The following is a 56,064-nucleotide window of genomic DNA, read 5'->3' as shown; positions in this document are numbered from 1 at the left end:
CCCGACCATCGCCGTCGCCATGGCCATCGGCTTCTGCGTGGGCTTCGCGATGATGGGTTCGATGGCGTTCCTGCCGCTGTTCCTCCAGGTCGTCCACGAACTCTCGCCGACGGCCTCGGGCCTGCACCTGCTCCCGATGGTGGCGGGCATGTTCCTCACCTCGATCACCAGCGGCCGCCTGGTCACCCGGACCGGCCGCTACAAGGTCTATCCGATCGCCGGTATGGCGCTCACCTCGGCAGGACTCTTCCTGATGTCGGGGATGGGGCCGGACAGTTCGATGCTGGAGATGAGCGCCTACTTCTTCGTCCTCGGCTCCGGACTGGGGTTGGTGATGCAGGTGGTGGTCGTGGTGGTGCAGAACGCCGCCTCCTACGACGACCTGGGGGTGGCGACCTCCTCGGCGACCTTCTTCCGGTCGATCGGCGGCTCCTTCGGTACGGCGGTCTTCGGTGCGGTGTTCGCCAGCCAGCTCGCCGCGAACCTGGCCGACCGCGTCGGGCGGGTCCAGTTCCCGCCGGGGGTGGACCCGAGCGCCCTGGAGAGCGACCCGAGCGCCGTCGACCGGCTGCCGCCGCAGGTCCAGGCGAGCTTCCTGGGCGCCTACGCCGACGCCATCGACACGGTGTTCCTGTGGGCGGTCCCGGTCGCCCTGGCCGGACTGGTGCTGGCCCTGTTCCTCAGGCAGGTTCCGCTGCGCACCACCATCAGGGCCCCGGACCTGAACGAGGCGGTGTCCCCGGTGGCCTCGCCCGGCCGCAGCGCCATGGAGCAGGTGGAGCGCGAGGTCTACGCGGCCTGTGGTGCCGAGGGGGCGGAGACCATGTACACGCGGCTGCGCGAGGCCGCGGGCCTGGAGGTCTCCATCGAGGCCTGCTGGGCACTCAGCCACCTCGGGGTCAGGGGGTCGCTGACCGTGGCCGAGCTGGTCCGGATGTCCGGGCTGGACGCCTCCCGTTGGCGGGACGTCCACCAGGAGATGCTGGAGGCGGGCTACCTGGTCGAGGAGGGCGAGCCGTGGGAGCTCAACTGGCGGGGCGAGGACGCCGTGCGGAGACTGTACGAGGCCCAGCGGACGGCGTTGCGCTCACTGCTCGCCGACTTCGGCCCCCGGGAGCACCCGGACGTGGTCGAGGTCCTGGAGCGGGTCACCGGCGGGACTCTCGGGGACGAGGACGACGCCCCCCGCTCGGGCCAGCACCGTTTCGACCGCGGTTCGCGCTGAGGCAGCGTCGCCGCGGTGGGCCTTCCGAGCCGGGAACACCGCGCTGAACTGGGCGGGGGCCCGTAAGGCGGGGGGCGGGGTCTTGCCAGGAAGCCAAAACCGAATACAGTTCGGTTCAGCAGGACGTCACATTCCACGCCCCTTGGAGGACCCCGTGGCCGAGGCCTACATCGTCGGAGCAGTACGCACCCCCGTCGGCACGAAGAAGGGTGCGCTGGCCGCCGTGCACCCGGCGGACCTGGGGGCGCACGTCCTCAAGGAGCTCGTCGAGCGCACCGGGGTCGACCCGGCGGCGGTCGAGGACGTCATCATGGGCGTCGTCAGCCAGGCCGGTCCGCAGGCCCTGGACCTGGCCCGCACCGCGTGGCTGTCCGCCGGCCTTCCCGAGACCGTCCCCGGCGTCACCATCGACCGCCAGTGCGGCTCCTCCCAGCAGTCCATCCACTTCGCCGCACAGGGCGTCATGTCCGGCACCCAGGACCTGGTGGTGGCGACCGGTGTGGAGAACATGGGCATGGTCCCCATGGGCGCCAACGTCCAGTTCGCCGTGGACAACGACCTCCCGCTGTACGGCGAGGGCTGGATCGAGCGGTACGGCTTCCAGGAGATCTCCCAGTTCCGCGGCGCCCAGCTCATGTGTGAGAAGTGGGGCTACAAGCGCGAGCAGCTGGAGGAGTTCGCGCTGGAGAGCCACAAGCGCGCCGCCGCCGCGCAGGAGGCCGGTTACTTCGACTCCCAGATCGCCCCGATCGCCGGGGTGGGCGGGGACGAGGGCATCCGCCCCGACACCACCCTGGAGAAGATGGCCGGGCTCAGGCCGCTGCGCGAGGACTGGGAGCTCACCGCCGCGGTCGCCAGCCAGGTCTCCGTGGGCGCCGGCGCGCTGCTCATCGCCTCCGAGCGCGCGGTGGAGCAGCACAACCTGACCCCGCTGGCCCGCGTCGTCCAGCTGTCGCTGGTCGGCGACGACCCGGTCTACATGCTCACCGCCCCGATTCCGGCCACCAGGATCGCCCTGGAGAAGGCGGGCCTGAGCATCGACGACATCGACGTCACCGAGATCAACGAGGCCTTCGCCCCGGTCCCGATGTCCTGGATCGACGAGCTCGGCGCGGACCCGGCCAAGGTCAACCCGAACGGCGGCGCCATCGCCCTGGGCCACCCGCTGGGCGCCACCGGTTCCGTCCTGATGACCAAGCTGGTCAACGAGCTGCACCGCACCGGCGGCCGCTACGGCCTCCAGACCATGTGCGAGGGCGGCGGCCAGGCCAACGTGACCATCATCGAGCGCGTCTGACCCGGACCCCGGGCCCCGAACACCGGGCCGCACCCCGGATCCGGGGTGCGGCCCGGCGCCGTGCCGGTTGCGGGGAAAACTCTTGCCTGCAGGCATGCATGCATCTAGGCTGCGGTCATGAGTCAGATGACGTGGAGAGCCGAAGAAGAGCTGATGCGCAGGGTCAAGTGCTCTGCCGAACGCCGCGGTGTCAGCCTGAACGAGTACGTGACCCGGGTGATGCGGGCGGTGACCGACCCGGACCTGGAGGGCGACGAGGCACGGGCCGTCCGTGCCAAGCTCGCGCAGGCCGGGCTGCTGGACTCCTCGGGTACCCAGCGCTCCCGCCCCAGCCGTGAGGCCGTCGAGAGGGCCCGCCGGGCGGCGGGCGGGGGAACCCAGCTGGAGGACCTCGTGGCGGAAGGGCGCGAATGAGCGTTTTCGCCGACACGTCCGCTGTGGTCAAGCTGTACGCGGACGAGTACGGCAGCCAGGCCGTCCGGGACCTGGCGCAGCCGCTGGTGGTGTCGCAGATGACCAGGGTCGAAGTCCCCGCCGCCCTCTGGCGCAAACACAGGATGGGGGAACTGGGCGCCGAGGACACGCGGGTCCTGGTGGCCGAGTTCGAGGCCGACTACTTCGGCGCCCCCGGTGAGGAGCGGCGCCTCTCAGCGGTCAGGGTCACAGCCGAGATCCTGGAGGAGGCGGTTCGGCTGACGGCGGTGCACGGCCTGAGAGCTTACGACGCCGTGCAGCTCGCCTCCGCCAAGGCCGTTCGGTCGGCCGACCCGGGATGTACCTCATGCGCGGTCTTCGACAAGAACCTGCGTGCCGCCGCGGCGATGGAGGGCTTCTCCCCGCTGCCGGAGGAGACCTCTCCGTACGGCCCCCGCGTCGAGCGCGTCTGACCCCGGGCCCCGAGCACCGGGCCGCACCCCGGACCCGGGGCGCGGCCCAGCGTCACGTTCCGTCTCAGGGGACCGTCACCAACAGATCGTCGAGGAAGGCGTCCACGTGCTCCTGGCCGTCCTCCCAGGCGCCGGCGGGCATACCGCAGGACTGGGCGAAGCGGAGTTCGTCGTCGCCGTGCCAGAGGACTCCGGCCCGGGAACCGGCGTCCGTCTCCTCGTTCACCGTCTCCACGGCGGTGAACTCCACGCTCTCCCCGTCGTCGGTGGGGACCTCGACCGGGTCGAGCGGGGTGATCGGGGTGTCGGTCAGATCGTCGCCGAACACGTCCCCCGGGACCGTGAGCCACAGCAGCGCGCTGTCCTGGGGGCTGCGGTCCAGTTCCTCGGACTGCTTGGCGTGCCCCTCCATGAGGTTGAGGGTGACGCTGCACCCGTCCCGGACGAAGACCGCCAGCCCCTCTTCGCCGCCCCCGCTGTCCGTCCACGCCGGAAGGTCCTCGGGGACGAGCCAGGCGAGCTCGCCGTCGGCCGGGATGGAGGTGTACTCCCGCTGCGGCTCCTCGGTCTTCTCCGTTTCCACCGCGGCCTCCACCTCGGGAGCCGCCTCGTCCGTCTCCTCGCCCTGGGCACAACCAGCGGTCAGGAGCAGGGTCGCGGCTCCGGGCAGGAGGGCCACTCTCTTCGCCGTGTCTGGAATCTCTGGCATGCACCAGATCATGGCAGACCCGGCCCGCGCATCCGGGGCCGTTTTCCGGATCACCTCCGGGGGGAGTCCAGCCCCTCGCCGCCGACGCCGTTCTCCAGGCCCAGCCAGGCGGCCATCTCCTTCAGCTGCTCCACCAGTTCGGGCACGGTCTCGGCGGGGGCGTCCTCCTCCAGGGTGACCCGGCGGGCGAGCAGGGTGCCCGAGGCGCGGTCGGCCTTGAGGTCGACCCGGGCCACCAGCTCCTCGCCCAGCAGGAACGGCAGCACGTAGTAGCCGTGCACCCGCTTGGCGGCGGGCACGTAGATCTCCAGCCGGTACCGGAAACCGAACAGCTCCTCGGCGCGGTCGCGCGTCCACACCAGTGAGTCGAAGGGGCTCAGCAGGGCGCGGGCGTCCACCCGGCGGGGGACGCGGGCGTCCTTGTGCAGGTAGGCGGGTCGGCCCCAGCCGCGCACGGTGGCCGGGACGAGTTCCCCGGAGTCCACGAGGTCGGCGACAGCGGCACGGGACTCGCTCCCCTTGAGCCGGAAGTAGTCGCGCAGGTCGGGCTCGGTGGCGATCCCGTGGGCACGGGCGGCGATCGCCACCAGCTCGCGGTGGGCCTCCTCCGGGGCGGGGTGGGGCAGTGCGTGCACCTCGGCGGGCAGGACGCGTTCGGGCAGGTCGTAGCGGCGCTCGAACTGGCTGTTGCGGCCGTTGGAGGTGAGGTCGCCGATCCAGAACAGGTACTCCAGGCACTTCTTGACCTCGGACCAGTTCCAACCCCAGTGCTCCTTGGCGCGCGGCGCGTCGTGGGCCAGGGCGGCCTCGACCTCGCGGGCGGTGGCCGGACCGATCCGGGCCACCTCCTCGTGCACCGCCTTGACCAGTTCGGGCCTGTCCTCGCGGATGCCGTTCATCCACCCCACCCGCTCCTGGGCGCGGTTGCGTTCCATGCGGTACCGCATGAGGCGGTGGGTCGCGGGCGGGACCAGGCTCGCCTCGTGCGCCCAGCACTCGACCAGCCGCGCCGGGCTGTTGCCCGCCGCGGTGGTGGCGGCCCGGTCCAGCAGCGCGGGATCGTAGCCGCCCAACCGGGCGAACACGGGCAGGTACTGACTGCGGGCCAGCACGTTCACGCTGTCGATCTGGAGCAACCCCACCCGGCGCACGACGCGCGCCAGATGGGTGAGTGTGGGCCCGGAGCCGGGGCGCGGGTCGTGGAAGCCCTGGGCGGCCAGGGCGATCCGACGGGCCTGGGACAGGGAGAACTCCGCGTCGCGGCGGGGGTGCGGTGCAGGCATCTGATCACCGTAGGCCCAGCCGACGACATTCCCTGGAACAGGACCCCCGGGGCGGGAGTCAGCCCATCCGGCGGTGCTGGTCCTCCTTCTCGGAGGGGCCGGGCGCGGCCGGGGCGATCAGCGGTCCGGGGAGCGACGGGTCCAGGACGCCCTCCTCCAGCCAGGTGTAGGAGTCGTCCATCAGGCGGCGGGCGAGCTTGCCGTCCAGCTCGTCGGTGTTGGACCACAGCCCCTCGAAGAGGGTGTCGATCCGGAGCCGGGCCTGGTGGCAGAACACGTCGGCCAGCTCGAACGGGGTGGTGCCGCGCTCGGGGTGCGCGTCCGTGTCGGCGCGGGCGCGCACGACCACGGCGCTCATCGCGAACAGTTCGGCGCCGATGTCCACCACACGCCCGAGGAAGCCCTGTTTGACCTCCATCTTCCCCTGCCAGCGCGACATCGCGTAGAACGTGGACCGGGCCAGCCTGCGCGAGGAGCGCTCGACGAAGCGCAGGTGGGCGGCGAGCGGTCCGAACTCCGCGAAGGCCGAGGGCACCTGGCCCCGGCCGACCACGAGGGTCGGCAGCCACCTGGCATAGAACCCGCTCGCCCGGGCCACGGCGCGTGCCTTGTCGGACCGGCTGGTGTCGGGGTCGATGATGTCCCCGGCCACGGACAGGTGCGCGTCCACCGCCTCGCGGGCGATCAGGAGGTGCATGATCTCCGTGCTTCCCTCGAAGATCCGGTTGATCCGCAGGTCGCGCAGCAGTTGCTCGGCGGGCACCCCGCGCTCGCCGCGCGCGGCCAGGGATCCGGCGGTCTCGAAACCGCGTCCGCCGCGGACCTGGACGAGTTCGTCGGCGATCGTGTACGCCATCTCCGAGGCCCACAGTTTGGCGATGGCGGCCTCGATGCGGATGTCGTGCCGCTTGTCGTCGGCCATCTGGCTGGACAGGTCCAGCATGGCCTCCATGGCGTAGGTGGTGGCGGTGATGAAGGAGAGCTTCTTGGCCACCTCCTCGTGTCGGCCCACCGGTCGCCCCCACTGGACGCGTTCGCGGGCCCACTCGCGGGCGACCTTGGTGGCCCACTTGCCTCCGCCCGCGCACATGGCGGGCAGGGACAGGCGGCCGGTGTTGAGGGTGGACAGGGCGATCCGCAGCCCGTGCCCCTCCTCGCCGATCCGGTTGGCGGCGGGTACCCGCACCCGGTGCAGACGGGTGACGCCGTTCTCCAGTCCCTTGAGCCCCATGAAGCGGTTGCGGTGCTCCACGGTGATCCCGGCCGAGTCGCCCTCGACGACGAAGGCCGTGACGCCGCCGCGGTGGCCGGGGCCCTCGGGCACGCGGGCCATCACCACGAGTAGCTCGGCGACCACGCCGTTGGTGGTCCACAGCTTGACCCCGTCCAGCACGTACTCGGAACCGTCCTGCGCGGGCGTGGCCGTGCAGCGCAGCCGCGCCGGGTCGCTGCCGACGTCCGGTTCGGTGAGCAGGAACGCGCTGATCGCGCCTTCGGCGCAGCGGGGGAGGAAGGTGTTCCTCTGCTCCTCGGTACCGAACATGGCGACCGGTTGGGGGACGCCGATGGACTGGTGCGCGGAGAGCAGGGCGCCGATCGCCGGTGAGACGGAGCCGACCAGCATCAGGGCGCGGTTGTAGTGGACCTGGGTGAGGCCGAGTCCGCCGTACTCGGCGGGGATCTTCATTCCGAACGCGCCGACCTCGCGCAGGGCCGCGATGGTCTCGTCGGGGATGCGCTCCTGGAGTTCGATCCGCTGGGGGTCGATGCCCTCGCACACCCGCCGCAGTTCGGCGAGGAAGGCCTCACCGCGTCGGCGGGAGGGTTCGTCGGGTTCGGTGAGGGGGTGGATCAGGTCCAGCCGCAGGCGGCCCAGGTACAGCTCCTTGGCGAAGCTGGGCTGGCTCCAGCCGCTCTCCCGGGCCTGTTCGGCCACCTGGCGTGCCCTGCGTTCGTCGACCTCGGGTTCGGGGTCCTGGTTGGTGCCGGAAGCGGGTTCGACCGTCGACATGGGCGCGTTCACCTCACTGCGGGAATAGCGGATGTGGTCCGTGTCACAGCCGTACCCGTGGTCGTGGTATCTGACGCCCGCTGCCCTCAACGAGTCGGACCCCCGCCGTCCCGTGCGGTCCGGTTCGACGGAGTCCCTGATCACGGCCCCGCAGGCGATTTTCTCCCCGTCTCCGGGGAAAAACCTTGCGCGCAATGCGAACCGTTTGGGTGGGTCGGCCGTCCAACGGGGCGCGACGGAAACCAACCGTGCATGTGCCGGGAGTCGCCGAACCCCGGTGCGGAGGACGGCCGCACCGGGGTTCCTTCGTGTCCGGCCAGGTCGTCGGCGCGATCCTCTAGCCTTTGGCTGTGCGTATCGCGACATGGAATGTGAACAGTGCCCGCGCCAGGGCCGAACGGATCGGCGACTGGTTGGACCGGAGCGAGGTCGACGTCCTCGCCGTCCAGGAGACCAAGGCCCGTGACCACCAGTTCCCCGAGTCGGTCTTCACCGACCGCGGGTACGAGGTCGCCCACCACGGCCTCTCCCAGTGGAACGGGGTCGCGATCGCCTCGCGCGTGGGGCTGGAGGACGTCCGGATCGGCTTCCCCGGCCAGCCCGGCTACGGGGACCCCGAGGAGCGTGAGGCCCGCGCCATCGCCGCCACCTGCGGCGGCGTCCAGGTGTGGAGCCTGTACGTGCCCAACGGCCGCGAGGTCGACCACCCCCACTACGCCTACAAGCTCCGCTGGCTGGAGGCCCTGCGCCAGGCGGGCGCCGAGAGCCTGGCACGTGACCCCGAGGCGCAGATCGCCTACACCGGCGACTTCAACATCGCCCCGAAGGACGAGGACGTGTGGGACACGGCCGCCTTCGAGGGGCTCACCCACGTCACCGAACCCGAACGGGCCGCCTTCGCCGGGCTGGTCGACGCCGGTTTCGCCGAGGTGGTGCGCGATCACACCCCCGGCCCCGGTGTGTACACCTACTGGGACTACAAGGGGCTGGCCTTCCCCAAACGCAAGGGCATGCGCATCGACTTCGTGCTGGCCTCGCCCGCGCTCCGGTCCAGGGTGACCGGCGCGAGCATCGATCGCGAGGAGCGCAAGGGCAAGGGCGCCTCCGACCACGCCCCGGTCATCGTCGCCCTTGACGGTGCCGACAGCCAGCCGGTCGACCGGCCCAGGAAGTGAGTGGCACAGTGAGCAGCGAAGCGGGTTCCCGGATGAGTACCGAAGCGAGCGCGGCGCCGCGCCTCGCCGTCCTCGGCAGCGTGAACATGGACCTGGTGGCCTACGTGGACGAGGTGCCGGACGGCGGCGAGACCGTCACCGGCACCGGCTTCCGGCAGATCCCCGGCGGCAAGGGCGCCAACCAGGCGGTGGCGGCCGCACGGGCCGGGGCCGATGTGGCCTTCCTCGGCGCTGTCGGCGACGACGCCTTCGGCACCGAACTGCGTGCCAACCTGGCCCGGAGCGGGATCGACGCCACCGGACTGCGCACGGTCCCCGGGGTGTCCGGGATCGCGCACATCGTCGTGGACGGCCGCGGCGGCAACCGCATCATCGTCGTACCCGGCGCCAACGGCGGGGCCGGGGTGGCCGAGGGCGACGAGGCTCTGGTGAGCGGAACGGCGGCCCTGCTGCTCCAGCTGGAGCTGCCGATGGCCGCGGTGGTGGCCGGTGCCCGTCTGGGCCGGAGCCTGGGCGTACCGGTCTATCTGACGCCCGCCCCCGCCCGGGAGCTGCCCGAGGAGCTCCTGGAGAACGTGGACGTCCTGGTCCCGAACCAGCACGAGGCCGCCGCGATCACGGGGCACACCGAACCGCGCGCCGCTCTGGCTGCGCTGCTGGAGAGGGTTCCCGAGGTGCTGCTGACGCTCGGCGAGGACGGGTCGCTGTACGGGCGCCAGGGCGAGGAGCCGGTCCACGTTCCGGCCCGTCGGGTGGAGGCGGTGGACACCACGGCGGCCGGCGACACCTTCTGCGGTTCGTTCGCGGTCGCCAGGGCGGAGGGACGGACTCCGCGTGCGGCGATGGAGTTCGCCGCGGCCGCTGCCGCGATCTCCGTGGGACGGCACGGAGCCAGCTCGTCGATGGCCTCGCGGGACGAGGTCGAGGCCCTGCTCAGGGGCTGAGGCGCGGGACCGCTGTGCGTGGTCGGGCACGTGCTCTGGGCGGTGCGCTCAGGGCGTGTGCCCGATCTGCTCGAGGAACGGCGCGGGATCCTGGTTCTGGAGGCGGACCTCCAGCACGATGTCGACGGTGTCGCCGACGATACGGCCGCCCCAGGGGGTGCCGCCGCCGTCGCCGACCCCGAATTCGGCCAGGCTGATCTGGGTCGTGGCGGAGAAGAAGTGGCCGTGGGTGTCGTCCGGGGAGCCCAGGTCGGGGGCTTCACCGACCCATTCGGAGTTCAGGACGACGGGAACGGTCGTGCCGTGCAGTTCGAGGTCGCCGTGCAGGCGGAAGGAGTTCTGTCTCCTGACCGGTTCCACCCCGGTGGAGGTGAAGCGGATCCGGGGGTGGTGGTCCACGTCCAGGAAGTCGGCGGAGCGCAGGTGCGCGTCGCGGGCGTTGACCCCGGTGTTGAGGCTCGCCGCGTCGATGACGACCTCCACCGAGGACCGCGTGGGGTCCTGGGCCACGCGGACCTGTCCCTCGGCCTGGCCGAAGGCGCCCTGGACCCGGCCGAAGCGCAGGTAGTGGGCGACGAAGATCAGACTGGAGTGCAGCGGGTCGAGGTGCCAGGTACCGGTGTCCGGGCCGAACCTCGTCGGAGCGGATGTCATGGGTGATAACTCCCTTTTGCCCGATATAAGACATTGGTCAGCACACTTTAGGTCTGACCCCTGACCACGACCCCGGATTCCGCTCCGACCTGCGGAGAGACATTCGACTCGCCTTCCCCGGGAAGTTCCCGGAACCGCCTCTGGCGCGGCGGATCACCCCTCGCCGGAGGGCCTCGGACAGCCAGGGGGACTTCGGTCACGGCCGGTTCCGGCCACCCCGTCAGCACGGACGCGCGATCGGCTGCACGGACACACGAAGGGAGGGCCGGGGCGTGACGCCCCGGCCCTCCCTGGTTCGACCGGCCGGCGGGCCCGGACGGCCCGCCCGGCCCGCTACATGTGCTCGGGCGATTCCACGCCGAGCAGGTCCAGCCCCTGGACCAGCACGCGCAGCGCCACGGAGACCAGCGCCAGCCGCGACTCGCGCTCGGCGTCGGTCCCGGCGGTCAGCACCGGGCAGTGCTCGTAGAAGGCCGTGAGGCTCTGCGCCAGCTCGAACAGGTACGTGGACAGGCGGTGCGGCTGGAGGAGGTCGCCGACCTGCGCCACCACGGCACCGAAGCCCAGCAGCTTGAGCGCGAGCTCGCGCTCGGCGCCCTCGGACACGCTGATCCGGCCGTCGATCCGCTGCGGGTCCACCCCGCCCTTGCGGAAGATGGACCGGATCCGGGCCTGCGCGTACTGCAGGTACGGTCCGGTGTTGCCGGTCAGCGCCAGCATGCGGTCGAAGTCGAACACGTACTCGGTGTCGTGCGAGACCGACAGGTCCGCGTACTTCACCGCGCCGATGCCGACCTTGTAGGCGATCTCCGCCTGGCTCTCGGCGTCCAGGTCGGGGCGGTTCTGGGCGACCACGGCCGCGGCCCGCTCGATCGCCTCGCCCAGCAGCGCCATCAGCCGGACCGGCGCGCCGCTGCGGGTACGCAGGATCTTGCCGTCGCTGCCCAGGACGTTGCCGATCTGCACGTGCGTGGTCTCCACGCCCTCCGGCAGCCACCCGGCCTTGCGGGCGGTGGCCCAGACCATCTTGAAGTGCATGGCCTGCGGGGCGCCGACCACGTACAGGATGCGGTCGGCCTTGAGGTCGTCCACCCGGTACCGGACGGTCGCCAGGTCCGTGGTGGCGTAGCCGTAGCCGCCGTCGCTCTTGCGGATGATCAGCGGCACCGGCTTGTCCTCGCGGCCGGTGAAGCCGTCCAGGAACACGCACAGGGCGCCGTCGCTGACCTCGGCGATGCCCTTGGCCTCCAGCTCCTCGCACACGTCGGCGAGCATCGCGTTGTAGCTGCTCTCACCGGCCAGGGCCTCGTCGTCGAGGGTCACACCGAGCTTGGCGTACACCTTGTTGAAGTAGACCCTGGACAGGCCCACCAGCTTGCGCCACAGGCGCAGCGTCTCCTCGTCGCCGCCCTGCAGGGCGACCACCCTGCGGCGCGCACGGGCGGCGAAGTCGCCCGGGTCCTCCCCCGCGGAGTCGAACTTGGTCCGGGCCGCCTGGTAGAAGGCGTTCGGGTCGGTGGTGAGCAGGTCGGCCTCGGCGGACTCCTCACCGACCTCCAGCAGATGCTCGATGAGCATGCCGAAGGGGGTGCCCCAGTCACCGATGTGGTTCTGCCGGATGACGTTGTGGCCCAGGAACTCCAGGGTCCGGGCCAGGGAGTCGCCGACCACCGTGGTGCGCAGGTGTCCGACGTGCATCTCCTTGGCCACGTTGGGCGCGGAGTAGTCGAGCGGGATGTTCAGGCGCTCCTGCACGGGCACGCCCACGCGGGGGTCGTCGAGGAGCTGGCGGGTCTGGTCGGCGATCCAGTCCTCGCGCAGTGTGAGGTTGATGAAACCCGGACCGCTGACCTCGACGTCACGGCAGACGTCGGACACGTCGAGGTGCTCCATGATCGCCGCGGAGACCTCGCGGGGCTTTCGGCCCAGGCGCTTGGCGAGCGCGAGTGCGGCGTTCGCCTGGTAGTCAGCGAACTGGGACGGGCGGATGACGGGGTCGGTGTCGGCGAACTCGGGGCCGAAGGCGGCGCCGAGAGCGGACTGGACCCGTCGCGAGAGTACTTCCTGCGGGTCGGCCATGGTGCCAAGCCTACCGACCGGCCGTGCCCTTCCCGCCAGTCGTTTACCGGGACGCACCGCTCCGGTACGGGGCCGCGGCGGCCGGATATCCTCTTCCGGTGAGCGATCAGAGGAGTGATCCGTGGCAGCCGGGGACCGCCGGGCTGCTGAGGCTGCCCTCGGGCCGAGCCGTCCGCGGCCGGGGGCTGGGGTACCCGCTGCCGGAGGGCCCCCGGCCCGAGTTCGCCCTGTACCTGTTGGACCACGAACCCCCGACGTTCCCCTGGACGCACCGCTGGGTGCGCTGGGAGGACTTCGGGCTGCCCGCCGACCCCGCCGACACCCTGTCCCGGTTCCGCCAGGCCCTCGAACGGGCAGGGCGGGAACGGGTGGAACTGGCCTGCCTGGGCGGTCGCGGTCGCACCGGGACGGCGCTGGCCTGTCTGGCGGTGCTGGACGGGCTCCCCGCAGGGGAGGCCGTGTCCTACGTGCGCGAACACTACTCCCCGCACGCGGTGGAGACCCCGGAACAGGAGGCCTACGTGCGCGCCTTCACGCCCTGAACCGGGCCCCGGTCAGCGGTCCTCGCCGCGGCGGTGGAGCCAGTGCGGGGAACGGGGGTGCACCCTTCGCCGGATCTGGTCGCCGATGCGGCCGCCCGACAGGTCGTGGGCGAGCTGGCAGGCGTGCGCGATGCCCTCGGGGTGGCTGTCGCCGTGCGCGATGACCACCGTGCCGGTCAGGCCGAGCAGGGCGGCGCCGCCGTAGGTCTCGCTGTCGAACCGCTCGCGCAGCCTCCTCAGGGCGCCGCGCTGGAGCATCGCGCCCGCCTTGGCCGCGGTGGACGAGGTGAGCGCCTCCCTGACGGCGTCCATGGTGAAGGCGGCGGTCCCCTCGATGGTCTTGAGCGCCACGTTGCCGCTGTGCCCGTCGGTGACGACCACGTCGACCTTCCCGGAGAGCAGGTCGTGCCCCTCGATGTTGCCGCGGAAGTCCATGGTCTCGGAGCCCTCTGCGGCGCCGGCGAGCAGCTCGCTGGCTCTGCGGATCAGCTTGTTCCCCTTGCCCGGCTCCGAACCGATGTTCAGCATGCCCACCCGGGGCCGCTCCACGCCGAAGGCGGTCTGCGCGTAGGCACAGCCCAGGTGTGCGAACTGGACCAGCATCTCCGGTTTGGCGTCGGCGTTGGCCCCGGCGTCCACCATGATGGTGGGCACCCTTCCGGTGGGAAGGGTCACGGCCAGGGCCGGGCGCAGCACTCCCGGCTGGGTGCGCAGCCGCACCGTGGAGGTGGCCACGATCCCGCCGGTGGATCCGGCGGACACCAGCGCGTGGGCGTCGCCCCGGCGGATCAGCCGGCAGGCCACCGCGGCGCTGGAGCGGGGACGCCGCCAACTGGCCAGGGCCCCTTCGTGCATCGCGATGTCGTCCTCGGCGTGGACCACCGGGATGTCGCGCAACGCGCCCTGCTCGGCGAGCATCGCGGCGATCTCGGTCCGGCGCCCCACGAGCAGGACGCGCAGGCCCAGCTCGCGCACGGCCCGGACGGCACCGTGCACGATCTCCTGGGGAGCGTTGTCGCCGCCCATGGCGTCCACCGCGATGATCGGCGGTGACGTGCGCGGGGCCGGGGCGTCCGCGTCGGGAGTGCCAGTCACTGCTTCCTCACACGGTCGGTCGGTGTTGGTGGGTGGGGTCCGCGGGGCGGGGTAGTGTGTGCCGTTCGCACGCTTTCGGGTGGGTTCGCGGCAGGGGCGAGCGAGCCCCCGCCGGGCCGCGCTGGATGGTGTGGTGACACGCTATCGGGTCGCCCCCGCCCTGCCTGCGGACGGCACGTTCCCGCGCCCACCTGCGCCCATGCGAGGATACTTGCAGTATGTCCAGGTCAGGGCTGGATATTGCGCAAGGTGGGTACAAATCCCCTAGTCGGGGTATATCCGCTCGCTGGCTCGGTCGCCCGAGAAAGCCCCGAGCGCAGACGACAACCAAATTTTCATCCCACGGTGGTCCCCCGGTACCCGTATGCCGGAACCGCCGGATCAGGGCTGCCCTCCTCCCAGGGGAGGCCCCTGGTGAACCAGCAGGAGAGGAGAGGCGTGAGCGTTACGCCTGACGTGGCACAGTCCCCGTCCGCCGGACGTCGGTTTCGTGCCTACACGACGAAACACCTTGACGAGCTCACGGCGCGAGCCGGCCTCGCGGCCGACGAGCAGCTCGCGGTCAAGGCGGTGGCCCATGTGCTTCCGTTCCGGGTCAACAGCTACGTCATCGATGAGCTGATCGACTGGGACGCCGCTCCCGACGATCCGATCTACCGCCTGGTCTTCCCCCAGGCGGACATGCTGCCCCAGCACGACGTCTCCAGGATCGCCGACCTGCTGTCCGCGGGCGCGGGGCGCAAGGAGCTGAACGAGGCCGCCAACCAGGTCCGGGCCAAGCTCAACCCGCACCCCGCGGGCCAGATGGACCTCAACGTGCCCACCTCGGGCAACGAGGAGCCCATCCCGGGGATCCAGCACAAGTACAAGGAGACGGTGCTCTTCTTCCCGAAGCAGGGGCAGACGTGCCACGCGTACTGCACCTACTGCTTCCGCTGGGCGCAGTTCGTCGGCGACGCCGACCTGAAGTTCGCCTCCGGTGAGATCGACCAGATGGTCGACTACGTGCGCTCGCACCCCGAGGTCACCAGCGTCCTGTTCACCGGTGGCGACCCGATGATCATGGGTGAGGGGGTCATCTCCCGCTACATCGAGCCGCTGCTGGAGATCGAGCACCTGGAGGCCATCCGGATCGGGACCAAGGCGCTGGCCTACTGGCCGCAGCGCTTCACCACCGACCCGGACGCGGACGACACGCTCCGTCTGTTCGAGAAGGTCGTGGCCTCGGGCAAGAACCTCGCGTTCATGGCCCACTTCTCGCACCCGAACGAGATGAACTCCGAGCTCGTACAGGACGCCGTGCGCCGGATCCGCGCCACGGGGGCGGTCATCCGCACCCAGGCACCGCTGATCCGCACGATCAACGACGACTCGGCCACCTGGGAGAGCATGTGGCGGACGCACCTGCGCCACGGCATGGTGCCCTACTACATGTTCGTCGAGCGCGACACCGGCCCGCAGGACTACTTCGCGGTGCCGCTGGCCGAGGCCTACGACATCTTCCGCGGTGCCTACCAGCGGGTCTCGGGCCTGGCCCGGACCGTGCGGGGTCCGTCGATGTCGGCGACGCCGGGCAAGGTGTGCGTGGACGGTGTGACGGAGATCTTGGGAGAGAAGGTCTTCGTCCTGCACTTCATCCAGGCGCGTGACCCGGAGCTGGTCGGCAAGCCCTTCTTCGCCAAGTACGACGAGAAGGCCGCCTGGCTGTTCGACCTGAAGCCGGCGCTGGGCGCCACCCACTTCCCGTGGGAGCAGGCCCCGGTCGGCGACAACGGCCTGGTCGACCCCACCCGCCTCTAGGGCGGACCGCCGCCGGGGGAGGAGGAAGCGCGCCTCCGGCGGCGGGAGGGCCGCGTAGCGGTCGGTGGTAGACGGGCGGAGCCCGGCACCTGGTGGGTGCCGGGCTCCGCTCGTGTCCGCTCCGTGGACGGAAACAGGCCGTCGCGGGACGGGAGTGGACCGCGAGGCCCGACGGATCGGACACGTTTCCTGGGCTGGTCTGTCGGTGGGGGGAGGGGCCCAGGGTTCGGGGGGGTGGGTGGGGGCGCGGGGTCAGTCCAGGAGGGCGTCGAAGTCGCCGGTCTTGGCGCCGCGGACGAAGGCCCTGATCTCCGCCGGCGTGTACACGAGCGCGGGCCCCTCGGGGTCACGCGAGTTGCGGACGGCGATGTCTCCTCCGGGCAGCGTGGCGACCTCCACGCAGTTCCCGTCCGGATTGCTCCAACTGCTCTTGGTCCATGCGACCTTCAACCGGTCCGCGGGGACGCCGTTGTAGATCGGGTGCATCTCAACCTCCTGGAACTTCGGGGACGTGTGAGCGGGGTCCACAAGCGGCTCCAGTGCGCCGTGCTCGTCGGGCTGGACCATCCTGACCTTCGCCCGCCGTGTCCCAGGACGGGCAGGGTCGTGCACGATTGGTCCGTTCGTCCCCGTGCAAACCCAAAGCGTAGTGCATGCACGTGCATACGTGCTTGCATCAGTAAGTTCTCGCGGATTGGCCGAGGGTGAACCGATGGTGGAACCGCATGTCACGCCTAACGCTTCGGGGGTCCCGGCGGTTCAGCGTTCCAGGATTGTTTCCCAGTCGTGGCCGAACGTGGACATACCGACGGCCCCCGAGGGCACTCAGGGCGTTCGCGGCCTCGCCCGGGGTGTCGGTGCTGTCGGGGGCGGCACGGGGGCGGCGTAGGACCGGGAGGCGTGGTGGTGGGGCCGGTGGTGGGGGCGCGTCCCCGGCGGGCGGGGCTCGGGAGAGGACCGCCAGGGAGAGGACCGCTCGGGGTCCCCTCGGTCAGGACCCGTAGCGTTCGAGGAAGCCTTCGAGGATCTCCTCGGTGGAGCCCGGCAGGGGTGCCTGGGTGGCGAGGTGGTCCATGGTCTGCGCGTAGCGGCTGGTGTCGTCGAACTTGTCGAAGTAGAGCGCGCTGCTCAGCTGTTCCAGGTAGACCACGTCGGGCAGTTGGGGGGTCGGGAAGCGCAGGATGCTGAACGGGCCGCCGGCGGCGGGGTGGCCGCCCATGGCGAACGTGGCGATCTGGATGGTGATGTTGGGGCGGCGGGACATCTCCAGGAGGTGTTCGATCTGGCCGCGCATCACCTCGGCGTCGCCGTAGGGCCGGTGCAGGACCGCCTCGTCGATGACCGCCCACAGGCGCGGCGGATCGCCCTCGGGCGAGGTGAAGCGCAGCTGCCGGCGCATGCGCATGTTCACGCGGCTGTCCACCTCCTCCTCGGAGTTGGCCGTGCGCGAGAGTTTGATGACCGACCTGGCGTACCCCTCGGTCTGGAGCAGCCCGGGCACGAACTGCACCTCGAAGGTACGGATGACCGACGCGGCCTCCTCCAGGCCCACGTAGACGCCGAACCACTGGGGAAGCACGTCGCCGTACTTGTGCCACCAGCCCTGGGCGTTGGCGCTGGAGATCATTCCGACCAGGGCCTCGCGCTGCCCGGGATCGTCCACTCCGTACAGTTTCAGCAGGTCGTCGACGTCCCGGTGCTTGAAACTGACCTGGCCCAGCTCCATGCGGCTGATCTTGGCGTGGGAGGCGCGGATCGCGTATCCGGCGTCGTGCCGGGAAATGCCCTTCTCCTTGCGCAGGCGGCGCAGCTGGGTGCCGAGCAGAATGCGCAGCACGGTGGGGCCACCGCTGGAATTGGCTAGGAAATCCTGTGTGACCTGGTGGTTCGGCATTGGATCGGCTACCACTTCGCCTCCCTAGGAGTGGTATTGGCGCGAGCGACCGCTCAGTATACCGATGCGGTTCTTCCGCGCCAGGCCCGGATCCGGCTCGGGAAGCGGTGAAGCGGGCCAACCGGAATCGCCGGTGAGCGGAGGGCGAATTCTTCGTGAGGAGGCCTACCGAAAGCAGGACAGAGTCCTATAGTCTTGCCGAACGTTGATCTGCACGTGCATCTGTGGCTTACGTATGTAAGTAACGGGCATAGCGGACAGACAGGCGTGAACTCGAGGGTTTCCACGCGAGGAGAGAGATGAACACAGAGCTGATGCTCTCGGAGCCTGAGGCCGGGGCATCCTGGAACCACCCCCTCCCGGTGCAGGCGTCCGGAGGGGTGTCGGCCGGGCGCTGGGACCCCTCGCTCGGGCGGCTGGGGATCGGGGAGCGCACGCGTACCCGCGCCGTCGCGGCCGCCTCCTACCGCGCGCTGCCGGACTCGGTCCGCTCCGCGCGTGAGTTCGGTGTCGAGAGCCTGTTCGCGTGGCGGATGCCGGAACTGGCGGAGAACCTCCGGCTCATCGTCTCCGAACTGGTCGGGAACGCCTGCAGGCACGCGGTCGCGGCCGACGGCCCCGAGCACACCCGCATCACCCTTCAGCTGAGACCCCTGCCCGAACAGGGCACCGTGGTGTGCATGGTCGCCGACCCCAGCCCCAAGGGCCCGGTCCGGATCGACGCGCACCATTTCGCGGAATCCGGCCGCGGGCTCAGCCTGATCGCCGCTTTCAGCCGGGAATGGGGCTGGGGCCCCGCCCTCGGACACGGAAAGGTCGTGTGGGCGGTCTGCGCTTCTGATCCGCTCTGACGGATCCCCTGATCCCCGGAGGAGGGGTTGTTCCCGTGACTCGGACCGGTGGTGGAGTCCGCCGGGCCGAGTAGGCTGTCAAGGCATGTCGGCATTTGGCCGACGGCGGCAGAGAAACCCCCCGACCCCGAGCCCGGGAGTAAGGCGTGGCCGTACTGGATCCGGACCAGGAACGCTTCCGGTGCGACGGTATGACCGTCGTGCACCTGAAGGGCGAAATCGATATCGCCACGGCCGAGGGCGTGTTCACCCGGCTGGCCTCGGCCGCACTCGACAACTGCACCGTCGTCGACCTCTCCGCGGTGGAATTCATCGACGCCTCGGGCGTCAACGCGCTGGTCGGCGCGGTCCGTTCCGCCACCGGCGTCCAGAACCACCTCCTGTTCGCGAGTCCGCCCCGGCAACTGCTTCGGATCCTGGACGTACTCGACCTGCACGGGGTGCTGCCGACCCACCACGACACCGCGGCCGCCTGCGCCGCGCACCGCACCGACCACGCGGTGCACTGAGCCCAGCACGCCGCCTCCGGACACCCGAGCGCCGTGGGCGCCCCGGGAACACGGACGGGGCGTGCTGGGCGGGGGACGTACCCCGCCCAGCACGCCCCGCACACCGGGGGCCGCAGGCCCGGCCTACTCCACGGTCACGCTCTTGGCGAGGTTGCGCGGCTGGTCCACGTCGTTGCCCTTGGCCAGGGCGAGCTCGCAGGCGAACACCTGCATGGGGATCGTCGAGACGATCGGCTGCAGCAGGGTCGGCACCGCCGGGATCTCGATGAGCACGTCCGAGTACGGCCGTACCGCCTCGTCGCCCTCCTCCGCGATCACGATGGTGCGGGCACCGCGGGCACGCACCTCCTGGATGTTCGACACGATCTTGTCGTGCAGCACGCTGCGCCCCTTGGGCGAGGGCACCACGACGACCACCGGCAGGCCCTCCTCGATCAGCGCGATCGGACCGTGCTTGAGCTCGCCCGCGGCGAACGCCTCGGCGTGCATGTACGCCAGCTCCTTGAGCTTGAGCGCGCCCTCCATCGCCACCGGGTAACCCACGTGGCGGCCGAGGAACAGCACGGTGTCCGCGTCGGCCAGCGAACGGGCCAGCTCACGGACGGGCTCGACCGTGTCCAGGACCCTCTCGACCTGCTCCGGCATGGTGGCCAGCTGCGCGATCACGGCGTTGATCTCGTCGCCGAACTTCATTCCGCGCACCTGGGCCAGGTACAGGCCGACCAGGTAGCAGGCGGCCAGCTGGGTGAGGAAGGTCTTGGTGGCGGCCACCCCGACCTCCGGTCCGGCGTGCGTGTACAGCACGCCGTCGGACTCACGCGGGATCGTGGACCCGTTGACGTTGCAGATCGCCAGTACGCGGGCGCGCTGCTCGCGGGCGTAGCGGACCGCCATCAGGGTGTCCATGCTCTCGCCGGACTGCGAGATCGCGATGACCAGGGTCTGCTGGTCCAGGATCGGGTCGCGGTAGCGGAACTCGCTGGCGACCTCCACCTCGCAGGGGACCCGGCACCAGTGCTCGATCGCGTACTTGGCGATCAGACCCGCGTGGTAGGACGTGCCGCAGGCGATGATGACGACCTTCTCGACCGACCGCAGTTCCGCCGGGGTCAGCCGCATCTCGTCCAGGGAGAGCTGCCCCTCGACCGAGACCCGGCCCAGGAGGGTGTCGGCGACGGCCTTCGGCTGCTCGACGATCTCCTTGAGCATGAAGTAGTCGAAACCGTCCTTCTCCGCCGCGGAGGCGTCCCAGTCGACGTGGTACTCGCGCACGTCCACGGGGTTGCCGTCGTAGTCGGTGACGACCACGGAGTCGGCGCGCAGCTCGACGACCTGGTCCTGGCCGAGCTCGACCGCGTCACGGGTGTGGGCGATGAACGCCGCCACGTCGCTGGCCAGGAAGTTCTCGCCCTCACCGCGGCCGACGACCAGCGGGGAGTTGCGACGGGCCGCGACGACCAGGTCGGGGTCGTCGACGGAGACCGCGACCAGGGTGAAGGCGCCCTCCAGGCGCTTGCACACGTCGCGCATCGCCCCGGCGAGGTCACCGTCGCCGCGCCGGTCCAGCTCGGTGCTGAGCAGGTGGGAGGCGACCTCGGTGTCGGTCTCGGAGAGGAACTTGCAGCCCTGCTCCTCCAGTTCGAGCCGCAGGGCGGCGAAGTTCTCGATGATGCCGTTGTGGACCACCGCGACGCGGTGGTCGTTGTCGACGTGGGGATGGGCGTTCACGTCGTTGGGCGCGCCGTGCGTGGCCCAACGGGTGTGGCCGATCCCGGCGCCGTCACCGGAGACCGGACTCCTCTCCAGGGCCTGGCGCAGGTTGGCGAGCTTGCCCGCCCGCTTCTGTGAGCGCAGGGTCCCCCCGCCCAGCACAGCGATACCCGCGGAGTCATATCCGCGGTACTCCAACCTCGCGAGGCCGTCAACGACAACCTCAAGCGCCGGTTGCGGCCCGACGTAGCCAACGATTCCGCACATGGCCGCCAGCGTAAGCGAAAAGTCGTATCGAATCGACCAACCAGTGCCCCATACCACTGGTTGTTTTCCCAGGTGGCGGTATAGACCATTTGGTGCATCGGAACCAGACCGCGCAGGTGGGGGCCCGGGGCGGGCTCCGAGTGGAGTCGATTCCCCCTCCTCGGGGCCCGACCAAAAAACCTTTCGTGTCGGCCGGGTGAACGTGTGGTTTCCGGCACGTTCCGCTCCGGAACCGGGTAATGGGGGTACCGCCTGCCCGGAACGGGGGAGCACCTCGTCTAGTGTGGTCAACCGTGTCTCACGCGACGAAGAACGGCATCTCCTCGCCGTACGTGGAACTGGACCGAGCGGCCTGGGCCGCCCTCCGGGCCTCCACGCCCCTGTCCCTGACCGAGGCCGACCTCAGCGACCTGCGGGGTACCAACGACCCCACCTCGCTGGAAGAGGTGCGCGACATCTACCTGCCCCTGTCGCGGCTGCTCAACCTGTACGTGGGCGCCACCCAGCAGCGCCACGCCGCGGTACGCGCCTTCCTCGGCGAGGCCGACCGGCCCTCACCGTTCATCATCGGTGTGGCGGGCAGCGTCGCCGTGGGCAAGTCCACCACGGCCCGCCTCCTGCGCTCCCTGCTCGCCCAGTGGCCCAACCACCCGGACGTCGAACTCGTCAGCACCGACAACTTCCTCCACCCGAACGCCGTCCTGCAGTCGCGCGGCCTCATGCGCCGCAAGGGCTTCCCGGAAAGCTACGACCGCCGGGCCCTGGTCCGGTTCGTCTCGGAGATGAAGGCCGGGGCCGAGCGCCTGGAGATCCCCGTCTACTCCCACCTGCACTACGACGTGGTGCCGGGCGAGCGCCAGACCGTCCACCGCCCCGACATCCTCATCGTCGAGGGCATCAACGTGCTCCAGCCCGCGACCGCGGGCCGCCTGGCCGTCGCGGACTTCTTCGACTACTCCATCTACGTCGACGCCAAGGTCGCGAACATCCGCGACTGGTACCTCGACCGGTTCCGCGAACTGCGCCGCACCGCCTTCTCCGACCCGCGCTCCTACTTCCACCACATGGCCACGACCATCGACGAGGACGAGGCCCTGGAGTTCGCCGCCAACACCTGGCAGACCATCAACGAGGTCAACCTGGTGGAGAACATCCGCCCGACCCGCGGCCGGGCGACCCTCGTCCTGTTCAAGGGCGACGACCACCGCGTCAGCAGGGTCCGCCTCCGCAAGACCTGACGCGAACACCACCTCGGCGCACCCCGCACCTCGGGTAGGATCGCTGGCTCGGCCTCGCCACCCCCCCCGGGGTCGTGGTGCGCGCTCACGGATCGGAACGAACCGGGCCTGTCAAGGCGACCGGGGCGGGACCGCGCGCACGCGCGAAGCCGCGTCCTGTCCCGCCGAAACCCGAGGTCCCGCCATGACCGCCACCGATCCCACAGCCGTGCCCGCCGACCCCGAACTCCTCGCCGAACGCGAGGCCCTGCACGAGGCCCGCGCCGCCCTGCGCCGCATGCGCGAGGAGGTCGACGCCACCGAACTGCTCTTCGGTGACGCCGCCAAGGACAAGGTCACCGACGCCGCCCTGCGCCGCGGCCGAGAGCGCCGCCTGGCGGCCCTGGCCGACATCCCCGGCGCCCCCCTGTACTTCGGGCGCCTGGACTTCGAACCCGGCACCGTCTTCCTCGACGAGGACGCCGCCGACGGCGGCCCGGCCCCGGTCCGCCGGCCCTCCGACGAACCCGACCGGATCCACATCGGCCGCCGCCACGTCCACGACGGCCGGGGCCGTCCCGTGGTCCTGGACTGGCGCGCGCCCGTCAGCATCGCCTACTACCAGGCATCGCCCAGCGAACGGATGGCCGTGCGGGTCCGGCGCCGGTACGGTTTCGGAACCGTCACCGGCCCCGACGGCCAGCCCGGGTCCGTCCTGACCGCCTTCGAGGACGAGGACCTGCTCGTCGGCGCGGACGCGCCCGAGGCCTCCCTGGGCAGCGAACTCCTCAACTCGGAGATCGAGCGCCCCCGCACCGGGCCGATGCGCGACATCGTCGCCACCATCCAGCCCGAACAGGACGCGCTGGTCCGCGCCCCGCTGGGGACCACCCTGTGCGTCCAGGGCGCCCCCGGCACCGGCAAGACCGCGGTCGGCCTGCACCGCATCGCCTTCCTGCTCTACAGCGAGCGCGAACGGCTCTCCCGGTCCGGTGTGGCGATCATCGGACCCAACCGGTCCTTCCTGTCCTACATCCGGGACGTGCTCCCCGCCCTCGGTGAGGTGGACGTCCACCAGACCACCGTCCACGAACTCCTCACCCGGGACCTGTCGGAGCGGCTGCGACCCGCCCAGGGGTGGGTGCGCCGCACGGAGGCCCCCGAGGCCGCGCGCACCAAGGGGTCCGCGGTGATGGCCGAGGTGCTCCGCCGCGACCTGTGGGCCCACCTGCGGTCCCCGGAGGAGACCGTGATGGTCCGCCGGGGCTCGCGCCGCTGGCGCCTGTACCCGGAGGACGTGCGCCCGCTCCTCGACGAGCTCGCGGCGCGCGGCGTCGCCTACGGGTCCGGCCGCGAACTCCTGTCGCACCGCATGGCGCACGCGATCCTGACCCTGATGGAGGCCGAGGGCGAGGTCTGCGACGACCGCACCCACGCCCAGGTCCGCCGGGACCCGGCGGTGCGCGCCGCGGTCACCGCCCTGTGGCCCAAGGTCGAGCCGCTCAGGCTGGTGCTCGGCCTGCTCACCGACCCCGAGCGCCTGGCCCGCGCCGCCGGGGGGCTGCTCACCCCGGAGGAGCAGCAGGCCCTGCTCCTGCCGGGAAAACCGCGCGGTCCCAGGACCGCGAAGTGGTCGGAGGAGGACCTGGCCCTGGTCGACGAGGCGGCGGCGCTGATCGAACGCCCCTCCGGTCTGGGGCACGTCGTCGTCGACGAGGCCCAGGACCTGAGCCCGATGCAGTGCCGGGCGGTCGGACGGCGCGCGGGCGCGGGCTCCCTCACGGTGCTCGGCGACATCGCCCAGGGCACGAGTCCGTCGGCGGCCCGGAACTGGTCGACGCTCATGGAACACCTGGGCAAGCCCACCGGTCACCTGCACACCCTGGACCGGGGGTACCGGGTCCCCGCGCAGATCATCGACTTCGCCGCCCGCCTGCTGCCCACGATCGCCCCGCTCCCGCCCACCGCCCCCGACCGCCCCCGGCCGGAGGCCTCCGGCTTCAGGTCCCATCCCTTCGCGCCGGTCGCGGTGCGCCGCTCACCCGGTGCGCTCCGGTTGCTCCCGGCCGCCGGGGAGATCGCCCCGGCCCTGGCACGGGGCTGCCGGGAAGCGCTCCGGGGCGAGGGCTCGGTGGGGCTGATCGCCGCCGACCACCAGCTCCCCGCGCTACGCGAGGCACTGGCCGCGGAGGGGGTGGACGCCCCGCTGCTCGGCGGGACCGGGACGGACACCGCCCGCCTGGTCGCCGTCCCGGCCAGTCTGGCCAAGGGGTTGGAGTTCGACGCGGTGGTGGTCGCCGAGCCGGCCGCCATCGTCGAGGCCGAGGAGCGCGGCGCGAACCGGCTGTACGTGGTGCTCACCCGCGCGGTCAGCACCCTGCACGTGGTGCACGCCCGGCCCCTGCCCGCCGAACTGGCCTGAGCGGTCCGTGACGGCTCGGACCGGCGGCCGGCACGGTGCCGGTCCGAGCGGGGTTCAGACAGCGGTCCTGGCCGCCTCCGTCAGTCGGCGGGGCGGACCGTGCTCCGCTGCCCGCGGCTGCGCTTCCACTGGCCGGGCACGACCCCGACGGCCAACAGCCACAGGGCGACGGTGACCAGGTGGGCCCGTTCGGCGAGACCGAGGGCGACGCCGGGGGATCCGTCCCCTGAAGAGGCGTACGCCATGGCCGCCAGGACCAGGACGACCACGGCGGCCACCGCCTGCGCGACGGTGATCAGCGCCAGGGCGGGCCAGGCGCGCTCCCGGGCCCGGCGCCGGTCCCGGGTCAGGGCCGCCGAGGCCAGCAGTGCGGACAGGGCGGCGACCACGGCCAGGACGGTCTGCGTCGCCGTCGCGCCCTGCGACCCCTCCACCAGGGACTCCACCGTGCAGGCCGCGTCCGTGGACACGACGCACCGGCCGGGCAGCAGCGAGGCGGTGAGCGAGGCGGCGCCGAACACGGCCATCGACCACCAGGAGACGGTCAGCCAGCTGCGGGGGCGTTTGGCGCCCAGGGTCAGGCCCAGCCCGGCGGCGAGGACGACCAGGATCGCGGCGGTCCGGTGCGCGCTGTCCAGCACCAGGCCGAGGGTGGATTCGGGGTCGGCGAGGGCGCCCGTGGCGGTGCCCGGGCCCCCGGGCAGGACGACCTCGAGGGTCCACATGCTGTAGACCACGGCGGCGACCACGGCGGCCACACGGCCGTCCCGGTAGTCCCAGTGCAGTGTCGCGGTGTTCGAGTAAGGCATGGCGCCCCCAGTCTCCGCTGCTGACTCTTCTGTGTCTCTCGGACGCACCGGTACGCTTCCGCGTTCCCCGCTCCGCCGGGACACCGCCCGTTCTGGGACCCTACGTCAGCCAACTCGCGTCGGCACCGTTATCCACGGGTGCGTGTCCACACGGCATCATCGTGGAACACAACGGGAACACGGACCGGCGGGTCCGGGGACCGCGAGGGTACCGACGACCTACAGAAGGACGCACGTGATGAACGGCGCAGCCACGGCACGATGGGTGATCGTGGGAGTGGACGGCACCGACTCCAGCAGGCACGCGCTGGAGTGGTCCGCGCACCAGGCCGTGCTGCGCGGTCTCGGGGTACGGATCGTCGCCGCGGCGAGCCCGCTGGCCACGGAGGACTTCGGGGTCTGGGACGAGGCGGAGGAGAACGACGGGGGCGGGCCGGGGGCGGGCGCCCGGCGGCTGCTCGACCACGCCCGCGACTGGGTGGCCCGGCTGTTCCCCGAGCTCTCCGTCCAGACCCGCCTGTCCTTCTCCCGCCCCGCCGAGGCGCTGGTCACCGAGGCGGCCTCGCCCGGGGCGGTGGCGGTCGTGGTGGGCTCGCGCGGACTGAGCGGGATCGCCGCGGCCTTCGTCGGCTCGGTGGGGATCGAACTGGCCGCCCGGGCGGCGGTGCCGGTGATCGTCCTGCCGAGGGACCACGCGGCCGCACACGGGGTCCGCAGCAGGGTGATCGTGGGGGTGGACGGCTCCGAACCCAGCCGCCGCGCCCTGGAGTTCGCCTTCTCCCAGGCGGAGTTCGCCGACACCGACCTGGTCGCGGTCAACGCCTGGCAGCCCCTGGTGGCCTTCGCGGCGGCGACCGGGCCGATCCCGCCGGAGCTGTTCGACGACGCCACCGCGGCCGAGGCGGCCCGTCAGGCCCTGGACGAGGAGCTCGCCGACCTGCAGCTGCTCCACCCCGGGGTCCGGGTGCGAACGCGGGTGGTGCGAGCCCACCCGGTGGTCGCGCTCCTGGAGGAGGCCACCCCCGCCGACCTCATCGTGGTGGGCTCGCGCGGCCGCGGGGGTTTCCGCGGTCTGCTTCTGGGTTCGGTCAGCCACTCGGTGCTGCACGGAGCGCGGGGCCCGGTCGCCATACTGCGCTGAGCCGCCCGGCACGGGCCCGGCAGGAGTTCGCCGCCCGGACGAAGCCGCAGGGCGTCGCCGGTGCGGCCGTCATTGGTCTAATCCGTTGGATCCGACGGGAGACTTCTGCTGTGTGACGAACAGCACCGTGTGTTGGTGCTGGTGGGGCACTTGCGCGCAATGCAGGGAAAAGCGGACCCGAACAGTACGGGAACCCTGCCCGCGCGAGTGCGTTCCGGCACGGCTTCGGGTCGTCGAAAACCCTTGCTGTGCAGCGCAATCCGGTTTCCCCTGCCAACGCGTATAGACCACTGGGCTAGACCAATTGGTCAGTGTCGGCACTCGTCGTTCATGATTCGAGGGATCTCGTAATTCGATGAGGAGCCGTTGTGACTGCTGACGTGGGTACTGATGTGGGCGCCGCCCCCACCAAGAACGAGGAACTCGTCTCCTGGGTACGTGAGGTCGCGGAGCTCACCCAGCCGGACGAGGTCGTCTGGTGCGACGGTTCCGAGGAGGAGTGGACCCGCCTGACCGACCAGCTGGTCGAGCAGGGCACCTTCACCCGCCTCAACCCCGTCAAACGCCCGAACAGCTTCTACTGCAAATCGGACCCGACCGACGTCGCCCGGGTCGAGGACCGCACCTTCATCTGCTCCGAGCGCGAAGAGGACGCCGGCCCCACCAACAACTGGATCGCCCCGGACGAGATGCGCGCCACCTTCGGCGAGGTCTTCAAGGGCGCCATGCGCGGCCGCACCATGTACGTCGTGCCCTTCTGCATGGGCCCGCTCGGCGGCGACATCTCCCAGCTCGGCGTCGAGATCACCGACTCCCCGTACGTCGTCGTCTCCATGCGCATCATGGCCCGCATGGGCTCGGCCGCCCTGCGGCTGATCGAGGAGCGCGGCGAGTTCGTCAAGGCGGTCCACTCCGTCGGCGCCCCCCTGGAGCCCGGCCAGCAGGACGTCGCCTGGCCGTGCAACTCCACCAAGTACATCTCCCACTTCCCCGAGACCCGCGAGATCTGGTCCTACGGCTCCGGCTACGGCGGCAACGCCCTGCTCGGCAAGAAGTGCTACGCGCTGCGCATCGCCTCGGTGATGGCCCGCGACGAGGGCTGGCTCGCCGAGCACATGCTGATCCTCAAGGTGACCTCGCCCGAGGGCAGGTCGCACTACGTCGCCGCCGCCTTCCCGAGCGCCTGCGGCAAGACCAACCTGGCCATGCTCCAGCCGACCATCCCCGGCTGGAAGGTCGAGACCGTCGGCGACGACATCGCCTGGATGCGCTTCGGCGCCGACGGCCAGCTGCGCGCCATCAACCCCGAGGCCGGTTTCTTCGGTGTGGCCCCCGGTACCGGCGCCGACACCAACGCCAACGCCGTGGAGACCCTCTGGGGCAACAGCATCTTCACGAACGTCGCCCTGACCGACGACGGTGACGTGTGGTGGGAGGGCCTCACCGAGGAGGCGCCCGCCAACCTCACCGACTGGAAGGGCCGTCCCTGGACCCCGGACTCCGACGAGCCCGCGGCCCACCCGAACTCCCGTTTCACCACCCCGGCCGGTCAGGCCCCGACCATCGCCGACGAGTGGGAGGACCCGGCGGGCGTCCCGATCTCCGCGATCCTGTTCGGCGGCCGCCGCGCCTCCGCGGTGCCGCTGGTCGCCGAGTCCTTCAGCTGGCAGCACGGCGTCTACCTGGGTGCCAACGTCTCCTCCGAGAAGACCGCGGCCCAGGAGGGCTCCGTCGGCGAGCTGCGCCGCGACCCGTTCGCGATGCTGCCCTTCTGCGGCTACAACATGGGTGACTACTTCGCCCACTGGGTCAAGCTGGGCCAGCGGGCCGACCAGGCCAAGCTGCCGAAGATCTTCTACGTCAACTGGTTCAAGAAGAACGCCGACGGCAAGATCGTGTGGCCGGGCTTCGGTGAGAACAGCCGCGTCGTCAAGTGGATCGTCGACCGCCTCGAAGGCGACGCCGCCGCGGTCGAGACCCCGATCGGCTACCTGCCGACCGCCGACGGCATCGACACCGAGGGCCTGGACCTGTCCGCCGAGGACATGGAGTTCGTCCTCGACGTCGACACCGAGGTCTGGAAGCAGGAGGCCGCCCTGGTCCCCGAGTTCTTCAAGACCTTCGGCGACAACCTGCCCAGTGAGCTCTGGGACGAGTACCACGCGCTGCTGAACCGCCTGGAGAGGTAGCGACCCCGACCGGCCCCGCCTTTTCCGCGCGAGGGGGCCGGTCGCATCCGGAGGGGGTGCGGGCACCGGGTGCCCGCACCCCCTCCCGCGTTCCGGTTCGGAGAAGGAACCTTGGGGTAGTATCAATAGTGATACTTTGCGGCCATGGCCAGCCTTGAGAAGATCCTCGCGCGGATGCGGGATCAGCCGAAGTCGATCCGGTTCGCGGACCTGGCGAAGGTGTGTGGGCACTACTTCGGTCCGCCGCGCCGGCGCGGGACCTCCCACCAGGTGTACAGGATGCCCTGGTCGGGGGACCCGAGGGTGAACATCCAGAACGACCACGGAACGGCCAAGGCCTACCAGGTGAGACAGGTCCTCGCCGCGATCGACAAGCTGGAGGAGGAGCGGTGAACAGAGCAGAGCACTACGCCTACCGTGTTCGTTGGTCGGTTGAGGACGAGTCCTACGTCGGAACCGTCGCCGAGTTCCCCTCCCTGTCGTGGGTCGCCCGCACGAGTTCCGAGGCTTTCGAGGGAATCCGCGGCCTCGCCGAGGACACCGTCGAGGACATGGTCGTCTCCGGTGAGGAGCCGCCGATACCGATCGGGGAGCGCAGCTACTCGGGGAAGTTCCAGGTCCGTGTCCCCCCGGAACTACACCGGCGGTTGGCCATCGAGGCCGCCGAACAGAACGTGTCGCTCAACCGGCTGGCCGCAGTGCGGTTGGCCGCGCGCCCGTGACCAGGGGGCCGGTCGCATCCGGAGGGGGTGCGGGCACCGGGTGCCCGCACCCCCTCCCGCGTTCCGGTCCCGCAGGTGCCGACTAGCGGCAGCTGATGTACCCGTTCCGGAAGGTCTTGTCCTGCTCATTCACGTACATGCGGCCCTGGACGTTCCCGAAGCTTCTGGTGCTGAACGTGTAGCTGCGGGTCTGACCGGCGACGATACCGATGCCGGGGCCGTTCTTGGTGCCGCTGCCCAACTGGGCGAGGGAGAACCTGATGGTCAGTTCCGAACCGCTGCGCTTGCTGTAGCTGACGGTCGCGCTCTCGCAGCGGGTGGTCCTCGTGGTCAGGACCCCGTGGGTCAGGGGGAGCGAGTTGGTGGCCAGGGTGCTGACGCCCCCGGGGTCCTCCACGGCGGGTTCGTACTCGGGGTTCTCCGTCAGGAACGCGTCCAGGCTCTCCACGTCCTCGCCGACCTCGTAGACACCCTCCTCGGTGACGATGATCTCCTGACTCTCGGCGCGGACCTGGCCCATTTCGGCGAAGGCGGTGCCGGGCACGAGGAACACCACCGACGCGGCCACGGCGGCCAGGGCGGTCAGACGGGACGTGCGCTTCGCTCGTCCGGGGGAGAGGGGCACGGTGTCCTCCTAGGGGGTTTCGTCAGGGGCGCTGCGAACGTACCCCCCGGCGGGCCCGGGACACCAAGGCCTTTGGTCCTCACGGTGAGTGCAGGCGCAGCACCGCGTGCTCCGCCCACTCCGGAGGCCTGGTGAACCGGGACACGGCCATCATCGTCAGGAAGGCCAACGGGATGGTCCAGGCGGCGGGCTGGGCCAGCAGCACCGTCACCCAGCCCTGGGGGGTGTCGAGCAGGATCGACCAGCCGACGGTCCCGGTGGCGGTCACCCCGCCGACGGTCAGGCCCGCGGCCGCGCCCGGCAGGGTGAGGCGCCGCCACCAGATGCCCAGCACCAGCAGGGGACAGAAGGTGGAAGCGGCCACCGTGAACGCCCACACCACCAGCACGTTGATGTCGATCATCTGCGCGGGCAGGGCCAGCAGCACGGCCACGCAGGCGCCGACCGCCACGGCCAGCCGCAACCGGGGCACGCTCCCCTGGAACAGGTCGTGGGACAGACCCCCGGCCAGGGCCAGGAGAAGCCCCGAGGAGGTCGACAGGAACGCCCCGAAGGCCCCCGCCGCCACCAGTGCGGTGAGGAGGGTGCCCACCGCACCCGGGACGGCCTGGGCGGGCAGGACCACCGCCACGGTGTCGGTGCCCTGGAGCATCACCAGCTGCGGTGTGAGCACCCGCCCCAACAGCCCGTAGACCGTGGGAAACAGGTAGAACAACCCCAACAGGGCGATCACGCCCACCGCCACCCTGCGGGCGATCCGCGCGGTCGGGCTCGTGTGGAAGCGCATGATGACGTGCGGCAGGCCCATACAGCCGAGGGTGATCGCGAGCAGTGTCGACCAGGTCTCGAACAACGGGTACCCGCCCACGTCCAGCAGGGGGGTGCTCCACCGTTCGCTGCCCAGTTCCGGCAGGCCCTCCGGGTGCGGGATGGTGGCGCCCGCCGGGAACACGTACTCCGTGCCCCGCTCGACCGAGTGCGCTCCGGGCGCCAGCTCCAGCTCCTCGCCCCTGGAGGTGGTCACGGTGACCGGTTCGTCCAGCCGGAAGTCCGTGGCGACGGTGAACTCCACCGGGGTGGCCCGGGGGAAGTGGGTCCCCCACTCCGGGTGCAGGGCCTCGGCCCGGGTGTCGGCGCCCGCGTGCACCACGAGGTAGACCGCGGGCACGGCGAGGAAGAGCAGTTTGACGACGTAGTGGAAGGCCTGCACGTAGGTGGCCGAGCGCATCCCGCCCGCGGCGATCGAACCGCTCACCACCAGCCCCGCCAGGAGCACCCCCACCCAGTAGGGGGTTCCGCTGACCAGGCTCAGCACCACTCCGGCGCCCTTGAACTGCGGTACCAGGTACAGCAGCATGATCACCAGGACCACACAGCCGCAGAGCTTGCGCAGCCGGGGCGCGCCCAGCCGGTACTCGGCGAAGTCCGGCACGGTGAACGCCCCCGAACGGCGCATCGGACCCGCTACCAGGGCGACCACGGCGACGTAGCCCGCGGTGAAGCCCACGGCGTACCACATGGTGCCCAGGCCGTTCTTGAGCAGCAGCCCGGCCAGGCCCAGCACCGAGGCGGCCGACAGGTACTCGCCGGCGATCGCCAGCGCGTTCCAGTTGGGCGACACCCGCCGCGAGGCCACCAGGAAGTCCGAGGTGGAACGGGCCGCCCGAACCCCGTACACCCCGATGAACAGGCTGGTGGCGAGTACCAGGCCTATCGCGAGAACCGCCGTGCTCACGGCGTCCCGTCAGGGCCGGCACCGGGCTCCGGGCGGTGAACCCGGCCCTGTTCCCGGCCCTGCTCCGGATCCGGGGCCCGGCGGTCCCGCGCCAGGCGCTCGGCCCGGTCCTCCAGGCGTTCGGCCGCGCGTACGTGCCACAGCGCCAGACCGAACAGCGCCGGGTATATCGCCACCGTCAGCAGCAGCCACGACACCGGAACCCCCGCGAGGCGGACCTGCCCCAGAGCCGGGAACAGGGCGAAGGAACCGCTCAGCCCGAACAGCACCGCAGACAGCAGCGAGACCGTGCGCACGGCCGTGCGCCGCTGGGCCCGGAAGAGCCGTCGCGCCGCCTCGGTGTCCACCGGTTCGGGCACCGGGAGCAGGTGCTGCACCGGACGGTTCCCCCGTGCCAGCGCGATGCGGGTCTGCGGGCTGGTGAGCTTCTCCCTGCGCGGACTCACGGCCGTTCCTTCCGACTAGGGGTCACGGCTGGTCCTTGGCCGTCCCCGGAGGGCGGGCCGAACGGCCCAACTGGTCGCGTTTGGCCGCCTCCAGGAGCTGTTCCCGCAGGTGGCGGCCGTGCCTGCGGCTCACCGGGACGTCCCCGGCGGGCGTCCCCGCGACCAACCCGGACGAGGAGGTCACCCGCAGGTCCCGCACCCACGGGATGGCGACGAGGAAGCCGCGGTGCACCCGCACGAACCCGGCCGAGGCCCACACCTCCTCCAGGTAGGACAGCGACAGCCGGATCAGGTGGGTGCCCTCGGCGGTGTGCAGGCGCACGTAGTCGCCCTGCGCCTCCACGAACTGCACGTCGTCGCGTTTGACGAACACGGTGCGCCGACCGGTGTCGATCTGCACCACGTGCAGGTCCTCGGCAGGGGGCGTCGAACCGCTGGCCCTGCGCAGTTGGGCGATCCGCCCCACCGCCTCGGCCAGCCGTTCCGGACGGATCGGTTTGAGCAGGTAGTCCACCGCCCCGATCCCGAAGGCCTCCACGGCGTGGCTCTCGGAGGCCGTCACGAACACGATCGACGGCGGCTCCGACATCACGCTCAGCACCCGGGCCACGTCCATGCCGTCCAGCCCGGGCATCAGGATGTCCAGGAACGCGGCGTCGATACTGGTGGTGCCCAGCAGGCGCACGGCGCTGGCGCCGTTGGAGGCGACCAGGACCTCCGAGACCTCGGGCATGTCACCGAGGAGGGAGGCCATCTCCTGGCGGGTGGACTCCTCGTCCTCCACCACCAGTACACGGAGCTCGGGTCTCACCGGACCACCACCCCGGGTGCGAACCTCGGTACGCGCACGGTCACCTTCGTCCCTTCTCCCAGCGCGGTCTCGATCACCAGACCGTACTCCGGTCCGTAGACCGCCCGCAGCCGCTGGTCGACGTTGGCCAGACCGACGCTGCGCGACTCCGGCCCGGTGCCCGCCAGCAGGGCGCGGGCCAGCTCCGGGTGCATGCCCACGCCGTCGTCCTCGACCTCGATCACGCACAGGGGTCCCTCGCCGAAACCGGACACGCTGATGTGCCCCCGGCCCTCCTTGCGTTCCAGCCCGTGCCGGATCGCGTTCTCCACGATCGGCTGCACGACCAGGAAGGGAATGGCGACCGGCAGTACCTCGGGCGCCATCCGCACGGTGATGTCCAGGCGGTCGTGGAAGCGGGCCCGCTGGAGTTCGAGGTAGGTCTGGGTGGCCTCCAGCTCGTCGGAGACGGTCGCGTAGTCGCCCTTCTCCGAGAATCCGTACCGCAGGTAGTCGGCGAAGTCCGAGAGCAGGTGGCGGGCCCGGTCGGGGTCCGTGCGCACCAGTGCGGCGATCACCGCCAGCGCGTTGTGTACGAAGTGCGGTGAGATCTGGGCGCGCAGGGTGCGCAGGTCGGCGGCGGCGATCCGGGCGCGAGCCCGGCGCAGCGCGGCGTGGTCCAGGCAGTCCGAGACCAGTGCCGCGGCCGCCTCGACGTCCGCCTCCACGGGGTCGCCGGAGGCGAGCAGCGCCCCGGAGAGTTCGTCGGCGACGGTCAGCGGGACGGCGCACACCGAGGACCCGTCGGGCAGACGGGAGCGGGCGCCGCCCCCGTACTCGAAGACCTGGGAGAGCAGTCCGGCGACCTCGCCGGTGTCCGGGCACCTCCCGTGGGAGGCCACCGGTCCGTCGAGGTCGGCGAGGAGCACCCCGTCCACGGCCAGGACCTGGCGCAGGCGCCGGGCGGCGGAGTTCACACCGCGCCCGTGCAGCCCGTCCTGGAGGTCGACGCCCAGGGCGTGGACCTGACGCATCAGGTCCACACTCGCCCGGCGTTCCGAAGACGTGGGGCGCCGGGAGGGGGAAAGCCACGACAGCCACCGATAGGACACGGAACGATCTTATCTCCGCAGAATGTGTCGACACTCACGTTGCGGGTGCAGCCTTCCTCCACGGGGAGGGCCCGCCGTCCCGGAGGACGGCGGGCCCTGTGGCAGATTCGTCCTAGTGGTCGCCCGCCTTCTCGGCTCCGGCGCCGGTGAGCGCACGGACCTGGAGCATCGCGAACTTCTCGAAGTCGCGTTCCTTGGACGCGTACGTTCCGACGACCGCGCACAGGATGCTGATCGGCACCGAGACCAGGGCCGGGTTGGGCAGCGGGAACCAGGCGAAGTCGGCGTTGGGCATGAGCGCGTTCTCCGAGCCGGAGACGACCGGCGAGAAGAACACCAGGCCCACCGCGCTGATCAGGCCGCCGTAGATGCCCGCCAGCGCCCCGGCGGTGTTGAAGCGCTTCCAGAACAGGCTGAGCAGCAGGGTGGGCAGGTTCGCCGAGGCCGCGATCGCGAACGCCAGCGCCACCAGGAAGGCCACGTTGAGGTTCTGGGCGAAGATCGCCAGGAGGATCGCGACGGAGCCGATGACCAGGGCGGACAGCTTGGCGACCTTGACCTCCTCGGACCCGGTGGCCTTGCCCTTGCGGATCACCGAGTTGTAGAAGTCGTGTGCCAGCGAGGAGGACGAGGCGATGACCAGGCCGGCCACGGTGGACAGGATCGCGGCGAAGGCGGCGGAGGCGATGAGGGCCAGCAGGACCGCTCCGGCCATGTCGCCGCCGATGGTCGTCCCGACGACCTGGGCCAGCTGCGGCGCCGCCGTGTTGCCCGCGGCGTCCTGGGTGGTGATGGCCTCGTGGCCGACGAGCGCCGCGGCGCCGAAGCCCAGCACCAGGGTCATCAGGTAGAAGGTGCCGATGAGGCCGATGCCCCAGTTGACGGACTTGCGCGCGCTTCCGGAGTCCGGAACCGTGTAGAAGCGGATCAGGATGTGCGGCAGGCCGGCGGTGCCCAGGACCAGGGCCAGGCCGAGGCTGATCAGGTCCAGCTTGTTCCACATGGTCTGCAGCGGGTCGCCCGCCACCTCGACGCCGTAGCGCAGGCCCGGCTCCAGGAACCCGGCCGCGTTGCCGTTGGCCGCCGCCTGGCTGGCGTTGGCCGCGTCGGTCATCAGGGAGCCCAGGTTGAAGCCGTACAGCGACAGGGTGAGCAGGGTGAGCAGGGCGGCGCCGCTCATCAGGATGACGGCCTTGGTGATCTGCACCCAGGTGGTGCCCTTCATGCCGCCGAACGCCACGTAGATGGTCATCAGCAGACCGACGACGACGATGCCGGCGATCTTCGCGGTCGCGGCGTCCATGCCGAGGAAGGTCTGACCCTCCTGGATGCCGAGCAGCAGGGCGATGAGCGCGCCCGCGCCGACCATCTGGGCGAGGAGGTAGAAGATCGACACCACCACGGTGGAGACCGCGGCGGCCGTGCGCACCGGGCGCTGCTGCATCCGGTAGGAGAGCACGTCGCCCATGGTGTAGCGGCCGGAGTTGCGCAGCAGCTCGGCGACGAGCAGCAGGGCGACCAACCAGGCCACCAGGAAGCCGATGGAGTAGAGGAAGCCGTCGTAGCCGAACAGGGCGATCATGCCCGCGATGCCCAGGAAGGACGCGGCGGACATGTAGTCGCTGCCGATGGCCAGGCCGTTCTGCAGCGGTGAGAACCCGCGCCCGCCGGAGTGGAAGTCGGTGGCCGAACGGGTGTTGCGGCTGGCCCAGACGGTGATGCCGAGCGTCGCCGCGATCATGAGTGAGAAGAGGACGATGGTGACCATCCGGCTGCTCTCGCTGACAGCCTCCTGCGCGAGGATCATCGGTTGTCCTCCCTCTTCTGGGTGGTGGCGCCGTTCTGGAGCTCGTCGCGCAGCTCGGCGGCGGACCGGTCGAAGTTGCGGTTCGCGTACCTCGTGTACAGGACCGCGATCCCGAAGGTGGACACGAACTGGAGGAGGCCGAACACCAGGGCCACGTTGACGCTGCCGAAGAGGTTGGTGCCCATGATGTCGCGCCCGAAGGCCGACATGAGTACGTAGAGCAGGTACCAGGCCATGAAGGCGATGCTCATGGGGAAGATGAAGCGGTACAGGCGCCGCTTCAGTTCGGTGAACCTCGGGTCGCTGTGCATGGCGACGAAGGCCTCGTTGCTGATCGGCTCGTCGCCGCCGTTCCCGTCGGGGGGTGTCGGATCCTTCGTCGGCCTGTCGCTTGCCATGGTTTCGGTACCTCCGGGGGATGGGCGGGAACGGTGCTGCGGGTGAACGCAGGTTTCCGCGGTATGTCCGGTTTATGTGACCTGCGTTACTCGGAACTGTAAGGAGCGACACTTCGGATGAGCAGGGGGCGTGCCGGGGCGCGCGCCGAACGCGGGAGGGGAGCGGCAAGCGGTCGCCCACCGTGCGACGAGCGGCTCCGTGGTGCGACGAACGGTCGCCGGACGGTCATCCCCTTCTTGCGCTGATCTTGCTACCAGGAGCAAGTTCGGCGCCGAAATCGCCCCTGGTAGCAAGATCACCGAGGAGGAGAGCCCCCTCGCGCCGGGGCCGTGCGGGGTCGGTCGGCGCCTACGCCAGGGCGCCTACCCCAGGAGGACGCGGTGCCTTCCGGCGTAGACGTTCATGGAGCTGCCGCGCAGGAAACCGACGAGGGTCAGGCCCGCCTCCGCGGCCAGGTCGACGGCGAGGGACGAGGGGGCCGAGACGGCGGCCACCACGGGGATGCCCGCCATCCACGCCTTCTGGACCAGCTCGAAGGAGGCGCGCCCCGAGAGCATCAGCACGCTCTCGCGCAGCGGCAGCCGCTCCGAGCGCAGCGCCCACCCGACCAGCTTGTCCACCGCGTTGTGCCTGCCCACGTCCTCGCGCAGGGCGAGCAGCTCCCCGTCGGGGGTGAAGAGCCCGGCCGCGTGCAGGCCCCCGGTGCGGTCGAACACCCGCTGTGCCTCGCGCAGCCGGTCCGGCAGCACGGCCAGGGTGTCCGCGCCGACCCGCGGGCCGTCCCCGCCCACCGGCCAGCGGGCCCTGGTCCGTACGGCGTCCAGGCTCGCCTTGCCGCACAGGCCGCACGAGGAGGAGGTGTAGAAGTTGCGTTCCAGCGAGGTGTCGGGCCGGGGGACACCGGGGGCCAGGGTCACGTCGAGCACGTTGTAGGTGTTCGACCCGTCCTCGGTGGCCCCGGCGCAGTAGCGGATCGCGGCGATCTCGTGCCGTTCGGCCACCACGCCCTCGCTGACCAGGAACCCGGCGGCGAGGTCGAAGTCGCTCCCGGGGGTGCGCATGGTGATGCTCAGGGGGTCGCCGTCCAGCCTGACCTCCAGGGGCTCCTCGACCACGAGCGTGTCCACCCGCTCGCTCGCCGCCCCGTCCCGGATCCGCAGGACCCGCTCGCGTACGGTGACCCGTCCCACCCTCACCACTGCCTTCCGGTGTCCTTACTGCTCTCCTCACCCATGATGACGCGGAGCGGCCGTGCGGGCGGCGGCCGCCCCGCCGCACCGACGGCCCGACCCAGCTGCCCCGGCCGCTCGGGGTCCGGGCGCGCGGTGTCCGGTGGCCGGCGTCTCCACCGCACCCTGAACTCCCGGCCCGCCGGAGGTGTTGTATGTTCCGAGGACCTGAGGACCCCGGACGAGGTGCGCCGTACCCGGTCAGGACAAGACGGCGCGGACACTGTTCGCACGTCTTGGAGGTAACGGGTCATGGCATGGATCGTTCTGGTGGTCTCCGGCCTGCTGGAAACCGCGTGGGCCGCCGCGCTGCACGCCTCGCAGGGCTTCACCCGCCTCTGGCCGTCGGTGGCCTTCCTGGTCGCCCTCGCCCTGAGCATGGCCGGTCTGGCCTACGCCCTGCGCACCATCCCGCTCGGTACGGGTTACGCCGTCTGGGTGTCCGTCGGGGTCGTGGGTACGGCGCTCGTCGGCATGTTCTTCCTCGGTGAGGGCTTCAGCGTGCCCAAGGCCCTGTGCCTGATCGCGATCGTGGCGGGCGTGGTGGGCCTCAAGGTCCTCGGCTGACCGCTTCCGGCCGCGGAGCGGCTGCGGGGAAACGGTCCCGGCGCCGGGTCTCACCCGTGGCTCCTGGTCAGGCGGTACACGCTGCCGTCGTCCTCGCGGTCGAGGAAACCCTCCTCGACCAGGTAGCGGCGCATGGCGGAGTGGTCGTCGAAGCAGGTGCGGATGGCCGCGTTGACCTCCTTCTCCGTGTACTCCTCCCCCGGTGCGAACAGCCGCCCGCTGATCCGCTCCAGTACCGCCAACCGTAGTTCGCGCCTGGCCGGCATCGTGGTGAGGCGCCCCTGGCGGAAGAGCGCGTCCACCGGCTCACCCGTCCTGTTCTCGTCCCGGTGGGAGCGCATGGCCGCGGCGAACACCTCGGTGACCGCCACCAGCCGCACGTCCCCCGCACCCGAACCCTCCTCCCGGACCAGGCCGTCGCGCACCAGGCGTGCCAGGCGCTTGGCGGCCCTGGCCCCCTGGAGTTCGGCGGCGTCCAACCCCCCGGGCCCGGCGGTGACGATCCGGGCGTACAGCGCGAGCCGTTCGGGTGCGGCGAGCGAGGAGACGAGCTGGGTGGGGTGCGGCACGGCGGGGTCCTCGAAGACTCGGGAACTACTGGTCCCTGCCACGTTAGGCGCCGCACCGCCGCCGCAGCCAACGATTACCAGTACGGCGAGCTACGGTCAGGCCCGCTCCAGCAGGTCCTCCACCACGCGGCCCACACCGTCCTCGAAACTGGAGGGGGCCACCTTCAACCCCAGTGCGGGGTCGAGCAGCTCGGGGTGCCCGCTGGACATCGCGTACCCGGAACCGGCCCAGGTCAGGGCGGACCGGTCGTTGGGCATGTCACCGAAGGCCACGACCTCCTCGCTGGACACGCCCCAGCGCTCGCACAGCATCGCGAGCGTGCTGCCCTTGTTCACACCGGGGGCACTCAGCTCCACGAGCCCCGCGCGGCCCGAGTAGGTCGCCTCCGCGAGCGGCCCCACCGAGGCCACCGCCGCCTCGTACATCAGGTGCACCGGGTGTGTGCTGGAACGGGCGATGAGCTTGGTGACCGGGGTCGCGGCCTCCAACAGGGCGTCGGTGTCGTCCAGCACCCCGCTCACCCAATCACGCGGTACCCATGGCTCCAGGTGGTAGTCGGCGTCGTGGTAGAACCCCGCGCCGGTCTCCACGCCGAAGCCCAGTTCGGGCAGGGCGCCCCGGAGTTTGGCCACGATCGTTCCGGAGGTGTCGCGGTCGATGGCCCGCACCAGCGGCGACGGCTCCCCCGGCAGTCGGGTGTGGGCGCCGTTGCCGCAGACCACGGCGGCGCAGTCGAACATGTCGGCGAAGGCCTCGGTGGTGCGCGGCGGACGGGCGGTCACGATGACCACCTTGATCCCGGCCTCCACGGCGGCGGTCAGGGCTCGGCGGTTGCGGTCGGAGACCTCACCGCTCCGGCCGAGCAGGGTTCCGTCAAGGTCGGTGGCGATGACTCTGGGAAGGACCATGGGATGGATTATGTCGTCCGGAGGCGACGGTTTCGATGGGTTTTCGGGGTTCGCGGGCGAGGGCCGGCGGGAGTTCACCAGCCGCCCGTGCGGGCCGGGATCCGCTCGATCACCCCGCCCCGGAACACGTCGTACAGGTCCAGGGTCTCCAGGTGCACGTAGCCGATGTGGCAGTCGCAACTGGTCAGCGGGCACGGAGCCGGCCCCAGGCGGTCCGCGAAGGACCCGTCGTAGAGGTTGCCCAGAGGGGTGTCCACGAAGTGGCAGCGGCGCACGTCGCCGTCCCCGTTCACGGACAGCACACTCTCACCCGTACGACAGGGCAGCCCGCGGCTGGGGTGCGGCAGGCGGCTGTAGTGGAAGTGCGGGTCGATCTCCTGCCAGGAGGCCGCCTCGGCGTCGGTGTAGGTGGCCCCCTCGGCGGCGTTCACCCACAGGTACACCCCCTCGGGCAGGTCGGCGCGCATCCGCACCGCCGCCTCCAGGTGCTCGGGCTGCCCCACCACCCCCACGCTGAACCGGATCCCCGTCGCGGAGAGCTCGCGCGCCTTGTCCAGGAAGCGCCCGTGGCTGACCTCACCCGGGTGGTAGGTGGTCCACAGGGCCACCGAGTCCCGGTCGCAGTCGGCGAGCCAGGCCGTGCGCCCGCTCAGGTTGGTCTGGATCGCCACCCGCTCCACGTGCGGCAGGCGGCTCAGCCGAACCATCGCCCGTCGGTACCAGGAACGGGTCAACCCCTCGCCCCACGGGGTGAACAGCACCGAGAACCGGGTGCCGGGGGCCTCCTCGGCGCGGGTGGCCACCCAGTCGGTGAACCGCTCCAGGGCGGCCCGGTCCGCGCGCAGGGTCTCCGGGCTGTCCCGGCGCTTGGCGAAGGGGCAGTACGGACAGTCGTAGTCGCAGCTGGCCAGCGGCCCCCGGTACAGCAGGGTGAGGTGCGCGGGCAGGGCCCGCGCCGTGGCGGGGCGCACGAGCGCGGGATCGGGAAGATCGACGGGACCGCAGGTGCTCACGCGGCTCACCCCGCCTCGTACTCGGCCATCAGCCGGTTCACCCGGGCGGAGAAGAAGTCCGGGCCGATCGCGTCCGAGTGCGCCAGCCCCTCCTCGGTGAGCCGGAGCAGCCCGGAACTACCGGAAGCGGAGGCCCCGGCGCCCCCGACGTCCTGGGCGTCCTGGATACCTTTCCCGATCCCGTCTCCCGGCTCCAGCCAGCCGCGTTCGGCCAGCGCCGCGAACTCGACGGGGAAGTCCGACACCGGGTGCGCGGCGAACCGGGCCGTGTAGTCGGCGACCGCCAGCCCTTCCACGCGCAGCAGTGACTGCAACACGTGCCTCCGGCGGCGCTCCTCCCCGTCCAGGGCGAAGCCGACCTCGGCGTGTGCGAACTCGGCCGCGTCGCGCCCCACGTAGTCGGAGATGATCGACCGCACCCTGCCCACGCCCACCGCGTAGTCGAAGGAGTAGTGGGTCGAGGCGGTGTAGGAGCGGGCGCCGCAGCCCAGACCGATCATGCCGTCGGTCTGGCAGCAGTAGTCCGGGGCCCCGGCCGCCGCGCCGTGCCCTGCGGAGTCGGGGGCGTCGGCCCGCCGGAACATGCGCATGGACACCTGCTCGTAGCCGCGTTCGCGCAGGTGGTCGCGGCCCTGGCGGTACAGCGCAAGCCGGTGGTCGTCCCAGGCGCGGGCGCGGCGGCCCAGCCCGGTGAGCGGTCGCACGTACAGCGGGTAGAGGTAGATCTCCTCCGGCTCCCAGGACAGCGCGGTGTCCAGGGAGTACTCCCAGGTCTTCGGGGTCTGCCGTTCGATGCCGTAGATGAGGTCCACGTTGAGGCCGGCCCGGGCGTGCTCGCGGATGTCGGCCAGCGCGCGGTCCACCTCCCCGCGTTTCTGCGGGCGTCCGGCGGCGTGCGCCTCGGAGTCGACGAAGCTCTGCACGCCCATACTGATCCGGGTCGCGCCGCGTTCGTCCAACACCTGAAGGCGGTCCGGGGTGGCGGTGGCCGGTGAGGTCTCCACCGACACCGGGATCGTGGTGAGGTCCACCCCGAAGGAGCGTTCGATCAGGTCGTAGACCCGCACCAGCTCTTCGGCGGTCAGGTAGGTGGGGGTGCCCCCGCCCAGGGCGGCCCGGGCGAACGAGGCGCCGGCGGGCAGGGCGGAGGCGACCGTCCCGGCCTGGCGCTCCAGGGCGTTCAGGTAGGCGGTGACCTGCTCCGCCGGGGGAGTGGAGCGGGTGAAGAGGTTGCAGAACCCGCAGCGCATCTCGCAGAACGGGATGTGCGCGTACAGCGAGAGCGAGCTGACGTCCTCCTCCCGCCACAGGTCGGCCAGGGCGGGCCGCTCGGTGAAGGGGCGGTAGGCGCTCTTGTGCGGGTAGGCGTACACGTACGAGCGGTACGGGGAGTCCGCACGGACGGGTTCGGCCATCGGGATGACGCTCATGCGTCCTCCTTCTCGGGCTGCTCGGATGCGGGCTCGGCGCCGTACCCGCGGGGGAGGACGGCGTGGGTGTAGGGGACGGTCCAGACGGTCTCGTGGCCGATCCGGTGGCCGGTGTAGCCGTCCTCGCCGTAGGCGGTGCCGTGGTCCGAGCACACGATCGCGAAGCAGGGACGGCGGGCGGACACGGCGGACAGCAACGGGGGGAGGTGGCGGTCGACGTACTCCAGGGCCGCCGCGTGGCTGGCCCGGGTGTCCCCGTCCTCCCTGGTCGCGCCGGGCAGGTGGAACCAGTTGGGCTGGTGCAGGGCGGACACGTTGAGCAGCAGGAACAGGGGTTGTTCCGCGGGGGTCGCGGCGGCCACCTCGACGGCGCGGTCCACCTGGTTCTCGAAGGAGCGCGGGTCGGCGACGCCGAAGGACTCCTCCCAGTGGCTTTCGGCGAACAGGTCCGGCAGCACCGAACCCAGCTCCGACCTGCGGTTGAAGAAGCCCGTACCGCCCACACAGGCGGTGTGGTAACCCGCCCGGGCCAGGCCGGAGGCGAGGTCGGGCGCCTCGAACGTCCAGGTGCCGGGCGCGGTGGAGACACTGCCGGGGAAGGACGCGGCGAACAGGCGCGGGTGCGGGCCGGGTGAGGCCGGGGTGGGCAGGAACCCGGCGAGCATGGCCAGATGGGAGGCGTAGGTGAAGCTCGCGGGGGAGTGCCGCTCCTCCCAGCCGCCCTCGGGCAGCAGCCGGGCCAGGTTCGGGGTGCGTCCGGCCCCGGCGAGCTCGACCGCGACGTCGTGGCGCAGGGTGTCCAGGGTGAGCAGCAGGATGTCGTGCGTGCCGACCACGGTGTTCATGTCGGGCTGCGTCAGACCTGCGTCAGCGCTGGGTCTGGCGGTGCTGGTGGTGTCGGTGTTCATCGGGTTTCCGTGGGAGAGGGCGGACCGGAAGCGGCCGGGAGGCGGGACGGGACGGGACGGGCGGGGGCACGGGGAAGCGACCCGTCGCGAGGGCGTGCAGTTGTTCGGCGTGGGTGCTTCGGCCCTCGTGCAGGACCCCGGGCAGGAGGTCGCCGAACGCGTTGACCTCGCAGACCGTGAACTGCCGCCAGCCGGGCGAGGCCATCAGGTCCACCCCGGCGTGCAGGGTGCCGGGGAAGACCGCCGCGGCCGCCTCCGCCGTGGCCATGGCCTCCCGCCAGACCCGAGGACCCACGCTTTCCCGCAGGGCCGCCAGGTCGCCCCGGGCGTTGCCCAGGTGCAGGTTGGTCATGGGGGAGCGGGAGGAGCGCACCACCACGTGGGTGGCGCGCCCGGCGACCACCAGGACGCGCAGGTCCACCACGCGTCCGGCGAAGCCCGCCTTGGGCACCCAGCGCTCCACGTGCAGGCCGTCGGGGGCGAGCGCGTCCACGACCGCCGCCACCTCGGCCCCGGTGGTGTAGGTGCGCAGGCGCAGGGAGTTGTACAGCGCCACCGGCCCCTCGCCGTCCCGCACGAGGTCGGCCGAGGTGACCGCCCTGATCCGGCCGCCCGAGCCGGTGGCCAGCGCGACCACCCCGGAGGCCGAGGAGCCGTGCGCGGGTTTGACGAACACCCTCGACCAGCGGTGCTCGGCCATCGTCGCGCGCAGTGGGTCGTAGCCGGTGACCGGGCCGGGCAGGGCCGGGGCGACCGGAACCCCCGCCGTGGCCAGCCGGGCGTGGCAGCGGCGTTTGTCGCACAGGTCGGCCAGGTCGCCGGTGTCCTGGACCAGGTGTGCGCCGGGGGTGGCCGCCACCGCCTCGGACAGGCGTCCCAGGGCGCGGACGAACCCCCGGTGCTGGTCGGCGGTGCCCTCGGCGCGGTGGAGGTCGGGGTCGTGGGACCAGCCGCGAAGCAGACGGGCGGTGGCGGCGTCCTCGCCCGCCGAGTCCACCCGGACCAGGGCGCCCTCGGGCAGGGTGACCGGTCCGGCGGCCGGATCCGCGAGGTTGCGCCAGGGGAGCGCGACCGGATCGGCGAGCCCCGCGGCCCGAGCGGCCTCGGTGAACAGCGCCGGACGGCGGTTGCCCGGCACGCACACCACGACCAGCGGCCGGTCGAGCGGGGGCGGAGGGGCCGGGGGCGGATCCGGGCTCACTCGCCGACGGCCGGGTAGTAGTCGTAGTCGTCCTCTTCCTGGTCCTCGGTCTCCCCGTCGTCCTCGCCGTCCCCCTGTCGGTCGGAGAGGTCGACCCGGACGCCCGCTCCGGTGAGGGCGGCCCGCACGCGTTCGGTGCTCTCCTCGCCCAGGTAGTGGTGGTGCAGGTCCAGGCTCTCCAGGTGCGCGAACACCGGCACGGCGGCCAGCAGGTGCTCGGCGTCGCGGTTGCGCAGGGAGCCCAGGGACAGGTCCAGGGAGGACAGGCGGGCGGTGACCGGGGCCCCGGCCAGGGCCCGCACCCACACACCGGTGCGCTGGGAGTTGCGCAGGCCCAGGTGGCGGAGCTCGGGGAAGGCCTTCCCGGACAGCAGGGGCGCGAGGTCCTCGGGGGTGGCGTCGCCGCCGTAGTCCTCCACGCCCAGCCACAGCTCCAGGCGTTCCAGCGCGGGCAGCCCGGACGAGAGCACCTCGCGGACCACCCGGCCGGGCAGGCCGCCGCTCTGGAGGGTGAGCGAACGCAGGGCACGGTGTTCGGGAACGTGCAGGGAGAGCGTGCTGGCGCCCTGGTAGGTCTCACCGACCCCGCGTACGGTCAGCTCCTCCAGGCGGGGGTAGGCGGCCAGGAGGGGGGCGAGGTCGCACTGCTGGATCCAGGAGATCTCGTTCTCCTCGAAGGTGACGTCACCGACGAACAGTGAGCGCAGCGCAGGGAAGGCCTCGGCGTGCCCGATCAGAGCGTCCCGGAGGCCGCGCGAGGAGAGGTCGCTGCCGTCACTGAACCCCCAGTCGCCGATCACCAGGGCCGTCACCCGGGTGGTGTCCACCTCCTCGACGAACCTGGCCAGGTAGGAGACGAACTCCTCCCTGTAACTGCTGAGCCGCAGCCGCCACGCCACCGAGTCCGGCTCCTTCGCGGCCTCCTCCATGCGGCCTCGGTGCGGGGTCGAGGCCGGGGGCTCCTCCCCCGCCCTGCGCGCCCTGTAGGCGGCCATCCGGAGGAGGTTCTCCTCCGCGCCCGCGTCCAGGAACTCGACCACGGGGAGCCCGGCGTACTCGGTGAGGTGTTCTCGGATCATGGCTCTCTTCTTCTGTCCGGCGGGCGGGTGCGCGACATGTCTAGCAGTGGCTGGGGACAGGACGCGGAACGCACCGCCCCGCCCTACTCCCCGCCGGTCCCCGAAGTCTCCACCGTGCCCACGGCGGCGGTGTCCTCCAGGATCCCCCGTGCTCCCGGGCACTCCAGAAGGTTCGGGTGCCGGCAGACCATGCCGTGCTCCAACATCTCCATGGCCTCGCGCAGCTGCTCCATGCGCTGGGCCAACTCCGCAAGGTGGGCGCCGAGCAGGGACCGCAGGGTCTGCTGGTCCGGGGCGTTGAGTGCCTCGCGGATACGCGCCAGGCTCATCCCCGCCCGTTGCGCCCGCAGGATCAGCTCGACCTGGCACCGCTGCTCGTCCGTGTAACGCCGCTGTCCGCCCGTGCGCCGGGCAGGTTCGAGCACACCCACCGACTCCCAGTGCCGCAGAACGTGTGTGGCCAGCCCGAAGGACCGGGCCAGCTCGCCGATGGTCAGTTCCCCGCCGGAGCGCCCGTCGACCGGTCGGCTCCCGTTGCTTGACTTCATGTCCACATGAACTTCCAGACTGGGGCTCCTGTCAAGGGACGACTCGAGGAGGCCATCGTGGACGAGAGAACCGAACAGGTGCGCAGGAGGTACGACCGGATGTCCGGCGGTTACGACCGGGGTGAGTCGTTCCAGCGGTTCGTGGTCGGCGGCGCCCGCTCCCGGCTGTGCGGCCGGGCCGAGGGGAGGGTCCTGGAGGTGGCCGTCGGCACCGGCCAGAACCTGGGGTACTACCCGCCCGGTGTGGAGATCACCGGTGTCGACCTGAGCCCCGGCATGCTCGCCAGGGCCAGGGCCCGTGCGGCCGGGCTCGGGTCGCGGGCGGAGCTGGCCGAGGGCGACGCCCATGACCTCGCCTTCGGCGACGGGTCCTTCGACACCGTGGTCTGCACCATGGCGCTGTGCGAGATCCCCGACCAGCGGCGGGCGCTCGCCGAGATGCGCCGTGTGCTCCGGCCCGGAGGGCTCCTGCTGCTGATCGACCACATCGAGTACACCCGCTGGCCCTTCCGGTTGAGGGAGGCGCGCAGGGAACGGCCGCGCCGCCTGCCGAGGGCCGTCGCGGCGGAGGCGGGGTTCGAGGTCCGGGAGCACGGCCGGACCATGCTCGGGTTCGTGGAACACGTGGTCGCCCGCCGGAGGGGGTGAGCGGGTCAGGGCGGGACGAAGCGGGAGGGCGGCGGGGTCCGGCGGCGGGCTCGGAGCGTTGGCCGACGGGAAACCGGGCGGGTCGGCGGTGCGGCAGGACAACGGGGGCGGCCGGTGTGAAAGTGGTTTCATGGCTACCCACAGTGAACTCCGTGACTTCTGGGAACACCGGCTCGAAGACGACTGGACCGAGAGCGGTGTCGGCTACCGGGCCCTGGGGCGGCCCTTCAACAGCTGGATGTACCGGGTGCGCGAGGAGGTCTTCCTGCGCGAGGTCGGACGGCTGGGGCTGGACGGGGCCAGCGTGCTCGACGCGGGCAGCGGTACCGGTTTCTACGTACGCCAGTGGGACCGCCTGGGCGCCGGGGACGTCACCGGCTGCGACATGACCGACGCCGCCGTCGAACGGCTCCGCGGGCGCTTCCCGACCCACCGCTTCGTCCGTCAGGACGTGTCCGAGCTGGACGCCTTCGAGGACGCCGGCTTCGACGCCGCCTCCTGCATGGACGTGCTCTTCCACATCACCGACGACGACCGCTACGCCGCGGCCCTGCGCAACCTCGGCCGGGTGGTGCGTCCGGGGGGCACCCTCGTCATCTCCGAGAACTGCCTCCAACGCCCCGAGCAGCGCGGCGAACACCAGGTCAACCGGACGCTGGAGACGATCTCGGCGCTGGCGGACAAGGCCGGGTTCGACATCGTGCGCAGGGTTCCCATGCTGGTGCTGATGAACGCCCAGGTCGACGCCTCCCTGCCGTGGCGCAAGGTGTGGGGAGGCCTGCTGCGCGCGGCCACGGTCACCGCCCCGACGGGATGGCTCGCCGGGGCCCTCCTCTACCGGGTGGACCGGCGGCTGGTCCAGGGCCGAAGGGAGAGCCCCACGACCGAACTGCTGGTGCTGCGGCGACGTGCGCGGGACTGAGCGGTTCGTGCCCGGTACCGGGACGCGTGCCGGGTTACGGTGGAGCTCCACCTTGTGCCGGGGTGGCCGCTACGCACGGGGCCGTAGCGGACTTCCTGTTCCGGAGGCGACCGCATGTTGAGACGTTCGACCGTCACTACCTGGGCCAAACGGGGGCTGCTGGGACTGTTGGCCACCCAGGTGGCGGTGGTGGCGGTCCTCGTGGGGGTCGACCACTGGCGCAAGAGGGTGCGCCCGCACCGGGTCAACTTCCCCCGCACCGAACCGGCCTCGATCCCGGTCGGCGAGACCACCGCCACGGTCTACACCTACGGGGAGAACCTCTTCGAGGACATGCTCGACGCGATCCGCGGGGCCCGCCGCCGGATCCTGTTCGAGTCCTACATCGTCAAGTCCGACGCGGTGGGCCGGGAGTTCAAGGCGGCGCTGATCGAGGCGGCCGAACGGGGCGTCGAGGTGTACGTCGTCTACGACGGTTTCGCCAACCTCGTCGTCCCGCGTTCCTTCTTCCGGTTCCCGCCCCCGGTGCGGGTCCTGCGCTACCCGGCGTTCCGCCCGGGGGTGCTGCTGCTGAACGTGCGCAAGTCCGGCCGGGACCACCGCAAGATCCTCTCCGTGGACGGCCGGATCGGTTTCGTCGGCGGGTTCAACGTGGGCTCCACCTACGCCATCGAGTGGCGTGACACCCACCTGCGGCTCGTCGGCCCCGCGGTGTGGGAGCTGGAGAACGCCTTCGCGGACTTCTGGAACGCCAACCGGCACGCGGACCAGCCCGCCCTGGACAGCTTCGGCACGGCGGAGTGGGACTCGCGCATCCGGGTCCACCGCAACGTCCCCGAGCTGCTGATCTACCCGATCCGGGCGATGTTCCTGGAAGCTGTGGACCGCGCCAGGGACCGGGTGATCTTCACCCAGGCCTACTTCATCCCAGACCGGGAGCTCGCCAACGTCCTCATCGAGGCGGCCCGGCGCGGTGTGGACGTCAACGTGCTCGTACCGGAGAACTCCAACCACGTCGTCGCCGACTGGATGGCGCGCGGCAGGTACTCGGAGCTGCTCAGGGGCGGGGTGCGGCTGTGGCTGTACCAGGACGCGATGGTGCACGCCAAGACCGCGACGGTGGACGGCAGGTGGAGCACGATCGGCACCGCTAACGTGGACCGGCTCAGCCTCACCGGGAACTACGAGATCAACGTGGAGATCTTCGACGAGGGCGTGGCCAAGCACCTGGAGACAGTCTTCGAGACCGACCTCACCAACGCCCGCGAACTCACCGAGGAGGAGTGGCGCGGGCGCCCGTTCGCGGCCAAGTTCAGCGAGATCGTCCTGGCGCCCTGGCGCGGTTTCCTGTAGACCCGCCGGCTCCCGCGGGCCCGTCGGCCCCGTGCCCTCCTCGGGCCGGGCGGCTAGATGTCGTTCGGGGACAGGCGTGGGAACTTCCGCGGGAAGAACACGTCGGGCTCGGCTCTGCGCGGCCGGGGCCCGCCCCAGTGCTGCGGCCCGGGCTGAGGGTCCTTCTTGAGCGCCCCCGAGATCGCCGAGGGCGAGCCGCCCCGCTGCCGGGCCCTGGCGGTCCGCGCCGGTTCCTGCTCCGGCTCCCGTGCCGTTTCCCGGCCCGGCCTACGCACCGGTCCCTCTCCTCCGGTCGCCTTTCCGTCGGTCACGTCATCTCCCCCCTGGTCAGCCTGGTTCCCATGATCGACGCAGAGGGCGCCCGAAGCCGGTCCCGACACGAGCGACGGGCGAACTCCGTCAGAATCCGCCCCGGAACCGTTCTGTGGACACCGGCACGGCGGTCGGGTGGCGGGGGCGGTTCGCCGGGGGAGAGCACCTGCGGCGAGGGGCTGGGGAGCGGCGCGCGGGCAACCGCGGCGACTTGACCGAAACGAGGGGGAATTCTGACCCGTGAAAGGACGTCGGGGTGCCCTCTCCGCGGAGAGGGCACCCCGACGTTCAGGCGCGGCCCCGGCAGGATTCGAACCTGCGACACCTGCTTTAGGAGAGCAGTGCTCTATCCCCTGAGCTACGGAGCCGTGGGTGCAGCCAGAACCGGATGTTACCCGGTTGCAGGGCCCACCCTAACCCAGGATGGGGATGCATGGGGTTCGGATTGGCGTTGCCCCCCTGCCAGCGAAGCCCCCGCGTGCGTGGCGGAGTACGCTGACCTACGATTGGTTGTCCTGGCAACGGTGTGATGTTGTTCATGTCGCGTGTCGCGATTATGGCTGCTTGCGTGCCTGGGTCACTGTTGGCGAATGGGTGCGACTGTCATCAGGACCCCGATGACCAGGTTTTCCGCCGGATATCGGGCGAGAGAGTCACAGGAGCGGGAGCCAACCGTCCTCAGGTGCGGCCGTCGGGCCGTATCGTCCAGTGTGTCCGCATGTGGACATGTAGTACGTTGCCTTGCGGCCACGAGTAGGTGTTCGAGGAAAATGCAGCCGGAGGATCATTCGTGCCGTTCACTTCTGATTCGGCGCGGCGGAGGTCCCGCGCACCGGGTAGCGGGGTGCTGACCGTTCTGGGGGCGCGCCACCGGGTCCGGATCGCGCAGGCGCTGACACTCGTGTTGGCCACCTCCCTGCTCGTCGTTCCCTGGTCCGACGCGGCGATCGCCCCGGCGTCGGCCGAGGCGAGCCTGGACGAGCTCCGTGAGAACGCGGAGAACTCCGCCGAAGCCCTGGAGGAGGCGACCGACGAGTACGTCGAGCGTGAGAACGCCCTGGAGGAGGCGCAGGAGGAGTTGATCTCGACCCTCCACGACCTCCAGCAGATCGAGGGCGACCTCAGCGACATGCGCGAACCGCTCGCCCAGTTGGCCAGCAGCATGTACCAGCGGCCGGACGCGGGCGTCCTCGGCACCCTGGCTGCGGGGGAGCTGGACGACGACCTCCAGACGCAGGCCTACGCGGCCAAGCTGTCCGAGGACAACCAGGCGCTCATCCAGGAGGCCACCGACCTGCGTGAGGAACAGGTGGGGCTGGCCGGTGAGGCACAGGAGCTCCAGACCTTCACCCAGCTCGAACAGGCCGAACTCGCCGCCGAGGTGACCGCGCTGCGCGAGCAGTCCGAGGCGAGCATGAACGAGCTCACCGAGGAGTTGGAGGAGCGGGGGCTGGACCCCGAGGCCTACATGGCGGCTGCCGACTGCGACCCGAGCGCCGCCTCCAACGCGGACGGCTACCCCAACGGGCTGCTGCCGCAGGACGCCCTCTGCTCGCTCTACGACGACAAGTTCCTCAGGGCCGACGCCGCCGTCGACTTCCTCCAGTTGAACGTGGAGTACGTCGAGGAGTTCGGCGAGAACATCTGCATCACCAGTGCCTACCGTGACCTGCCGAACCAGCACCGCGTCTACGCCGAGCAGCCGCCCGGGTTCGCGGCGGTCCCCGGGACCAGTAACCACGGTCTGGGCCAGGCGATCGACCTCGGCTGCGGTATCCAGAACTTCCGCTCGGAACGGTGGAACTGGATGGAGACCAACGGCGCCAAGTACAACTGGGTCCACCCCGCCTGGGCGAAGTCCAGCCCGTTCGAGCCCTGGCACTGGGAGTACGAGGGTTAGGGCGCGTTCACCGGAAGCGTCCCGGGCCGACGGTACCGTCGGCCGAACCGTCAGGGCGGCCCCGCGGGGCCGCCCTCGCGCGTGCGGGGCCGGACTCCCGGCCCTGCTCCCTAGACCGCGACCTCCGGGGCGACCTCACTGGTGCAGTGGGCGCACCTGGTGGCCTTCCTGTTGATCTCGGTGCAGCAGTGGGGGCACGGGCGGGTGACGGCCTCCTCCGCCTTGGCGAACCTCAGCATCAGCTTGCCCATGGGCATGACCACGAAGAAGTAGAGGATCGCGGCGGTGATCAGGAACGAGATCAGGGCGTCCACGAAGGCGCCGTACAGGAACTGGCTGCCGTTGATCTCGAAGTAGAGGTTCGCGAAGGTGGGGACGCCGCCGAAGACGCCGAGGAGCGGGGTGACGAACCCCTCGGTGAACGCGGAGATGAGGGTGGCGAAGGCGGCGCCGATGACGACCGCGACGGCCAACTGCACCAGGTTGCCCTGGAGCAGGAACTTCTTGAAGCCTTCCATGGAACTGCCCTACGTGTTCGTGGTTTCTGACGCGCCCGGTCGGGCGCCCCGACAGCTTTCACCACCTTTGGTGATCGGTCAACCGCAGATGGTGACTGACAGTCGTGAACCGGCTGCGTGGCCGGCCAGTGCCCTCGCCTCCTCCGGCGTGGCGGCGATGAGGATCAGCGCTCCCCGTTCCCCGCCCCCGTCGCCCTCGGAGGGCACCGCGAGCACGGGACGGTTCCCGACCACCTCGACCGCCGGACCAGCCCGGGAGGGCGGGCCACCCGACCCGTCGTGGCCCGAGGCGGCCAGCACGTCCACCCGGCTGCCGGGGGAGAGCAGGCCGACCGCGCCCGGGTCGGCCACCCGGACCGGGACCGCCACCAGACCGGGTCCGTAGGGGCGGGCAGGGGGATCGCTCAGGCGTGCGTCGGTGAGTACCTCGCCCCGCCGTAGCGGTGCGTTCGGCGCGAGCCCGGTGGGCGGCTCCTCCGCTGCCAGAGCCCCGTCCGGGACGGAGCGGTCCGGGAGGGAGCGGACGGTGAGGTCCCCCTCTGCCAGGTGCGCGGTGGCGTCGAGGTCCCGTGCGGCGACGAGGACGTCGGTGCTCGGTTCGGGGGGAGGCCGTAGGACGAGGACGGCACTGATCGCGGCCAGGGCGGTCAGCGCCGCGGCGGCGGCGCGCCGGTACCGGTCGAGCAGGCGGGCCAGGCCGCGCCGGTGCCGGTAGAGGGGCGGGGTGTGGGCCATGCCCGTAACGCTAGGCCGGGCCGGGGCGCTCCGGCCGGTTGTCCACAGGGTGAATTCTCCGGTGGACCCGGAACCGTGCCGGGGCCGTCCCCCGAACGCTGTGCGGACCGGTCTCGCGGTCCGCTGTCGGGCGGAGGCGGCAAAAAGCGCCGCCGAGGGGTCTCGGCGGCGCGTCCGCGGTCAACGGTGCGGTGGCTCAGCTGCTGGTCGCGGCGGTGCTGCCGCTGGTGCTCTTGCTGCTGGAACTGTCGCTGCCACCGGTGGTGGAGGCCGCGGGGGTGCTGGAGCCGGAGTCCGAGGCGGACTTGGCGGAGTCGGTGGAGCCGCCGTCCTTGCCCTCGGTGCCGCCCTTGCCCTCCGCGCCGCCTTCGGCGGAGTTGGAGCCGGTCATGGCAGAGCTGTTCGTCGTGCTCTTCCCGCTGTCGGTGCGGTAGAAGCCCGAACCCTTGAAGACGATGCCGACCGCGGAGTACACCTTGCGCAGGCGTCCCTCGCACTCGGGGCAGACCGTCAGCGAATCGTCGCTGAAGCTCTGCACGACCTCCATCTGGGCGTCACACTCGGTGCACGCGTACTGGTACGTAGGCACTGTTCCGGGTCCTCCTTGCTGGCACTCACACCCGTTGACTGCTAAATAGTACGCGTTCGCCGAACACGGGCGCGACAGCCCCTCACCCGTTCCGCGCCGACCCCGGTGCTCCGGGAGGCCGACCGCACGGCGGGCCCGGCGCCCGGGAGGGGCGGCCGGGGCGGGCGTACCGGTCGGGGTGTGGGGTCGCGGGCCTCTTCGGGACACGACCGCCAGCAACAACGCTGCAGGCGGTCGGCTTAATCCCCGCTCCGGCCCCGTCGGCACCGGCTCACCCGCCGGACCAGACCGCCGCGCCGGGCCCGAACACGTGCAGCCCGCCGCTCGGGGTCACCACCGCGTCCACGGGGCGGTCGTGCGGCTCCGTGGGCAGCTCTCCGACGAACTCCTCGTCGTGGACCACCGCGATCGCCGGGGTGCGCGGGCCCTTGTGGGCCAGGGCCCGGTCGTAGCAGCCCGCGCCGCGCCCCATCCGGTTCCCCTGCCGGTCCACGGCCAGCGCCGGGCAGACCACCGCGTCGGCGTGTTCCAGCGCCCGCGGCCCGTGGCGGTGCCCGACGGGTTCGACCAGGCCCCGCCCGGCCGGTGCGAGGCTGTCGGGACCGTCGAAGACCGCCCAGTCCAGGGAGCCGTCGGGGAGGAAGACGGGGAGGATGACGTGGGTGCCGCGTTTCCACAGCGCGTGCACCAGGGCGCGTGTGTCGGGTTCGCCGCCGACGGAGTAGTAGCAGGCCACGGTCGCGCCTTGGGCCAGCCAGGGCAGTTCCAGGAGGGTTTCGCGGACCGCCGAGCCCGCCCGCTCCCGCTCGGGCGCGCCCCTGGCCCGCCGTGCGGTGAGCAGGCGCGCGCGCAGCTCGCGCTTGTCCGGTCGGCTCCGACCGTTCGGGGCACTCATGGGCCCAGTGTGGCACCCGGTCCGGTCCGCTCCGAAGGGGCGCGGCCCTGCCCCGAGGGGGTGAACGCCCGGTTGCGTTTTGCACGCCTTCACCCGAAACGACGGGGACTTCTCGGCCATCGGACCGCGTTCGTCCACGTAAGCCGCTTCGTCTGTCCTAAAGTGCCGTTCATGAGCGCAGACACCGACCAGACGCGACCCCGTAACCACTCCGCCCCCGTCACCAAGGCGGTCGTGCCCGCGGCGGGTCTGGGCACCCGATTCCTACCCGCGACCAAGGCCACGCCGAAGGAGATGCTGCCGATCGTGGACAAGCCCGCGATCCAGTACGTGGTGGAGGAGGCCGTCGCGTCCGGGCTCCGCGACGTCCTGATGATCACCGGGCGCAGCAAACGCTCCATCGAGGACCACTTCGACCGGGCGTACGAGCTGGAGGAGGCGCTCGCGGCCAAGGGCGAGGAGGGCAAGCTCAGGTCGGTCCGAGAGTCCAGCGAGCTCGCCCAGGTCCACTACGTCCGCCAGGGTGAGCCCCGGGGACTGGGACACGCGGTGCTGTGCGCCGAGGCGCACGTCGGCGACAACCCCTTCGCGGTCCTCCTCGGCGACGACCTCATCGAGTCCGCGGACCTGCTCCGCCGGATGATCGAGGTCCGGGAGAGGCACGGCGGCAGCGTCGTGGCGCTCATGGAGGTGGAACCCGAACAGGTCTCCCTCTACGGCTGCGCGGCGGTGGAGGCCACCGGCGAGGACGACGTCGTCACCGTCACCGACCTGGTCGAGAAGCCCTCTCCCGAGCACGCGCCGAGCCGTTGGGCGATCATCGGTCGCTACGTGTGCGACCCGTCGGTCTTCCCGATCCTGCACACCACCCCGCCCGGGCGCGGCGGTGAGATCCAGTTGACCGACGCCCTGAAGGAGCTGGCCGGTACCAGTCCGGAGGACGGCGGAGGGGTGCGCGGGGTGCTGCTGCGCGGCAACCGCTACGACACCGGGAACAAGGCCGAGTACATCCGTACCGTGGTCGAGTTCGCCTGCCGCCGCCCCGACCTCGCCGACGAACTCCTGCCCTGGCTGAAGGAGTTCGTGGACCGTCAGGCACAGCTCCGGGGCTGAGACCGGCGGCCGGATCCGGGACACCCGCCCCCGGGGTGGTCACAATGGGACCGGAGCCGCCCGCCGTGACGGGTGGTGCGCTCCCCGCGCGTAACACGACCCGGAAGGATCCATGAAGAGCGTCGAACAGCACACCCTTGATCTTCTGGGGTTGGTCGCCACTCCCGAAGCCACCGAGCTGGACCTGCTCCAGGCGCACGGGACCGTGCTCGCCGAACCCGTGACCTCCCCGGTGTCCCTGCCGGGCTTCGACAACTCGGCCATGGACGGGTACGCCGTCCACGCGGCCGACCTGGCCGGGGCCACGGCGGAGGCTCCGGCCAGGCTGCCGGTGGTGGCGGACATCCCGGCGGGCGATCCGGAGCCGGCCGCGATCCGCCCCGGCCTGTGCGCCCGCATCATGACCGGCGCGCCCGTGCCCGCGGGCGCCGACGCGGTCGTCCCCGTGGAGTGGACCGACGGCGGCGAGGTCGAGGTGCGGATCGACCGCCCGACCGCTCCGGGCAGTTTCGTCCGGCGCCGTGGGGAGGACGTGTCGGAGGGCGAGACGGTGCTGCGGGCCGGGGCCCGTGTCGGCGCCGGTGAGATGGGGGTCCTGGCGGCCGTCGGGCGCCGTACGGTCCCGGTCCTGCCCCGGCCCCGCGTGGTGGTGCTCTCCACCGGCGAGGAGTTGGTCGAACCGGGCCGTCCGCTCGGGCCGGGCCAGATCTACGAGTCCAACAGCTACATGATCGCCGCCGCGGCCAAGGAGGAGGGCTGTGAGGTCCACCGCCACGGCTTCGTCGGGGACGACCCGGCCGAGGTCTGGGACACCCTGGAGGGGCTGTTGGTCCGGGCGGACGTCGTGATCACCACCGGCGGGGTGAGCATGGGCGCCTACGACGTGGTCAAGGAGGTGCTGACCCGGCAGGGCACCGTGGAGTTCACCCAGGTGGCCGTACAGCCGGGCAAGCCCCAGGGTTTCGGGACGATCGGTCCGGACCGAACCCCGATCATCACGCTTCCGGGCAACCCGGTGAGCGCGTTCGTGTCGTTCCAGCTGTTCGTGCGGCCCGTCCTGCGTGCCCTGCGCGGTCTGGCCCCGGATCCCCTCCCGAGCGTGCGGGCCCGGCTGACCACACCGGTCAGCTCACCGCTGGGGCGCCGCTCCTACCTGCGCGCCGTCGTGGCGGGTGCCGCCGGGCCGGACGCTGTCCCCGAGGTGTCCCCCGCGGTGCGGCAGGGTTCGCACCAGTTGTCCGCGCTGGCGGACGCCAACGGGCTGCTGGTGGTCCCGGAGG

54 protein-coding genes, 1 tRNA gene and 1 riboswitch (2 of these 56 only partly in view) are annotated in these 56,064 nt (G+C 71.3%); of the genes, 23 read left to right on the top strand and 32 right to left on the bottom strand.

From position 1 onward, the window contains the following. The 4 genes from IE195_RS07650 to IE195_RS07635 all read left to right on the top strand — a co-directional run. Positions 1–1,225 carry the 3' portion of an MDR family MFS transporter gene (locus IE195_RS07650; RefSeq protein ID WP_191268847.1) on the top strand. 818 nt of this gene lie to the left of the window's left edge, so only the last 1,225 of its 2,043 coding nucleotides appear in the window; its start codon lies beyond the left edge, outside the window; the stop codon is at positions 1,223–1,225. Between the two features lie 154 nt (positions 1,226–1,379). Beyond that, entirely contained in the window at positions 1,380–2,522 is a 1,143-nt protein-coding gene (locus IE195_RS07645) for an acetyl-CoA C-acetyltransferase (protein WP_191268845.1), read from the top strand. 117 nt (positions 2,523–2,639) lie between these two features. After that, the gene (locus tag IE195_RS07640; RefSeq protein WP_191268842.1) at positions 2,640–2,936 is read left to right on the top strand and encodes a toxin-antitoxin system HicB family antitoxin; all 297 of its coding nucleotides are present in this window, start codon (positions 2,640–2,642) and stop codon (positions 2,934–2,936) included. Then, the gene (locus IE195_RS07635) at positions 2,933–3,409 is read left to right on the top strand and encodes a type II toxin-antitoxin system VapC family toxin (protein ID WP_191268839.1); all 477 of its coding nucleotides are present in this window, start codon (positions 2,933–2,935) and stop codon (positions 3,407–3,409) included. The genes IE195_RS07640 and IE195_RS07635 overlap by 4 nt, the downstream gene beginning before the upstream one ends. 64 nt (positions 3,410–3,473) lie before the next feature. On the opposite strand, the gene IE195_RS07630 is transcribed toward IE195_RS07635, so the two are convergent. From IE195_RS07630 to IE195_RS07620, 3 genes are read right to left on the bottom strand one after another with little or no spacing between them, the layout of a single operon-like run. After that, positions 3,474–4,118, bottom strand: coding sequence for a hypothetical protein (locus tag IE195_RS07630; protein WP_191268838.1), 645 nt, complete (start codon positions 4,116–4,118; stop codon positions 3,474–3,476). Between the two features lie 50 nt (positions 4,119–4,168). Continuing rightward, entirely contained in the window at positions 4,169–5,401 is a 1,233-nt protein-coding gene (locus IE195_RS07625) for a winged helix-turn-helix domain-containing protein (RefSeq protein WP_191268836.1), read from the bottom strand. 58 nt (positions 5,402–5,459) lie between these two features. Further along, positions 5,460–7,412, bottom strand: coding sequence for an acyl-CoA dehydrogenase family protein (locus tag IE195_RS07620; protein ID WP_191268834.1), 1,953 nt, complete (start codon positions 7,410–7,412; stop codon positions 5,460–5,462). Between the two features lie 350 nt (positions 7,413–7,762). Between IE195_RS07620 and IE195_RS07615 the strand changes: the two genes are divergently transcribed. After that, a complete protein-coding gene (locus IE195_RS07615; RefSeq protein WP_191268832.1) occupies positions 7,763–8,587 on the top strand; it encodes an exodeoxyribonuclease III in 825 nt (274 codons plus the stop codon). Between the two features lie 32 nt (positions 8,588–8,619). After that, complete coding sequence (locus tag IE195_RS07610; RefSeq protein WP_191268830.1) at positions 8,620–9,531, top strand: ribokinase; 912 nt, start codon at positions 8,620–8,622, stop codon at positions 9,529–9,531. A gap of 48 nt (positions 9,532–9,579) precedes the next feature. Here IE195_RS07610 and IE195_RS07605 read toward each other — a convergent pair whose 3' ends face one another. Both IE195_RS07605 and argS read right to left on the bottom strand, forming a co-directional pair. Beyond that, entirely contained in the window at positions 9,580–10,185 is a 606-nt protein-coding gene (locus IE195_RS07605; RefSeq protein WP_191268828.1) for a YceI family protein, read from the bottom strand. A gap of 333 nt (positions 10,186–10,518) precedes the next feature. Then, a complete protein-coding gene (gene argS, locus IE195_RS07600; RefSeq protein WP_191268825.1) occupies positions 10,519–12,264 on the bottom strand; it encodes an arginine--tRNA ligase in 1,746 nt (581 codons plus the stop codon). Positions 12,265–12,362: 98 nt separating this feature from the next. On the opposite strand from argS, the gene IE195_RS07595 reads away from it, so the two are divergent. Next, positions 12,363–12,806 carry a protein-tyrosine phosphatase family protein gene (locus IE195_RS07595; RefSeq protein ID WP_191268823.1) on the top strand — a complete coding sequence of 148 codons (444 nt, stop codon included), beginning with the start codon at positions 12,363–12,365 and terminating at the stop codon, positions 12,804–12,806. A gap of 12 nt (positions 12,807–12,818) precedes the next feature. Here the strand turns inward: IE195_RS07595 and plsX are convergent, their stop codons facing one another. Beyond that, entirely contained in the window at positions 12,819–13,901 is a 1,083-nt protein-coding gene (gene plsX / locus IE195_RS07590; protein ID WP_191268822.1) for a phosphate acyltransferase PlsX, read from the bottom strand. A 456-nt stretch (positions 13,902–14,357) separates the two neighbouring features. Here plsX and IE195_RS07585 point away from each other — a divergent pair, with 456 nt between their 5' ends. After that, a complete protein-coding gene (locus tag IE195_RS07585; protein ID WP_191269104.1) occupies positions 14,358–15,701 on the top strand; it encodes a KamA family radical SAM protein in 1,344 nt (447 codons plus the stop codon). A 252-nt stretch (positions 15,702–15,953) separates the two neighbouring features. Here the strand turns inward: IE195_RS07585 and IE195_RS07580 are convergent, their stop codons facing one another. Continuing rightward, on the bottom strand, positions 15,954–16,187 hold the full coding sequence (locus tag IE195_RS07580) for a DUF397 domain-containing protein (protein WP_191268812.1): 234 nt from the start codon (positions 16,185–16,187) through the stop codon (positions 15,954–15,956). Positions 16,188–16,692: 505 nt separating this feature from the next. Next, on the bottom strand, positions 16,693–17,595 hold the full coding sequence (locus IE195_RS07575) for a Sco1979 family transcriptional regulator (protein ID WP_191269102.1): 903 nt from the start codon (positions 17,593–17,595) through the stop codon (positions 16,693–16,695). Between the two features lie 299 nt (positions 17,596–17,894). On the opposite strand from IE195_RS07575, the gene IE195_RS07570 reads away from it, so the two are divergent. Both IE195_RS07570 and IE195_RS07565 read left to right on the top strand, forming a co-directional pair. Next, on the top strand, positions 17,895–18,446 hold the full coding sequence (locus IE195_RS07570; RefSeq protein WP_191268811.1) for an ATP-binding protein: 552 nt from the start codon (positions 17,895–17,897) through the stop codon (positions 18,444–18,446). Between the two features lie 146 nt (positions 18,447–18,592). Beyond that, complete coding sequence (locus IE195_RS07565) at positions 18,593–18,955, top strand: STAS domain-containing protein (RefSeq protein WP_191268809.1); 363 nt, start codon at positions 18,593–18,595, stop codon at positions 18,953–18,955. Positions 18,956–19,078: 123 nt separating this feature from the next. Here IE195_RS07565 and glmS read toward each other — a convergent pair whose 3' ends face one another. Then, complete coding sequence (gene glmS / locus IE195_RS07560) at positions 19,079–20,932, bottom strand: glutamine--fructose-6-phosphate transaminase (isomerizing) (RefSeq protein ID WP_191268807.1); 1,854 nt, start codon at positions 20,930–20,932, stop codon at positions 19,079–19,081. Between the two features lie 332 nt (positions 20,933–21,264). On the opposite strand from glmS, the gene coaA reads away from it, so the two are divergent. Next, the gene (gene coaA / locus IE195_RS07555; RefSeq protein WP_229826126.1) at positions 21,265–22,170 is read left to right on the top strand and encodes a type I pantothenate kinase; all 906 of its coding nucleotides are present in this window, start codon (positions 21,265–21,267) and stop codon (positions 22,168–22,170) included. Positions 22,171–22,354: 184 nt separating this feature from the next. After that, positions 22,355–24,571 (top strand): HelD family protein, encoded by a 2,217-nt coding sequence (locus tag IE195_RS07550; RefSeq protein ID WP_191268803.1) that lies wholly within the window; start codon positions 22,355–22,357, stop codon positions 24,569–24,571. 80 nt (positions 24,572–24,651) lie between these two features. On the opposite strand, the gene IE195_RS07545 is transcribed toward IE195_RS07550, so the two are convergent. Continuing rightward, complete coding sequence (locus IE195_RS07545) at positions 24,652–25,380, bottom strand: DUF998 domain-containing protein (RefSeq protein ID WP_191268802.1); 729 nt, start codon at positions 25,378–25,380, stop codon at positions 24,652–24,654. A 238-nt stretch (positions 25,381–25,618) separates the two neighbouring features. On the opposite strand from IE195_RS07545, the gene IE195_RS07540 reads away from it, so the two are divergent. The 4 genes from IE195_RS07540 (at position 25,619) to IE195_RS07525 (ending at position 29,432) form a co-directional block, all read left to right on the top strand. Beyond that, positions 25,619–26,521, top strand: a complete 903-nt coding sequence (locus tag IE195_RS07540) for a universal stress protein (RefSeq protein ID WP_191268801.1) — start codon at positions 25,619–25,621, stop codon at positions 26,519–26,521. 380 nt (positions 26,522–26,901) lie between these two features. Continuing rightward, a complete protein-coding gene (locus IE195_RS07535) occupies positions 26,902–28,710 on the top strand; it encodes a phosphoenolpyruvate carboxykinase (GTP) (protein ID WP_191269100.1) in 1,809 nt (602 codons plus the stop codon). Between the two features lie 144 nt (positions 28,711–28,854). Next, positions 28,855–29,103 carry a toxin HicA gene (locus IE195_RS07530; RefSeq protein ID WP_191268798.1) on the top strand — a complete coding sequence of 83 codons (249 nt, stop codon included), beginning with the start codon at positions 28,855–28,857 and terminating at the stop codon, positions 29,101–29,103. Next, entirely contained in the window at positions 29,100–29,432 is a 333-nt protein-coding gene (locus tag IE195_RS07525) for a type II toxin-antitoxin system HicB family antitoxin (RefSeq protein WP_191268796.1), read from the top strand. The genes IE195_RS07530 and IE195_RS07525 overlap by 4 nt, the downstream gene beginning before the upstream one ends. Positions 29,433–29,514: 82 nt before the next feature. Here the strand turns inward: IE195_RS07525 and IE195_RS07520 are convergent, their stop codons facing one another. From IE195_RS07520 to fdhD, 8 genes are all read right to left on the bottom strand, one after another. Then, positions 29,515–30,057: a hypothetical protein gene (locus tag IE195_RS07520; RefSeq protein ID WP_229826111.1), complete on the bottom strand. Its 543-nt coding sequence runs from the start codon at positions 30,055–30,057 to the stop codon at positions 29,515–29,517. Between the two features lie 79 nt (positions 30,058–30,136). Next, a complete protein-coding gene (locus IE195_RS07515) occupies positions 30,137–31,792 on the bottom strand; it encodes a sodium/solute symporter (protein ID WP_191268794.1) in 1,656 nt (551 codons plus the stop codon). After that, positions 31,789–32,238, bottom strand: coding sequence for a hypothetical protein (locus tag IE195_RS07510; protein WP_229826110.1), 450 nt, complete (start codon positions 32,236–32,238; stop codon positions 31,789–31,791). The genes IE195_RS07515 and IE195_RS07510 overlap by 4 nt, the downstream gene beginning before the upstream one ends. Positions 32,239–32,260: 22 nt before the next feature. Continuing rightward, positions 32,261–33,049: a LytR/AlgR family response regulator transcription factor gene (locus IE195_RS07505; RefSeq protein WP_191268791.1), complete on the bottom strand. Its 789-nt coding sequence runs from the start codon at positions 33,047–33,049 to the stop codon at positions 32,261–32,263. After that, a complete protein-coding gene (locus IE195_RS07500; RefSeq protein WP_191268789.1) occupies positions 33,046–34,062 on the bottom strand; it encodes a sensor histidine kinase in 1,017 nt (338 codons plus the stop codon). Before IE195_RS07500 ends, IE195_RS07505 begins: the two co-directional genes overlap by 4 nt. Before the next feature lie 190 nt (positions 34,063–34,252). Continuing rightward, positions 34,253–35,947: a monocarboxylic acid transporter gene (locus IE195_RS07495; protein ID WP_191268787.1), complete on the bottom strand. Its 1,695-nt coding sequence runs from the start codon at positions 35,945–35,947 to the stop codon at positions 34,253–34,255. Then, positions 35,944–36,345: a DUF485 domain-containing protein gene (locus tag IE195_RS07490; RefSeq protein ID WP_191268785.1), complete on the bottom strand. Its 402-nt coding sequence runs from the start codon at positions 36,343–36,345 to the stop codon at positions 35,944–35,946. The genes IE195_RS07495 and IE195_RS07490 overlap by 4 nt, the downstream gene beginning before the upstream one ends. 363 nt (positions 36,346–36,708) lie before the next feature. Beyond that, positions 36,709–37,536: a formate dehydrogenase accessory sulfurtransferase FdhD gene (fdhD, locus tag IE195_RS07485; protein ID WP_191269096.1), complete on the bottom strand. Its 828-nt coding sequence runs from the start codon at positions 37,534–37,536 to the stop codon at positions 36,709–36,711. Between the two features lie 193 nt (positions 37,537–37,729). After that, a riboswitch (guanidine-III (ykkC-III) riboswitch) is annotated at positions 37,730–37,796 on the top strand. 31 nt (positions 37,797–37,827) lie between these two features. Here fdhD and IE195_RS07480 point away from each other — a divergent pair. Further along, positions 37,828–38,142 carry a DMT family transporter gene (locus IE195_RS07480; RefSeq protein ID WP_191268783.1) on the top strand — a complete coding sequence of 105 codons (315 nt, stop codon included), beginning with the start codon at positions 37,828–37,830 and terminating at the stop codon, positions 38,140–38,142. Between the two features lie 50 nt (positions 38,143–38,192). Here IE195_RS07480 and IE195_RS07475 read toward each other — a convergent pair whose 3' ends face one another. The 8 genes from IE195_RS07475 to IE195_RS07440 form a co-directional block, all read right to left on the bottom strand. Then, on the bottom strand, positions 38,193–38,711 hold the full coding sequence (locus IE195_RS07475) for a DUF2087 domain-containing protein (RefSeq protein ID WP_191268781.1): 519 nt from the start codon (positions 38,709–38,711) through the stop codon (positions 38,193–38,195). Positions 38,712–38,807: 96 nt separating this feature from the next. After that, positions 38,808–39,620, bottom strand: coding sequence for an HAD family hydrolase (locus tag IE195_RS07470; protein ID WP_191268779.1), 813 nt, complete (start codon positions 39,618–39,620; stop codon positions 38,808–38,810). 74 nt (positions 39,621–39,694) lie between these two features. Beyond that, complete coding sequence (locus tag IE195_RS07465) at positions 39,695–40,591, bottom strand: STM4011 family radical SAM protein (RefSeq protein ID WP_373295641.1); 897 nt, start codon at positions 40,589–40,591, stop codon at positions 39,695–39,697. 47 nt (positions 40,592–40,638) lie between these two features. Beyond that, a complete protein-coding gene (locus IE195_RS07460; RefSeq protein ID WP_191268775.1) occupies positions 40,639–42,063 on the bottom strand; it encodes an STM4012 family radical SAM protein in 1,425 nt (474 codons plus the stop codon). Beyond that, positions 42,060–42,908, bottom strand: coding sequence for an STM4013/SEN3800 family hydrolase (locus IE195_RS07455; protein WP_191269094.1), 849 nt, complete (start codon positions 42,906–42,908; stop codon positions 42,060–42,062). The genes IE195_RS07460 and IE195_RS07455 overlap by 4 nt, the downstream gene beginning before the upstream one ends. 22 nt (positions 42,909–42,930) lie before the next feature. Then, entirely contained in the window at positions 42,931–44,172 is a 1,242-nt protein-coding gene (locus IE195_RS07450; protein WP_191268773.1) for an STM4014 family protein, read from the bottom strand. After that, a complete protein-coding gene (locus IE195_RS07445) occupies positions 44,169–45,251 on the bottom strand; it encodes an STM4015 family protein (protein WP_191268771.1) in 1,083 nt (360 codons plus the stop codon). The genes IE195_RS07450 and IE195_RS07445 overlap by 4 nt, the downstream gene beginning before the upstream one ends. An 83-nt stretch (positions 45,252–45,334) precedes the next feature. Continuing rightward, the gene (locus IE195_RS07440) at positions 45,335–45,799 is read right to left on the bottom strand and encodes a helix-turn-helix domain-containing protein (RefSeq protein WP_191268769.1); all 465 of its coding nucleotides are present in this window, start codon (positions 45,797–45,799) and stop codon (positions 45,335–45,337) included. A gap of 57 nt (positions 45,800–45,856) precedes the next feature. On the opposite strand from IE195_RS07440, the gene IE195_RS07435 reads away from it, so the two are divergent. The 3 genes from IE195_RS07435 to IE195_RS07425 all read left to right on the top strand — a co-directional run bounded on the left by IE195_RS07435 (position 45,857) and on the right by IE195_RS07425 (position 48,722). Continuing rightward, a complete protein-coding gene (locus IE195_RS07435; RefSeq protein WP_191268767.1) occupies positions 45,857–46,447 on the top strand; it encodes a class I SAM-dependent methyltransferase in 591 nt (196 codons plus the stop codon). Positions 46,448–46,577: 130 nt separating this feature from the next. Continuing rightward, entirely contained in the window at positions 46,578–47,369 is a 792-nt protein-coding gene (locus tag IE195_RS07430; protein WP_191268765.1) for a class I SAM-dependent methyltransferase, read from the top strand. A 114-nt stretch (positions 47,370–47,483) separates the two neighbouring features. Beyond that, positions 47,484–48,722 carry a phospholipase D-like domain-containing protein gene (locus IE195_RS07425; protein WP_191268763.1) on the top strand — a complete coding sequence of 413 codons (1,239 nt, stop codon included), beginning with the start codon at positions 47,484–47,486 and terminating at the stop codon, positions 48,720–48,722. 53 nt (positions 48,723–48,775) lie between these two features. Here the strand turns inward: IE195_RS07425 and IE195_RS07420 are convergent, their stop codons facing one another. Further along, entirely contained in the window at positions 48,776–49,033 is a 258-nt protein-coding gene (locus IE195_RS07420) for a hypothetical protein (protein ID WP_191268761.1), read from the bottom strand. Between the two features lie 296 nt (positions 49,034–49,329). Continuing rightward, positions 49,330–49,402: transfer RNA gene (locus IE195_RS07415), tRNA-Arg, on the bottom strand. 476 nt (positions 49,403–49,878) lie between these two features. Here IE195_RS07415 and IE195_RS07410 point away from each other — a divergent pair. Further along, positions 49,879–50,934, top strand: coding sequence for a M15 family metallopeptidase (locus IE195_RS07410; protein ID WP_229826109.1), 1,056 nt, complete (start codon positions 49,879–49,881; stop codon positions 50,932–50,934). Positions 50,935–51,044: 110 nt separating this feature from the next. On the opposite strand, the gene mscL is transcribed toward IE195_RS07410, so the two are convergent. The 4 genes from mscL to IE195_RS07390 form a co-directional block, all read right to left on the bottom strand. Beyond that, positions 51,045–51,452, bottom strand: a complete 408-nt coding sequence (gene mscL, locus IE195_RS07405; RefSeq protein ID WP_191268757.1) for a large conductance mechanosensitive channel protein MscL — start codon at positions 51,450–51,452, stop codon at positions 51,045–51,047. A 78-nt stretch (positions 51,453–51,530) separates the two neighbouring features. After that, positions 51,531–52,187: an SAF domain-containing protein gene (locus IE195_RS07400; RefSeq protein WP_191268754.1), complete on the bottom strand. Its 657-nt coding sequence runs from the start codon at positions 52,185–52,187 to the stop codon at positions 51,531–51,533. A 196-nt stretch (positions 52,188–52,383) separates the two neighbouring features. Then, positions 52,384–52,776 (bottom strand): FmdB family zinc ribbon protein, encoded by a 393-nt coding sequence (locus IE195_RS07395; protein WP_191268752.1) that lies wholly within the window; start codon positions 52,774–52,776, stop codon positions 52,384–52,386. A 271-nt stretch (positions 52,777–53,047) separates the two neighbouring features. Further along, entirely contained in the window at positions 53,048–53,671 is a 624-nt protein-coding gene (locus IE195_RS07390; RefSeq protein WP_191268750.1) for a 5-formyltetrahydrofolate cyclo-ligase, read from the bottom strand. 171 nt (positions 53,672–53,842) lie between these two features. Between IE195_RS07390 and galU the strand changes: the two genes are divergently transcribed. Together galU and glp are read left to right on the top strand one after the other, a co-directional pair. Further along, positions 53,843–54,784, top strand: coding sequence for a UTP--glucose-1-phosphate uridylyltransferase GalU (gene galU, locus IE195_RS07385; RefSeq protein WP_191268748.1), 942 nt, complete (start codon positions 53,843–53,845; stop codon positions 54,782–54,784). Between the two features lie 112 nt (positions 54,785–54,896). After that, positions 54,897–56,064: the 5' portion of a molybdotransferase-like divisome protein Glp gene (gene glp / locus IE195_RS07380; protein WP_191268746.1), read on the top strand. Its footprint extends 59 nt past the window's final position; only the first 1,168 of its 1,227 coding nucleotides appear in the window; its start codon is at positions 54,897–54,899; its stop codon lies off the right edge, out of view.

Source organism: Nocardiopsis terrae (genome assembly GCF_014651695.1).
Classification (GTDB): Bacteria; Actinomycetota; Actinomycetes; order Streptosporangiales; family Streptosporangiaceae; genus Nocardiopsis; species Nocardiopsis terrae.
Note: the sequence above shows the minus strand (reverse complement) of the source record. Positions and strands in the feature narration are given on the sequence as shown.

What these genes read in the sequence shown, in the direction of transcription:
- IE195_RS07640 (WP_191268842.1), top strand. Translation starts at nt 2,640, where the DNA reads ATGAGTCAGATGACGTGGAGAGCCGAAGAAGAGCTGATGCGCAGGGTC.
- IE195_RS07635 (WP_191268839.1), top strand. Translation starts at nt 2,933, where the DNA reads ATGAGCGTTTTCGCCGACACGTCCGCTGTGGTCAAGCTGTACGCGGAC.
- IE195_RS07630 (WP_191268838.1), bottom strand. Translation starts at nt 4,118, where the DNA reads ATGCCAGAGATTCCAGACACGGCGAAGAGAGTGGCCCTCCTGCCCGGA.
- IE195_RS07625 (WP_191268836.1), bottom strand. Translation starts at nt 5,401, where the DNA reads ATGCCTGCACCGCACCCCCGCCGCGACGCGGAGTTCTCCCTGTCCCAG.
- IE195_RS07620 (WP_191268834.1), bottom strand. Translation starts at nt 7,412, where the DNA reads ATGTCGACGGTCGAACCCGCTTCCGGCACCAACCAGGACCCCGAACCC.
- IE195_RS07610 (WP_191268830.1), top strand. Translation starts at nt 8,620, where the DNA reads ATGAGTACCGAAGCGAGCGCGGCGCCGCGCCTCGCCGTCCTCGGCAGC.
- IE195_RS07605 (WP_191268828.1), bottom strand. Translation starts at nt 10,185, where the DNA reads ATGACATCCGCTCCGACGAGGTTCGGCCCGGACACCGGTACCTGGCAC.
- argS (WP_191268825.1), bottom strand. Translation starts at nt 12,264, where the DNA reads ATGGCCGACCCGCAGGAAGTACTCTCGCGACGGGTCCAGTCCGCTCTC.
- IE195_RS07580 (WP_191268812.1), bottom strand. Translation starts at nt 16,187, where the DNA reads ATGCACCCGATCTACAACGGCGTCCCCGCGGACCGGTTGAAGGTCGCA.
- IE195_RS07575 (WP_191269102.1), bottom strand. Translation starts at nt 17,595, where the DNA reads ATGCCGAACCACCAGGTCACACAGGATTTCCTAGCCAATTCCAGCGGT.
- IE195_RS07570 (WP_191268811.1), top strand. Translation starts at nt 17,895, where the DNA reads ATGAACACAGAGCTGATGCTCTCGGAGCCTGAGGCCGGGGCATCCTGG.
- glmS (WP_191268807.1), bottom strand. Translation starts at nt 20,932, where the DNA reads ATGTGCGGAATCGTTGGCTACGTCGGGCCGCAACCGGCGCTTGAGGTT.
- IE195_RS07550 (WP_191268803.1), top strand. Translation starts at nt 22,355, where the DNA reads ATGACCGCCACCGATCCCACAGCCGTGCCCGCCGACCCCGAACTCCTC.
- IE195_RS07545 (WP_191268802.1), bottom strand. Translation starts at nt 25,380, where the DNA reads ATGCCTTACTCGAACACCGCGACACTGCACTGGGACTACCGGGACGGC.
- IE195_RS07540 (WP_191268801.1), top strand. Translation starts at nt 25,619, where the DNA reads ATGAACGGCGCAGCCACGGCACGATGGGTGATCGTGGGAGTGGACGGC.
- IE195_RS07530 (WP_191268798.1), top strand. Translation starts at nt 28,855, where the DNA reads ATGGCCAGCCTTGAGAAGATCCTCGCGCGGATGCGGGATCAGCCGAAG.
- IE195_RS07500 (WP_191268789.1), bottom strand. Translation starts at nt 34,062, where the DNA reads ATGCGTCAGGTCCACGCCCTGGGCGTCGACCTCCAGGACGGGCTGCAC.
- IE195_RS07495 (WP_191268787.1), bottom strand. Translation starts at nt 35,947, where the DNA reads ATGATCCTCGCGCAGGAGGCTGTCAGCGAGAGCAGCCGGATGGTCACC.
- IE195_RS07490 (WP_191268785.1), bottom strand. Translation starts at nt 36,345, where the DNA reads ATGGCAAGCGACAGGCCGACGAAGGATCCGACACCCCCCGACGGGAAC.
- IE195_RS07480 (WP_191268783.1), top strand. Translation starts at nt 37,828, where the DNA reads ATGGCATGGATCGTTCTGGTGGTCTCCGGCCTGCTGGAAACCGCGTGG.
- IE195_RS07470 (WP_191268779.1), bottom strand. Translation starts at nt 39,620, where the DNA reads ATGGTCCTTCCCAGAGTCATCGCCACCGACCTTGACGGAACCCTGCTC.
- IE195_RS07460 (WP_191268775.1), bottom strand. Translation starts at nt 42,063, where the DNA reads ATGAGCGTCATCCCGATGGCCGAACCCGTCCGTGCGGACTCCCCGTAC.
- IE195_RS07455 (WP_191269094.1), bottom strand. Translation starts at nt 42,908, where the DNA reads ATGAACACCGTGGTCGGCACGCACGACATCCTGCTGCTCACCCTGGAC.
- IE195_RS07445 (WP_191268771.1), bottom strand. Translation starts at nt 45,251, where the DNA reads ATGATCCGAGAACACCTCACCGAGTACGCCGGGCTCCCCGTGGTCGAG.
- IE195_RS07440 (WP_191268769.1), bottom strand. Translation starts at nt 45,799, where the DNA reads ATGAAGTCAAGCAACGGGAGCCGACCGGTCGACGGGCGCTCCGGCGGG.
- IE195_RS07430 (WP_191268765.1), top strand. Translation starts at nt 46,578, where the DNA reads ATGGCTACCCACAGTGAACTCCGTGACTTCTGGGAACACCGGCTCGAA.
- IE195_RS07425 (WP_191268763.1), top strand. Translation starts at nt 47,484, where the DNA reads ATGTTGAGACGTTCGACCGTCACTACCTGGGCCAAACGGGGGCTGCTG.
- mscL (WP_191268757.1), bottom strand. Translation starts at nt 51,452, where the DNA reads ATGGAAGGCTTCAAGAAGTTCCTGCTCCAGGGCAACCTGGTGCAGTTG.
- IE195_RS07400 (WP_191268754.1), bottom strand. Translation starts at nt 52,187, where the DNA reads ATGGCCCACACCCCGCCCCTCTACCGGCACCGGCGCGGCCTGGCCCGC.
- IE195_RS07390 (WP_191268750.1), bottom strand. Translation starts at nt 53,671, where the DNA reads ATGAGTGCCCCGAACGGTCGGAGCCGACCGGACAAGCGCGAGCTGCGC.
- galU (WP_191268748.1), top strand. Translation starts at nt 53,843, where the DNA reads ATGAGCGCAGACACCGACCAGACGCGACCCCGTAACCACTCCGCCCCC.